The 57,671-nt window shown below is 64.5% G+C and carries 43 protein-coding genes, 1 tRNA gene and 1 pseudogene (1 of these 45 only partly in view); 22 read left to right on the top strand and 23 right to left on the bottom strand.

All coding sequences use genetic code 11. The annotated features are described in order from the left end of the window. The 4 genes from ASF20_RS14220 to ASF20_RS14200 all read left to right on the top strand — a co-directional run. Nucleotides 1–191: the end of an ABC transporter ATP-binding protein gene (locus ASF20_RS14220; RefSeq protein ID WP_056275064.1), read on the top strand. Its footprint begins 553 nt before the window's first position; only the last 191 of its 744 coding nucleotides appear in the window; its start codon lies beyond the left edge, outside the window; its stop codon occupies nt 189–191. Further along, nucleotides 188–1,582, top strand: coding sequence for a DUF3526 domain-containing protein (locus tag ASF20_RS14215; protein WP_056275063.1), 1,395 nt, complete (start codon nt 188–190; stop codon nt 1,580–1,582). The genes ASF20_RS14220 and ASF20_RS14215 overlap by 4 nt, the downstream gene beginning before the upstream one ends. After that, on the top strand, nt 1,579–3,066 hold the full coding sequence (locus ASF20_RS14210) for a DUF3526 domain-containing protein (protein WP_162242627.1): 1,488 nt from the start codon (nt 1,579–1,581) through the stop codon (nt 3,064–3,066). Before ASF20_RS14215 ends, ASF20_RS14210 begins: the two co-directional genes overlap by 4 nt. Before the next feature lie 304 nt (nt 3,067–3,370). Continuing rightward, a complete protein-coding gene (locus ASF20_RS14200) occupies nt 3,371–4,534 on the top strand; it encodes a heparan-alpha-glucosaminide N-acetyltransferase domain-containing protein (protein WP_056275059.1) in 1,164 nt (387 codons plus the stop codon). Between the two features lie 173 nt (nt 4,535–4,707). On the opposite strand, the gene ASF20_RS14195 is transcribed toward ASF20_RS14200, so the two are convergent. The 3 genes from ASF20_RS14195 to ASF20_RS14185 are packed head-to-tail and all read right to left on the bottom strand — an operon-like array spanning nt 4,708 to nt 6,667. Next, complete coding sequence (locus ASF20_RS14195; RefSeq protein ID WP_056275057.1) at nt 4,708–5,427, bottom strand: cytochrome c biogenesis protein CcdA; 720 nt, start codon at nt 5,425–5,427, stop codon at nt 4,708–4,710. A gap of 6 nt (nt 5,428–5,433) precedes the next feature. Beyond that, nucleotides 5,434–5,823 (bottom strand): thioredoxin family protein, encoded by a 390-nt coding sequence (locus tag ASF20_RS14190; RefSeq protein ID WP_056275054.1) that lies wholly within the window; start codon nt 5,821–5,823, stop codon nt 5,434–5,436. Between the two features lie 43 nt (nt 5,824–5,866). Then, nucleotides 5,867–6,667 carry a pentapeptide repeat-containing protein gene (locus ASF20_RS14185; protein WP_056275052.1) on the bottom strand — a complete coding sequence of 267 codons (801 nt, stop codon included), beginning with the start codon at nt 6,665–6,667 and terminating at the stop codon, nt 5,867–5,869. Nucleotides 6,668–6,881: 214 nt separating this feature from the next. Between ASF20_RS14185 and ASF20_RS14180 the strand changes: the two genes are divergently transcribed. Further along, nucleotides 6,882–7,556, top strand: coding sequence for a Crp/Fnr family transcriptional regulator (locus tag ASF20_RS14180; protein ID WP_056275050.1), 675 nt, complete (start codon nt 6,882–6,884; stop codon nt 7,554–7,556). A 207-nt stretch (nt 7,557–7,763) separates the two neighbouring features. On the opposite strand, the gene ASF20_RS14175 is transcribed toward ASF20_RS14180, so the two are convergent. Beyond that, entirely contained in the window at nt 7,764–8,243 is a 480-nt protein-coding gene (locus tag ASF20_RS14175; RefSeq protein WP_156648080.1) for a hypothetical protein, read from the bottom strand. A 1,338-nt stretch (nt 8,244–9,581) separates the two neighbouring features. Here ASF20_RS14175 and ASF20_RS14170 point away from each other — a divergent pair. The 4 genes from ASF20_RS14170 to ASF20_RS23405 all read left to right on the top strand — a co-directional run bounded on the left by ASF20_RS14170 (nt 9,582) and on the right by ASF20_RS23405 (nt 13,242). Next, nucleotides 9,582–10,121 carry a hypothetical protein gene (locus ASF20_RS14170; protein WP_056275046.1) on the top strand — a complete coding sequence of 180 codons (540 nt, stop codon included), beginning with the start codon at nt 9,582–9,584 and terminating at the stop codon, nt 10,119–10,121. A 193-nt stretch (nt 10,122–10,314) separates the two neighbouring features. Next, nucleotides 10,315–10,938 carry a hypothetical protein gene (locus ASF20_RS24125; RefSeq protein WP_156648079.1) on the top strand — a complete coding sequence of 208 codons (624 nt, stop codon included), beginning with the start codon at nt 10,315–10,317 and terminating at the stop codon, nt 10,936–10,938. 56 nt (nt 10,939–10,994) lie between these two features. Beyond that, on the top strand, nt 10,995–12,065 hold the full coding sequence (locus tag ASF20_RS14165; protein ID WP_056275045.1) for an IS630 family transposase: 1,071 nt from the start codon (nt 10,995–10,997) through the stop codon (nt 12,063–12,065). Nucleotides 12,066–12,286: 221 nt separating this feature from the next. Continuing rightward, nucleotides 12,287–13,242 (top strand): IS630 family transposase gene (locus ASF20_RS23405; RefSeq protein ID WP_108040964.1). Its coding sequence is split into 2 segments (ribosomal slippage): nt 12,287–12,626 and nt 12,626–13,242, totalling 957 coding nucleotides; the frame shifts between segments, so codons are not numbered across the junction. Here the strand turns inward: ASF20_RS23405 and ASF20_RS14150 are convergent. Further along, on the bottom strand, nt 13,178–13,864 hold the full coding sequence (locus ASF20_RS14150; protein WP_156648078.1) for a KilA-N domain-containing protein: 687 nt from the start codon (nt 13,862–13,864) through the stop codon (nt 13,178–13,180). The two genes, ASF20_RS23405 and ASF20_RS14150, sit on opposite strands and share 65 nt — an antisense overlap. Before the next feature lie 157 nt (nt 13,865–14,021). On the opposite strand from ASF20_RS14150, the gene ASF20_RS24120 reads away from it, so the two are divergent. Then, nucleotides 14,022–14,837, top strand: coding sequence for a hypothetical protein (locus ASF20_RS24120; protein WP_156648077.1), 816 nt, complete (start codon nt 14,022–14,024; stop codon nt 14,835–14,837). Between the two features lie 217 nt (nt 14,838–15,054). On the opposite strand, the gene ASF20_RS24115 is transcribed toward ASF20_RS24120, so the two are convergent. The 3 genes and pseudogenes from ASF20_RS24115 to ASF20_RS14140 all read right to left on the bottom strand — a co-directional run bounded on the left by ASF20_RS24115 (nt 15,055) and on the right by ASF20_RS14140 (nt 17,030). Further along, entirely contained in the window at nt 15,055–15,285 is a 231-nt protein-coding gene (locus tag ASF20_RS24115; RefSeq protein WP_156648076.1) for a hypothetical protein, read from the bottom strand. Nucleotides 15,286–15,638: 353 nt separating this feature from the next. Then, complete coding sequence (locus ASF20_RS14145; protein ID WP_056275035.1) at nt 15,639–15,977, bottom strand: hypothetical protein; 339 nt, start codon at nt 15,975–15,977, stop codon at nt 15,639–15,641. Further along, a pseudogene (locus ASF20_RS14140) lies at nt 15,974–17,030 on the bottom strand (IS5 family transposase). Before ASF20_RS14140 ends, ASF20_RS14145 begins: the two are co-directional and overlap by 4 nt. A gap of 229 nt (nt 17,031–17,259) precedes the next feature. Between ASF20_RS14140 and ASF20_RS24110 the strand changes: the two are divergent. From ASF20_RS24110 to ASF20_RS23400, 5 genes are all read left to right on the top strand, one after another. Then, a complete protein-coding gene (locus ASF20_RS24110) occupies nt 17,260–18,579 on the top strand; it encodes a hypothetical protein (RefSeq protein WP_156648075.1) in 1,320 nt (439 codons plus the stop codon). A gap of 27 nt (nt 18,580–18,606) precedes the next feature. Further along, nucleotides 18,607–19,116, top strand: a complete 510-nt coding sequence (locus tag ASF20_RS14130; protein WP_156648074.1) for a hypothetical protein — start codon at nt 18,607–18,609, stop codon at nt 19,114–19,116. A 158-nt stretch (nt 19,117–19,274) separates the two neighbouring features. Next, the gene (locus tag ASF20_RS14125) at nt 19,275–19,583 is read left to right on the top strand and encodes a hypothetical protein (protein ID WP_056275029.1); all 309 of its coding nucleotides are present in this window, start codon (nt 19,275–19,277) and stop codon (nt 19,581–19,583) included. Then, on the top strand, nt 19,555–21,108 hold the full coding sequence (locus tag ASF20_RS24105; RefSeq protein ID WP_156648073.1) for a GNAT family N-acetyltransferase: 1,554 nt from the start codon (nt 19,555–19,557) through the stop codon (nt 21,106–21,108). The genes ASF20_RS14125 and ASF20_RS24105 overlap by 29 nt, the downstream gene beginning before the upstream one ends. Before the next feature lie 17 nt (nt 21,109–21,125). After that, the gene (locus tag ASF20_RS23400) at nt 21,126–21,668 is read left to right on the top strand and encodes an AAA family ATPase (protein WP_162242625.1); all 543 of its coding nucleotides are present in this window, start codon (nt 21,126–21,128) and stop codon (nt 21,666–21,668) included. Nucleotides 21,669–22,085: 417 nt separating this feature from the next. On the opposite strand, the gene ASF20_RS24100 is transcribed toward ASF20_RS23400, so the two are convergent. Beyond that, nucleotides 22,086–22,466 (bottom strand): DUF3775 domain-containing protein, encoded by a 381-nt coding sequence (locus tag ASF20_RS24100; protein WP_162242624.1) that lies wholly within the window; start codon nt 22,464–22,466, stop codon nt 22,086–22,088. A gap of 267 nt (nt 22,467–22,733) precedes the next feature. Then, nucleotides 22,734–24,083 carry a hypothetical protein gene (locus tag ASF20_RS14115; RefSeq protein WP_156648071.1) on the bottom strand — a complete coding sequence of 450 codons (1,350 nt, stop codon included), beginning with the start codon at nt 24,081–24,083 and terminating at the stop codon, nt 22,734–22,736. A 645-nt stretch (nt 24,084–24,728) separates the two neighbouring features. Here ASF20_RS14115 and ASF20_RS14110 point away from each other — a divergent pair. The 4 genes from ASF20_RS14110 to ASF20_RS23390 all read left to right on the top strand — a co-directional run bounded on the left by ASF20_RS14110 (nt 24,729) and on the right by ASF20_RS23390 (nt 28,997). Then, nucleotides 24,729–25,967 (top strand): site-specific integrase, encoded by a 1,239-nt coding sequence (locus ASF20_RS14110; protein WP_082501346.1) that lies wholly within the window; start codon nt 24,729–24,731, stop codon nt 25,965–25,967. A 497-nt stretch (nt 25,968–26,464) separates the two neighbouring features. After that, complete coding sequence (locus ASF20_RS24735) at nt 26,465–26,710, top strand: AlpA family phage regulatory protein (RefSeq protein ID WP_082501345.1); 246 nt, start codon at nt 26,465–26,467, stop codon at nt 26,708–26,710. Then, nucleotides 26,710–27,087 (top strand): hypothetical protein, encoded by a 378-nt coding sequence (locus ASF20_RS24095; RefSeq protein WP_156648070.1) that lies wholly within the window; start codon nt 26,710–26,712, stop codon nt 27,085–27,087. The genes ASF20_RS24735 and ASF20_RS24095 overlap by 1 nt, the downstream gene beginning before the upstream one ends. Nucleotides 27,088–27,092: 5 nt before the next feature. Continuing rightward, the gene (locus ASF20_RS23390; protein ID WP_082501344.1) at nt 27,093–28,997 is read left to right on the top strand and encodes a DUF927 domain-containing protein; all 1,905 of its coding nucleotides are present in this window, start codon (nt 27,093–27,095) and stop codon (nt 28,995–28,997) included. A 344-nt stretch (nt 28,998–29,341) separates the two neighbouring features. Here ASF20_RS23390 and ASF20_RS14100 read toward each other — a convergent pair whose 3' ends face one another. From ASF20_RS14100 to ASF20_RS14055, 10 genes are all read right to left on the bottom strand, one after another. Further along, a complete protein-coding gene (locus ASF20_RS14100; protein WP_056275022.1) occupies nt 29,342–34,585 on the bottom strand; it encodes an FtsK/SpoIIIE domain-containing protein in 5,244 nt (1,747 codons plus the stop codon). Then, on the bottom strand, nt 34,582–36,114 hold the full coding sequence (locus tag ASF20_RS14095; protein ID WP_082501343.1) for a hypothetical protein: 1,533 nt from the start codon (nt 36,112–36,114) through the stop codon (nt 34,582–34,584). The genes ASF20_RS14100 and ASF20_RS14095 overlap by 4 nt, the downstream gene beginning before the upstream one ends. Next, nucleotides 36,107–37,879: a hypothetical protein gene (locus ASF20_RS14090; RefSeq protein ID WP_200927231.1), complete on the bottom strand. Its 1,773-nt coding sequence runs from the start codon at nt 37,877–37,879 to the stop codon at nt 36,107–36,109. The genes ASF20_RS14095 and ASF20_RS14090 overlap by 8 nt, the downstream gene beginning before the upstream one ends. Nucleotides 37,880–38,229: 350 nt before the next feature. Further along, on the bottom strand, nt 38,230–40,098 hold the full coding sequence (locus ASF20_RS14085; protein ID WP_156648069.1) for a hypothetical protein: 1,869 nt from the start codon (nt 40,096–40,098) through the stop codon (nt 38,230–38,232). 156 nt (nt 40,099–40,254) lie between these two features. Next, nucleotides 40,255–42,687, bottom strand: coding sequence for a sensor histidine kinase (locus tag ASF20_RS25285; protein WP_056275015.1), 2,433 nt, complete (start codon nt 42,685–42,687; stop codon nt 40,255–40,257). Between the two features lie 315 nt (nt 42,688–43,002). After that, nucleotides 43,003–43,806, bottom strand: a complete 804-nt coding sequence (locus ASF20_RS14075; protein WP_056275013.1) for a phosphoadenosine phosphosulfate reductase family protein — start codon at nt 43,804–43,806, stop codon at nt 43,003–43,005. Beyond that, nucleotides 43,799–47,164 carry a hypothetical protein gene (locus ASF20_RS14070; RefSeq protein WP_056275011.1) on the bottom strand — a complete coding sequence of 1,122 codons (3,366 nt, stop codon included), beginning with the start codon at nt 47,162–47,164 and terminating at the stop codon, nt 43,799–43,801. Before ASF20_RS14070 ends, ASF20_RS14075 begins: the two co-directional genes overlap by 8 nt. Further along, nucleotides 47,149–48,018 (bottom strand): DUF4007 family protein, encoded by an 870-nt coding sequence (locus ASF20_RS14065; protein WP_162242623.1) that lies wholly within the window; start codon nt 48,016–48,018, stop codon nt 47,149–47,151. Before ASF20_RS14065 ends, ASF20_RS14070 begins: the two co-directional genes overlap by 16 nt. Before the next feature lie 56 nt (nt 48,019–48,074). After that, nucleotides 48,075–49,223, bottom strand: coding sequence for a cysteine desulfurase family protein (locus ASF20_RS14060; RefSeq protein WP_056275006.1), 1,149 nt, complete (start codon nt 49,221–49,223; stop codon nt 48,075–48,077). Further along, entirely contained in the window at nt 49,220–49,915 is a 696-nt protein-coding gene (locus ASF20_RS14055) for a DNA adenine methylase (RefSeq protein ID WP_056275005.1), read from the bottom strand. The genes ASF20_RS14060 and ASF20_RS14055 overlap by 4 nt, the downstream gene beginning before the upstream one ends. Before the next feature lie 25 nt (nt 49,916–49,940). Here ASF20_RS14055 and ASF20_RS14050 point away from each other — a divergent pair, with 25 nt between their 5' ends. Continuing rightward, nucleotides 49,941–50,342, top strand: coding sequence for a YeeE/YedE family protein (locus ASF20_RS14050; protein ID WP_200927230.1), 402 nt, complete (start codon nt 49,941–49,943; stop codon nt 50,340–50,342). Between the two features lie 23 nt (nt 50,343–50,365). Beyond that, nucleotides 50,366–51,123 (top strand): IS5 family transposase gene (locus ASF20_RS23385; RefSeq protein ID WP_156648068.1). Its coding sequence is split into 2 segments (ribosomal slippage): nt 50,366–50,699 and nt 50,699–51,123, totalling 759 coding nucleotides; the frame shifts between segments, so codons are not numbered across the junction. A 349-nt stretch (nt 51,124–51,472) separates the two neighbouring features. Here the strand turns inward: ASF20_RS23385 and ASF20_RS14035 are convergent. From ASF20_RS14035 to ASF20_RS14025, 3 genes are all read right to left on the bottom strand, one after another. Continuing rightward, a tRNA-Ser gene (locus tag ASF20_RS14035) sits at nt 51,473–51,562 on the bottom strand. 471 nt (nt 51,563–52,033) lie between these two features. Continuing rightward, nucleotides 52,034–54,175 (bottom strand): glucans biosynthesis glucosyltransferase MdoH, encoded by a 2,142-nt coding sequence (gene mdoH / locus ASF20_RS14030; protein ID WP_280136503.1) that lies wholly within the window; start codon nt 54,173–54,175, stop codon nt 52,034–52,036. A 53-nt stretch (nt 54,176–54,228) separates the two neighbouring features. Then, nucleotides 54,229–55,821 carry a glucan biosynthesis protein D gene (locus tag ASF20_RS14025; RefSeq protein ID WP_056221885.1) on the bottom strand — a complete coding sequence of 531 codons (1,593 nt, stop codon included), beginning with the start codon at nt 55,819–55,821 and terminating at the stop codon, nt 54,229–54,231. A 398-nt stretch (nt 55,822–56,219) separates the two neighbouring features. On the opposite strand from ASF20_RS14025, the gene glmU reads away from it, so the two are divergent. After that, a complete protein-coding gene (glmU, locus tag ASF20_RS14020; RefSeq protein ID WP_244472568.1) occupies nt 56,220–57,599 on the top strand; it encodes a bifunctional UDP-N-acetylglucosamine diphosphorylase/glucosamine-1-phosphate N-acetyltransferase GlmU in 1,380 nt (459 codons plus the stop codon). Nucleotides 57,600–57,671 lie beyond the last annotated feature (72 nt).

Genomic DNA, 57,671 nt, shown 5'->3' with positions numbered 1-57,671 from the left:
TCCGGGCGGCCGCTGAGCGCGGCACCGCCATCCTGATGGCGACCCACGACCTCTACCGCGTGCGCGAGATGGCCGGGCGCGTCGGCGTGCTGAGCCGTGGCCGGATCGTCGAGGAGATCGACCCCAGGACCCTCGACCATGTCGGCCTGGAGCGGCTCTACATCGAGCGGCTGGCGGGGAGCGCGGCGTGAGACGACTGGCGGCCGAACTCGCGCGCACCGCCCACGATGCGCGCCTCCGTTGGATCGGTGCCGTCCTCGTCGTGCTCCTCACGGTCGCGGGCCTCGGGGCTTGGCGGGACTCCACGCGCTACGCCGGCGAGGTCGCTCAGGTCGCGGCGGCCGAGCGCGCGCGCTGGCTCGGCCAGGATACCAAGAACCCGCATTCGGCCGACCATTTCGGGCTGTGGGTGTTCCGTCCCTCCGCACCGCTTGCCGTGCTCGATCCCGGTACCGAGCCCTATACGGGCCGGATGGTACGGGTCGAGGCACACGTCTTCAACGACGCAGTCTACCGCGCCATCCAAGATGCTGGACCGCTCGCGAGGTCCGGCCTCGGCAGCGTCGCCGACATCGTCCAGCTCGTGGTGCCGCTCGCCGCCATCCTGCTGGGCTTCTCCACCTTCGCGGCCGACCGCGAGCGAGGCACGCTGCGTCTCGCGCTCGGCAACGGCGTCCCGCCGGGACCTCTCTTCGCGGCCCGGTTCGCAGCCCTTTTTGCCGCCCTCGCCCTCGTGGCGGGCCTCCCCTTTCTCGGGATCGGTGCGCTCGCGGTGACGAGTCAGGATGGTGCGGGCTGGCAGCTCGGTCCACGCCTGTTGACCTGGATCGCCGCACAACTCGCCTACGGCGCGGTGTTCCTGCTGCTCGCGATGCTCGTCTCGTTGGTCGCCCGCACGGCACGGGGCGCGCTCGCCGCTTCGCTCGCGGCCTGGGTCCTCCTCTGCGTCGCGGCCCCCCGCCTCGCGATCGTCGGCGTCGACGCCGCCGTGCCCGCCCTGTCCTACCGGGAGGTCCGAGCCCGGATCGAGGCCGGATTCCGTGGCCATCGCACCGCCGAGGCGAACGATCTTCGTACGCGCGCGGTGCTGGCCCGCTACGGCGTCAGCGACCCCGACGAACTGCCCGTAGACCTTCGCGGCCTGATGATGTCCGAGAACGAGGGACACAACTTCGCGGTCTACGACCGCGAGCTCGGTGCCTTCTTCGATAGCCTCGCGGCTCAGGACAGGGCCTTGGCCTGGGCCGGTCTCCTGTCGCCGCGGGTCGCCCTGCAGGCCCTCTCGCAGACGCTGGCGGGCACCGATTTCGCTCAGCACGCCAACTTCGTCTGGGCGGCGGAGGCCTATCGGCGCCGAATCTCCGAACGCATGAACGCCGAGATCCGCGACCATCCCCAGCGCGGCGGAACCACCCTCGTCGCCGGGCCGGACCTATGGAGCGAGATCCCGCCCTTCGTCCCCCGGCCACTGCCGTTCGCGAGCACGCTAGCCAACGCACGCGTTCCGGCCCTCGTCCTCGCTCTCTGGCTCGGTCTGATGGTGGCCCTGTGCCTTCCCCTGGTCCGGAGGTTGAAGCCGTGACAACTGTACGGTTCTTTGTCCTGGTCCAGGCTGAGTTGCGCCTGATCCTGCGCGAGCGCCTGACCTGGGCGATCCTCGCTGCCCTCCTCGTGGCGCTCTGCCTGGCGGCGTGGACGGGCGCAGGGCGCGTCGCCTCGGAGCGGGCCGCCCTCGCGCAGGCCGCCGCCGACACCGACCGAGTCGTGCGGGACGCCAGGGCCGCCCATAAGCGCTACGCCAAGCCCTCGCCGATCAAGGTGAACTACTGGCAGGACCCCACCGACGCCTTCGGCTACATGACCTACTTCATGGCTGCCTACGCGGTGAAGCCGCCGACGCCGCTCGCTGCGTTCGCGGCCGGTCAGTCCGACGTGCAGCCCGCGATCATGCGGGCCAGCTTCGGCTTCAGCACGGTCTTCGACGACACCGCCTACGAGCCCGGCTCGACGGCCCGGCTCAGGCTCGGCCCGTTCGATCTTGCCTTCGTGCTGGTCTACCTTGTGCCGCTCGCGGTCATCGCGCTCGCCGGCACGCGGCTTTCCTCCGAGTTCGACAGCGGCATCTTGCGCATGATCGCGTCGCAGCCCGTCGAACCGCGTCGCGTGGCGAGTGCGAAGTTCGGGGCCGTGGCGCTGGTCGCCATCACGGCTGTGCTCGGCGGAACGGCGCTGGCGCTCATCGTCTCGGGCGGCCTGGGAGCGCTCGACGGATGGACGGTCACGCTGGCCCTCCTCGCGACGGCCTTGGCCGCCTACGTCGTTCTGTGGGTGTCGGCTTGCGCCCTGGTGGCCAGCCTGTGGCGCGGGGGCGTCGTCGCCCTCGCGATCCTCGTACTGGCTTGGTCCTGCGTCACAGTGGCCCTGCCAAGTACGCTCGGCCTCGTGGTCGATGTCCTCGCACCGACGCCTTCTCGGATCGCGGCCATTGATGCGAGCCGGCAGGCTCAGGTCCGCTTCTACACCGGTGAGGAAGGCGCACGGATCACCGCGGCCTGGCTGACCGGCAAGGTTTCGAAGGCCGTAAGCCGGCCGGGGCTGGCAGAGGCGCCCGAGATCAAGCGCCTCGCCCGCGATGCGTTCTACGACGAAGCGCTGGCGGGCTACCGTGATGCCGCACGGGACCATGCCCGGGCGGTGGCGGCCTGGAGCCGGCGCCTGGTGATCCTGTCACCCGCCACGGTCCTCGCACGCGCACTGGAGATGGCGGCGGGAACCGACGCGGAGCGCCATTCCGCCTTCCTGGCGTCGGGCGCCGCTTATCGCCGGGACCTGCGTGCGTTCTTCGAGCCTCGCATTCTCGCCCAGGCCCTCGATCCAGTCCCGGTGTGTCAGGGCTGCCCCGCGCGCCTCGACTTCACCGCCTACGACACCGTGCCGGCTTTCGAGCCCTCCATCCCGCGCGTAGCGGCCGAACATCAGGCGATGGTCGCTCTCGGCTGTCTCATGGCGGGTGCCTTGTTCATAACCGCGCTGGCCTACCGTCGTCTTTGCAGATGGCCTGCATGATGCGCCCGAACCGGAACGAAGCCTCCGAGGATGCCAGCCCGGTGGCGACCCAGCCCCGTGACGTTTCCGCCGCCTGCGTCCGGCGCGGGGATGCCGGACGCGGGGCCTCGTCCGCGCGCGCCCGCCGCTACGCTCTCGATCTCATGCCGATTATCGACGCGATGCGTGGGGAAGTCGGGCGGACGCCCCAGTGCCTCGCCCTGGAGCTCACGCGGCGAGGGATCTGCAAGCCGCGCGGCGGCGCAGTCTGGACACCAGTCGATGTCGGCCGGCTCTTGCATCGGATCGGAACGGAGCGCGCGAGATGAGACCTGGAACTTTCGAAGGAGCGCACAGTCCGCGATCCCGCATCGTCTCCATCGACGCCCTACGCGGCCTCGTCATGCTGCTCATGCTCGTCGACCACGTGCGGGAGTTCGTCTACCTGCACGCCCAGGTTCGCGACCCGATGGACCTCAGTCTCACGCCGCCCGACCTCGTCATGACCCGGCTGATCTCGCATCTCTGCGCGCCGGTCTTCATCCTGCTCACCGGCCTCTCAGCCAGCCTCCACGCGCAGAAGCACGGCGACCGGCGGGCGACCAGCGTGTTCCTGGCAAAGCGCGGCCTCCTGCTGATCCTCATGGAGGTGACGCTGGTCAGCCTCGCCTGGACCCGCAGTCTCGCTCCGCCGATCCTCTACCTGCAGGTGATCTGGGCCATCGGCCTCAGCATGGTAGCGCTGGCCGCCCTGCTCTGGCTACCGCGCGCTGCCCTCATCGTCTTCGCCGCGGCGGTGATGCTCGGCCACAACCTGCTCGACGGATTCGTGCTCCAGCTCGGCGACACTGGCTACGTCCTCTGGTCGATCCTGCACCAGCGCGGCTTCATCGAACTGCCCTGGGGCGTGGCGCGGACCTCCTATCCCGTGCTGCCCTGGTTCGGCGTGATCGCGGCAGGCTACGCCCTAGGGCCGCTTTTCGCCGGAGCGGTCGCGCCGGCCCCTCGTCGCAAAGGGCTCCTGGCGATGAGCGGCGCGGCGCTCATCGCCTTCGTGATCCTCCGGGGCCTCAACGGCTACGGCGAGCCGGTGCCGTGGCAGACGGGAGCGACGATCCTAATGACTGCGCTCTCCTTCGTGAACCTCACCAAGTACCCGCCCTCGGCCGACTTCCTGTTGCTGACCCTGGGCCTCGGGCTCGGGCTCCTCGCCTTGTTCGAGGCGGTGCCGGTGCGAAGCCTCGGCTGGCTGCGCACCTTCGGCGGCGCGCCGCTGTTCTTCTACCTTGCGCATCTCTGGCTGTTGCGGCTTCTCCATGACGGCGCCCTGGCGCTCGGCCTCGGCGACCCCTCCGGCCGGATCGAGGCGGGAGCGCCGGTGCAGATCTGGCTGGTCGCGGCGGCCCTTGCCCCCCCGCTCTGGCTCGCCTGCCGTTGGATGGTCGGCCTGAAACGTCGGGCGGCGTTGCCGGCCTTGAGCTACTTGTAGGCCCGCCATTAGAAGCCCCCTTCCAGAGGCTCGATAGAAGCCTCGCAATGGCTCCCGTTGATGGCCACCGACCGATGCGAGTTCACGGCTGGGCTGGGTGGGTTCTTGCCAGTCCGCGTCCGGTCGGTGCACCGCAACCGTAGACATTCGTTCAGCGGAGATGGCTCGTGGGCTCAGAGCCTTGTCGTCAGGTCTGTCAGCCAGGCCGGCGAAGCGTTTACGAGACCGGTCTCCAGAACCTTGTCGTAACCGAGCACGATGGTCACGCCGGTGACTACCAGGATCAATCCAAACGTCGCCCTCAGCCCCTTGCCCACACCCATCATTCGGTTTCGCCAACGCATCAGCACCTCGCGTGACAGGGTGCCGAGCAGCAAGAGTGGTAGGGCGGCACCTAAGCCGAACAGCAGCATGGTAAGGGCGACGACGCCAAGGTCGCGTCCCTGCGAGGCGAGCAGGGATGCAGCGCCAAGGGTAGGACCGACGCAGGGGCTCCACACCGCACCGAGCAGTAGGCCAACGCCGAACTGACCGGGCAGGCCGGCGGTCGAAAAGCCGCCGAACCAGTTCTCTGTCCAGTTGCTCATCGGGCCGGCGGCCACGGCCAGCCGGGTCTGGGCCACCGGGACCATCAGGACGAGCCCGACGAGTATGAGCATGATGGCGGCCCCGGTCCGGAATATGCCGGCATCGAGGCCGATGGCGAAGCCGACGGTGGCCACGAACAGCCCGATGACCACGAAGGACAGCGCTAAGCCGACGGCAAGCGCCGCCGGCCCGAGCCTGTGCTCCGAGGCCGCCGCACCAAGCACCAGCGGCAGCAACGGCAGCACGCAGGGGGACAGCACCGAGAGGATGCCGGCGAGGAAGGCGAGGCTCAGGCTCGTGACCATGACGGTTCAGAGCGCCTTGTCGAGGAGCGACGAGATCGCCTCGGGCTTGGTCTCGCCGGCCGAGCGCCCGGTCTCCTTCTCGCCCTTGTAGGTGATGAGCGTGCTCTGCATCGTCGCGCCGAACTGCTTGACCACGTCCTTGCGGCTGTCGAAGTCGACGTCGAACACCTGCAGGTCCTTGAACTTCGGATCGGCCTCAAGCTTCGCCAGGATCGGCTTCTGAGCGGCGCAGGTGGTGCACCACGGAGCGGTGATGTGAACGAGGATCGGCTTGCCGGCCTTCTGGGCAGCCTCGAACGCGGCATGCGTGTAGGTCATCTCGGCCGCGCCGGCAGCTGTTCCGAACAGCATGGGGGCGACGGCGAAGGCGGCGAGCAGGATGCGGCGGGTGGTCATGGATGGTGTCCCGTGATGGATGGTTGAGGGTGGAAGTCCAGGCTCATTTCGAAACCTGCGTGATCGCCCGGTCGACGTTCACACGGGCGGACCAGTCCTTGGCGCTGTCCTGGCCCTTGAGATCGATGAGGCGGGCGGCGGTGACGTCGACGTTCTTGAAGTCGGCTCCCGCAACGGTCGCGCCGGTGAGGTTGGCCCCCGACAGGTCGGAGCCCATCAGAATCACGTCGGTGAGGTCGGCATCGGTGAGGTCGGCGTATTCGAGGCGCGAGCGCCCGAGGTTCGCTCCCTTCAGGTTGGCCCCCTTGAGGTTCACCGAGACGAACACGGCCCGCATCAGACCCATGGACTGGTTCTTGATGTCGGCGCCGCCCTTGAGGTCGACCAGCGTCGCCCCAGCCATGTTGGCGCCCTTGAAGTCGCCGATGGGCATCGACCGGCTGAGGTCGGCACCGCTGAGGTTCGCATCCCGGGCAGTGATACCGAACATCTTGGCGCCCACGAGCTTGGCGCCGCTGAGATCAGCCTTGATGAACCAGGCCTGCTCCAAGTTTGCCCCGCTTAGGTCGGTGCCGCGTAGGTTGGTCTTGTTCAGGCGGGCGGTGCGCAGGTTTGCACCCTTGAGGTTCAGGCCGGAGAGGTCGAGGCCAGCAAGCGCCTTATCGGAGAGGTCGATAGGCTTGCCGTCCGCCTTGGCGATCAGCGCTTCTACGTCGGCGCGGGTCATCTCGGCCTTGGTCATCGCGGCCGAGCCCATGTCGGCGCCCAAGAGCAGGTCCTGCTCGGCATGGGCCGGGGCGGCCAGAAGGACGGAGGCGAGCAAAAGGGGGGCGAGGCGGCGCATGGTTTCTCCCGGATCATCTCGCCCGGGTCCATGGAAAGCCTGTGCTTCCTCAAACCGTCGTTTGGGCGGATTTTTGTTCTCTGAAGATGGTGGTACTGGCGTCTGTTCCCGCCGTCTGTGACCCAGGTCACCGATGGCTCCCTAATGCGAAGATCCATTGCTTCAACGGGGTATGGTGGCATCCAACGACCGCTGACCTCCGGGAGGACGAACCATGCAGAGCGCCAACCAGGTCGAGCGCTGGATCGAGCGCTTTCCGCTGGTCCGGAGCTTCAGCGCCAGCCATCTCCAGATCGCCCGCGGCACGGTACACTTCCCCGTGCTTGAGGCCGGCGCGATTGCCTACGAGCTCCAAGACGCCTGTGCGAACTACCTGATGTGCATCGACGGGCGGACCCGGGTGTTCCGGATGTCGGAGAGCGGGCGGGAGATGCTGATCTACAAGGTCGGCGCCGGCGGCACCTGCGTGCTCACCACCCAATGCTTGCTCTCGGGCGGGGGCTTCCCAGCGCAAAGCATCGCGGAAGCCAGGACCGAACTCGCCGCGTTGCCGGCCGATACCTTTCGCCAGTTGATGCGGGAGAGCGACACGTTCCGGGACTTCGTCCTCGACGACTACACGAGGCTACTGTCAGGCATGTTCGACTTGGTCGAGGAGATCGCCTTCGCCCCCCTGGAACAGCGCCTCGCCAGGCGGCTGCTGATCGAGGCCGACGCCGATGGCATCGTCTGGAAGACACACCAGCAACTCGCATCGGACGTCGGCAGTGTGCGTGAAGTCGTCAGCCGCCTTCTTGGAGAATGGGCGGACATCGGGCTTGTCGAGATCCGCCGAGGCCAGGTGCAGGTGATCGACCGGGCGAGCTTAGCAGCGAGGGGGCCGAACTGACCCCACGTCCGGTTATGAGCGACCAGTGGAACAGACGGAATGACCAAATCGGGTCGCAAGCGGACGGCCCAAACTTGAGCAGACACCGGCACGATGCTGCCGCTCTGCCTAAGGCATCAGGCAGCCTGTAGTTCGAGGCATCGCGAAGGGTGTCCGCGGAGGAGTTGTTCCAACTCGCAGCAATGATATCTGTTCGCTCTGAGGCGTTTACGAAGGAGTCCAGACATCGTGCTGTTGCTCCTGCACGGCTGGTTGAGCCAGTTGGTCTTGGAAAAGGCGGCCGAAGGTATTTGCAGAAACACCAGTCAGGGATGCCCGGAGATACTCGATTTCTCGGTTTCGCAGCTCCGCCTTCTTTGGATCGTCTGGATGGTCTCCGAGACAGACCTGCAGGTCATAACTCACCCACCGATCTTGGAGCGCCACGGCCGCAATGGTGTGCGTCCAGCGTGCGCTGTCCATGGCCGTCAGCATGGCTTCATCGAGCGCAGTCGCTACGTATCCCGCCGTGGCGGCCACCAGACGCATGATGGCGCGGCGATCGGCGGCCGAGAACGAAGGTGTCTGTTGGTCCAGGATAGCAGCCACTGCTGCCGGCGTGGTTGCACCCTCGTCGAGCATGGCATGATGTAGATTGTGAGAAGCAACTATTAAATCTTCGAGCGTATGAAGGGTATGGAGCGGCATGATGGGAGCCCATTTTGATCTGGTTCGGTGCTGATAGCCAAGCAATATAGCTCACCGGGTCTGGGATACGCATTTGGGCGCGACTGCTCCAGACAACATCCATATAATTAACGTTCTATTTTCACGAATAATAGAGCGAGATCGGCAGCCGCGGCTCAGCCCCGTACTTGCGCTTCAGTTTACGAAGGCAGCCCGCTGTCCGCGTCGCGGCGGCTTGGGCTGACCGCGGGCGGTCGATCATGGTCGATAATGAAGGGGCGATCACGCTTGGCTGATAGGCGCAGACCGCCAAGCAGCGCGGCTAACTCGTGAAGGCTGACGAAGCCTAGCTCGGGGGAACCGAGACAGAGATCGAACAGCGCAAGGCTGGGGTCCAACCTAGCCGGGCGGATCTCTTTATACCCGTCAGATTGCACCGGCATCGGGGATGAATAACGCAACGACCGCGGTGCCGCGGAGACGATGTGACGAGTGGCCGGGCTGGTATATGCCGCTGCCACTCGTCACATCGTCTCCGCTCCGCTGGTGCGGTGTACAGCGGCTGGCTCGATGGGACCACAACTCAGACGGGAAACGAAGGACAACCGAGGACGACTCCTACGAGGACGACCACGGGAACTGTGACCGGGCCGCCATTCAGGCGGCCACGCTGTAAGGCAGAGCAGATATCTCAGTGAGGAGATCGGCACCAGGATGTTCGCTGGCAGCTTTCGGTCGGACGAGCGAAACGGGTGGCCTGTGCCGAAGCCGGCCGGCTCGGACTGAAGGCAGCAGCCAGCAGTTCGGAGGATAGGCAGGACGAAGCAGGGGCAGGACGAAGCAGGAGCAGCAGCGGAAGCGGACGTCGGAGTTGCCACCGGCCGGACCGGACGGCGGCAGCGAGAGGGGAGAAGGGGAAGGGAAGGGGAAGGGGGACTTGCCGGACTTCTTCTTCCCCTCCGGGGGGTGTACGAAGATAGGCGTGAGCGACCAGCTCTCGCCAGCTCCAGCCGCCGTTTTGTGGACGAGAACCTGTAGCGTTTGGTCGACGCCTCTTGTGCCGCCGAGGCCCACCCGTTCTTGGTTCCGCTTTGCCGTCCTCTTGGGGCAGGCGTTGGCCACGATGGCACTTCAAAGCTTCAAAATTGGCGTCCCACGGCTTATCGGATTGCCGACCCTGACAACTCAACCGCGGGGCCCATAACGGCTTCGCGGCGCCTCGGCGCGTTCTAAAGTGCGCGTGGGATTCCATGTGATGCCAAAACCTTAGGGGTGTAGACTTCTTGGCCACCCCCACCCCTTGCAGTCCCGAGTCTTCTGCCAGAGACATGGCGCCCTCTTGCTGCCAGGGGCGACCAGATGGCTAACGACCTTCACACGATCCTGACTATCAACCTCGAAAAGCCGGGCTTTACGTTGGCCAGCGCGATCAGCGACCGCGATGCGCACGGCCAGTTCTTCATTGCAGAGGAATACCTGACCGCGGTGGAGCTGATGACAGAGACTTGCGGTGAAGAGATCCGGCTGCTGCGACCAAGGTACATGCTGCTTTGTCAGGCCCTCGAACTCTGCCTTAAGGCGTTCCTTTTGAACCGTGGTGTAGACGCCAAAACTCTCAACAAGCCACCGATGAACCACGATCTTAGGCTGCTACTTGACGCATGCCAAGAACGTCTCGGTAGCGGTAAGCCGTTTATTGCACCAAAGCACCAGAACATGATCCGGGAGCTCGCGCCAGCTGCGTCGATGTTTTACTTCCGATACGGTCACAAACAACCGGCGACCGTTCTTGAGGTGGCATCCATCTACGTTCCGCTGATGAGCGATGCTCTCGACGCTACCCATGGGCTGTTTGACGTCGTTCGGCGCGAAGTGCTGACCATCCGCGGTGCAAGCTAAGTGTGCCAAATGCCGTGCCGCCGCGGCCTTGCGTCTGTGGTCTTCCTTATGCGCCATGCGCCACGTCGCCGGGGCATGCTGGCCTCGTCCGGGACGGCTTTAACGGCGCCATTCGCTAACTCGCCATACAGATTGCTGCTGCTTATGGTGGCTCCTATTGTGCGCGGCGTAACTGAAGCAAGGATAAGATATTGTGGCTTACGACACCCTGACAGTCGCGACCGCGGCCGCCATTATAGCCGCTGGTAGTTGGTTGATCACCTTATACAATGCAAGGAAGGCAGTTCATTGGAAGAGGGCTGAGCTTGCCAGCGCGTATCTGAAGGATTTGACGGCCAATCCTGTGCTTGTATTTGCTTGCCGCGCCTTAGAATGGAACGGTGGCCGGCTGGTAGTTCCGGAACCTCTCCGACCTCTTCTCTTTGAAAAATCTGATTACATCCAGCATAGTCCCGAAGTGCTGAAGCGGGCTATGGTGCCAGGTCTTACTCTTGAAGAGATGGATGCCGAGCCGCGACTCCAGTTATACAGAACTTCAATGGATGACCTGCTGTCCTGGCTTGACTTAATCGCAAGCGGCCTCAATCGGAAACTGTTCAAACCTGAGGATTTGCCGAAGGTTGGTTACTGGGTTGAGCAAATAAGGAAAGTTGGGTACTTGGATGAATTTATCCGTAAATTTGGGTATTCTGACAGTATTGAAATTTTGCGCCGCGCTTTCGCGTCGTTTTGTGAAGACCATCGCGATGGCCGCGCCTTGACAATTGAACGTGGTGGCTTTGGCTCTTCCGCTAAAGGACGCAGCGCAGGAGGCTAGTGCAGTGACGCATACGGAGGATTCACCTTCGCGGTGAGGTATGCGAGTCTGGGGGGATGGCTCAGACTGTCTGTGTTCTCCTCGACGAAGCCGCCCGGGCGCGGCTGACGAGCATCATCTGTGACCGGTCTCGTCCGTTCAAGCACGTCCAGCGTGCCCCGATCGTGCTGCTCTCGGCCGAACGCCTGTCGGTGCTGGAGGTGGCGCGGCGGGCCGGCGCCAGCCGTCCTGCGGTCTGGCGCTGGCAGCAGCGCTTTGCCGAGGAAGGCGTCGAGGGTCTGCTGCACGACAAGACCCGCCCGCCCGGCAAGGAGCCGCTCTCGGCCGACACCGTCGCCGAGGTCTTGGCCCTGACCTGCTCCGAGCCGCCGGGCGAGGTCACGCATTGGGCCGGTCGCGCCGTGGCCGAACGGGTCGGCATCTCGCTGCGGTCCGTGCAACGCATCTGGGAGGCCCACCACCTGCAGCCGCACCGCGTGCGCACATTCAAGCGCTCGAACGACGCCGCCTTCGCCGAGAAGGTCGAGGACATCGTCGGCCTCTACATGGAGCCGCCGCGCCACGCGGTGGTGCTCTCCATCGACGAGAAGTCCCAGATCCAGGCGCTGGAGCGCACCCGTCCCGCCCTGCCGCTCAGCCCAGGGCACCCCGCCGCCCAGACCCACGACTACACCCGCCACGGCACCACCACGCTGTTTGCCGCCCTCGACGTCCTGGAAGGAACCGTGCTCGGCCGCTGCATGCAGCGGCACCGCAACGGCGAGTTCATCCGCTTCCTCAACAGCGTCGAGGCCGCCGTGCCGGCCGGCAAGACGGTTCATGCCATCCTCGACAACTATGCAGCCCACAAGCACCCGAAGGTCCGCGCCTGGCTCGCCCGCCACCCGCGCTGGACCTTTCACTTCACCCCGACCTCGGCCTCCTGGCTCAACGCCGTCGAGGGTTTCTTCTCCGTCCTCTCGCGTAGACGACTGCGGCGCGGCACCTTCACCGGCATCGTCGACCTGCAAGCCGCTATCAAACGCTACATCGCCGAGCACAACCAGCGGGCACAACCCTTCCGTTGGACAAAACCCGCCGACGCCATCCTCAGCGCTCTCAAACGCGTCCCTGCACCATCTGTCTGAGTCAGTGCACTAGTCCTGCGATGGGTGCTTCGCTTCAAAGAGGCGCAACCCATGGCGCTTGGCTCTCAAATCTGCCGTTTTCCGGGTGTGACACGACCCGCATCGCAGTCTAATGTTGGTCTCATCTAAGCTAGAGCGGTCACCGATCGACTTGAATCGTCTAGGGTTTCGGCCGCGGCGGTGATGTGATTCGATGGACAGCTTTCCGCGGAGGAGAGCCGATGGCGTCTGCCCTGTCCGTTGATCTGCGTGAGCGTGTCGTGGCCGCGATTGAGGCGGGGGCTTCGCGCCGGGAGGCGGCGCGGCGCTTCGAGGTCAGCCCGGCCAGCGCCGTGCGCTGGCACGGGACCTTCGTGCAGGAGGGTCGGACACACGCCAAGCCGATGGGCGGCGATCAACGCTCGCACACCATCGAGGCGCAGGCCGACCTGATCCGGCAGACCTACGAAGCGCAACCCGAGCTGTTCTTGCACGAGTTGCGCGACCGTCTGGCCGAACAGGGTCTGCGGGTCGGGGTCAGCAGCCTGTCCCGCTTCTTCAAGCGCCACGGCATCACGCGCAAAAAAACACTGGCTACGCCGCCGAGCAGGAGAGGGAGGACGTGAAGGCCGCGCGCCTGTCCTGGTTCGAGCGCCAGCTCGATCTCGACCCGGACAAGCTCGTGTTCCTCGACGAGACCGCCACCAACACGAAGATGGTCCGCCGCTATGGGCGAGCCCCGCGCGGCGAACGTTGCCGGGTCGCGGTGCCGTTCGGCCACTGGAAAACCATCACGGTCACCGCCGGTCTGCGCACCAGCGGCCTGACAGCCACCGCCCTCTTCGATGGACCGATGACGGGCGCTCGCTTCCGCGACTATGTCGAACAAACTCTCGTCCCAGCCCTCAGGCCCGGCGACACGGTCGTGCTCGACAATCTGCCCGCCCACAAGGTCAGCGGCATCCGCGAACGCATCGAGGCGTCCGGGGCGAGGCTCCTCTACCTGCCGCCCTACTCCCCCGACCTCAACCCGATCGAACTCGCCTTCGCCAAGCTCAAGGCCATTCTTCGAGCCGAGGCCGCGCGAACGATCAGCGACCTCTGGGACACAATCCGACAAGCCTTCAGACGCTTCACGCCAGCCGAATGCCGCCAGTATCTCGCCGCCGCAGGCTACGACGCATATGATCCAACATGATCGGATGCCGCTCTAGCACCCCCGTCGTTGATCTCCTGGACATGGTCGCAATAGATGCGGGTGCCAATGCGTCCGCAGTCCTCGCACTTGCGCCCTCGGGTGCGTAGGAGGCGGTCCCGAAGCTCCCGCTGATGCAGCGCGACCCCTCTGACGCCTCGATCTGGTCAAGGGCGATGAGCCGACCTCCCTGGGCCACTACCTGGCTCTGCAGGTGCTGGATGACCTGCAGGATGGTTGCGGGGTCCGTAGGGTTTGCCGCGATCTCCGGGGTGGCCCTGATACCTTCCATCCGTTCGCGGACCACATGGTTCGCCCAAAGGTGGAACTCGTGGCTCAGGTACTTCGCGTAGGCTAAGGCGAGATGCCAGTGTGCCCAAGTGCCTTGGCCGTGCCCGCCGGTCCGGCTCACGAACAGAGCGTCATCGGATAATCCGACAACGGCCCCAACATGCTCGACGAAGGAGCGCGAGCCCGGAAGCGCCCGCCAATTCGCTGGCGTCTTCTGCCGGGGCGAGCCGGCGGCTCGCCACATATCGGTGAGCGAGACCATCGCATCCTGATCGTGGATGACTTGGCCGCCATAGGTGAGCGGTGCAGGCAGGTTGCGCTTTTCATACATCATGGCGCTCTCTTGAATGCGATCAAGCTGCACTGTGATGATCGCATCAAAAACGAATAAATGCCTAGGATTGTTGGGGATTTGGCAAGGCTGGTGCAGCCGGATTTTTTAGTCCAGAACAACTAACCGAGACACACAAACCATTGTTGAAAGCGATACTATGATTTCTGATATTAATTGGTGGTCCGATTTGACGGAATGGGCAACAAAGATAGTAAATAACTTTGAAGCTATGCCGGAAAAAGACAAATTTGTCATTTTGACTGGGATAGTTTCTGTTTTTATATCTACGTCATCTGCATTGATAAGCTTGATATCTTATAGGCAGAAAGGTCGCGAGGGCGCTTACGCCTTGCGAAAGCAATTGTCAGATACGATGCAAAAAATCTTAGATCTGAATATGGAGTCTGCGAAAAGAAATAATGATCCTGACAAATACCCTAGAAACTTCGGCGGCCTTATCAACGATCAAAGGAGATTTCACGCGCGTGTTGCTCTATCACTCATGGGGCGCATAGGACCGCTTGTAAGCCGCTGGGAATATCAGCTGGCAGCAAGAGCTTTTGCCGATCTATCGGATCTTGATACAGCTAAAAGCATGTACTTGATTGCAACGAAATCGCGATCTTCTCCGGTTGAAGACGCTACCGTTTTGCGAGGGTATGGCAGGTTCTTATTTCAAAGTGGCGAGGTCGACTCTGCTCGTGTCGCGATGGAAGATGCAGTCGCCTATCTTTCTGAATCCGATAACTTAGCCCATGAGCGCGGCTTTACTTATGAGTTATGGGCTGAGCACGAATTAGATTTTGGATATCTAGAAGTTTCCCAAAAATGTTTTAATTTAGCTCTAAGAGAATATTCGGATGATCTTTGGGTTCACCGGGGGGCTAAATCCGTCGAGAGACTTGAATTATCTGATATGAAAAGAAGGATTTTTCCCGATCAAGATCCTGTATCTCAAATGGAGCTGTTCTGATTTGAGCGGCCTACAATGATCTTCGTGAATGGTGACTAATCTCAGGGGTGGTCCTTCAGACACGGAAACTTTGTGCGAGTTGGCGATGAGAGCATAATTTGGCTTGATGTACTAAGAAGCTCTCAGGTGTCCGTGCTCTGCATAGGTGGCGAGCGATCAGCCCGGAGGCTGTCAAATCGGGCATGCTGATCACTTGGTCATCTCTGACTGCCTCGCGTTACTGCTTACGGCACCGAAGCATCAATTTCTTTCCCGGCGGCAGCATCGCGTTCAGCGAGCCATGTGTTGAGGGTGGAGCGGCGGGCGCGGACGATGTTGCTGCCCGGTAGCTTGAACGCCGGATAGCGGCGATCTCCGCGAGGTGTTTCGCTTGCCGGGATGACAGCCGAAGGTGCCGGCCGATGTCCTCATAGCCGCAGAGAAGGTCGCCATCATCGGTCGCGGTCATGTCGCATTCCTTGTCGCGTTGAAGTCGCACGGCGCGGCCGTCCGCGCTTGTTTATGTGTGTCGTTTCAGGGGGTTTGCTGTCTGCTCTTGTCGCGCCCCGAGGTCTCGGTATTAGGGCTAAAAACGCAACGCTGCCAGGCACTTATTGCAAGTCGCCGTAGGTCTTGAGGTTGCCGACGGCATGAACCCGTCGATTAAGGGCGGGACCGAGTAGGACGAAATGGGCGCGGGCGGCGCTCCTTCCAGCAAGGCAACGTCGACAGCAAACTGCGCGACGATGCAGGTACGGAGGGCAGCGAGCGCTTGGTGCTCTTGATCGAACTAGCAATGCTGCATCTCCCACAATCTATCCGCTAGCAGGGTATTGAAGAAGTCAGCCAACGGCGGGCAATGAAGGGGATTTCGTCGCCGCGGTGGGCGCGGATTTCGCCGCGAAGCGAGCCGTCGGCCTCGACCTCGGCCGATCCCGAGCCGCAGACCGCATCCATCTCGTCGTTGCCAATCCAATCGAACACGATGGCGGCGCAATCGCTCCCGCGGGTGGCTCCGTCAGCGAAAGCTCCGGTGATACACTCGAAGGCGAACTCACCGCGGCCGTCCTCGAAGAGGATGTAGGCCGGCTCGACTATGTCGGCGTAGTCGTCCTCGTAGCCGGGCAGATCAACGATCCGCCACTTGCCCAGGACGCTCACGCCAGAGCCCCGAGCAGCTTTGGCAGGCGGACGAGGTTGTAGGCCGCAGCCGTCAAAGTAAAGGCCCATCCGACCTTGTCGCAGCCTATGAAGCGGGCCTTGCGCAGGCCGCCGACGGTCTTGATGGCGTGGCGGGCGGTTCGTCCGTCGATGGAGGAGCGGCGGCCGTTGGTGTTCCGGGCCACGTGCGCGCGCACGTTCATCGACCTGAGCTCGTTGACGAAGTCCTCGGCGTCATAGGCCTTGTCGGCACCCACCGAGATCGCCCTGGGTCGATCCGCCCTCGACTCGATCATCGACAACGCCGCGATCCGCTCGGTGTGACCGTTCGCCAAGGTCAGGCGGGTGTCCACGATCAGGCCCGGGCGGTTCTCCATCAGGGTATGGCCGATGAAGCAGAGCTTGGCCTCCATCCCCGGACCCTTGCGGTCGAGGCGGGCTTCTCGGTCCGTGGTGCTTTCGTGGGTCTCGTTCGAGCGCGTCTGCCCCCTGAAGTCGACCTCGACGTTGCGCCCGCCGACGGATGGCGGCGGAACTTTCCCTTGATCGTTGCCGCCCTGATCCTTGGGCTTGAAGCACATGAATCGACGCCCAGGCCTCGATCAGCGTACCGTCGACGCTGAACTGATCGCTGGACAGAAGCCGCCTGACCCGGGGCCGGGCCAGCATGGCGGCCAGGAACTGGGCCGCGATCTCACCGGCCAGGAGCCGGTCCCGGTTCCGGGTGAAGCTCGAAGGGTCCCAGGCCTGATCGTCCATGCCCGGCCCGACGAACCAGCGGAACAACAGGTCGAACTCCAGCCGCTCCATCAGCTGCCGCTCCGAGCGAATCGAGTAGAACGCCTGCAGGAGCATGGCCCGCAGCAGCATCTCGGGCGGGATCGACGGACGACCCATCCGGGCCGCATAGAGCGCCGAGAACCACCCGCTCAGGGCCGCCAGCGCCTCGTCCGTCAGTTGTCGGATGGCCCGCAGAGGATGATCGGACCGAACCCGAGCCTCCAGGTCCACATACGAGAACAACACCCCCGAACGCCGATCCGAGCCCCGCATCTGCCTTCCCCGCTTACTGCCAGAGAGCAGTGAATCATGCCAACCCCTGGCACGCCACGGACTTCTTCAACACCCTGCTAGACGGCGCCGTAGCGGCATTCGAAGCCGTCGAGAGAGCCCAACCACGCAACGAGGTTAGGCTTCACCAGGGCATCCGGATCGTTCGAAAGCGAGACCAGTCGGGACGATGACGGGGTATGCGACGTAGAAAACGGAGGATAAGTCCAGATTGAGTCCCTATGTCGTCGCACTCAAGTTGAAGCCCTCCTATGGTCCGCAGATGAACGGCACTCTTGCACTCTGGTACGAAAGCAATGATGCGTCACCGCAGCCTGCGGGCGCCGAATCTCCATTAGCGCCTGAGAAAGCCGAGTTTTCAGCGCCGAAGGAGGCCGAAGCTGCATTGCGAGAGAGCGCGGAAAGTCGGCTAGCGGCATTGCAACCTCGACTGCGGCTTCACGTCAATCTTTGGCGAGATCTAGATAAGCAATTCAATTTTCTCGACGTTGGACTACTGCTGACTCAGGTCGAGAAGATTGATCGCATCTATCTCTATCTTCCCACACATATCAATGCAGGTGATGTATTCGATTTAAGCGGGGCGCTTAAAGACGTCGAGACGTTAAACGCTGTTTTTAATGAAGTCTCCACCTTAGTGCGCGATAAAGACCGATATTTTATAGTCAAATCAAAACCCGTAAGATTGCGGGCAATATATAAGCTCAATGTTACTAGCGATATATCGATTGATACAGTTAGCGTTCCCGGAAAACCGAACGGCACAATTATAGCTCTCAACAATTCCATTTGCTCAGATATCGTTGGAGCTAACAAGTATTACAAAGAACACTATATAAGACTGCGCATATTCCTTAAAGGACCGGCTCAAAATTTATTCTCAACTGAGGATCGGGCCGCCAGTGTGGGACTCGCTCTTACGCAGGACATTCTGGAGACTACCGAATTCCGGCTCAACGAGCGCAGAAGCTTCCCTCCGGATGTATTGCAGCGCACTGCCGATGGACAGTTTTTTCTGGAGTCGATCCATTATTTCTTGATACGTAGTCGAGATTACCAGCTCAGCAGCCAGCATCAAAATTTCCGAAAAGTCCGTCGTCTCGAGGACGAAATCTGGTCAAGCTATCTTAGTGTTGGAAAACCAACATCACGTCCTCATAATCGTTCGACAGAGGGTATGACCATCTATCAATGGCGCGAGCTAGCGGGGAAAAAAAACGGAGAAGACCAGACGATTGACGATTTTATTGCGTATGCGAGTTTCCGCACCGGCAGGCCACGGATCTGGACATACCTTATCGCAATTCTCGCTATCGGCGGCGTCGGTGGAGCGATTCTCAACGTTGTTCTATCGGTGCTCGGTCGGAGCCTACGCGCCGCCGGCTTCCCACAGCTCGGACCGGGTTATGCGAACCTAATTGCCGGATCGCTTCTCGCTATCGTCGCCCTCGCACCGATGGTGGCGGTATGGATCATCCAGGCGTGGAAAAGAAGGCAGATGCGCGAGCCGCAGCCCTTTCGGCAGCGTTGAGGGTCCACTATGGTTCTAGGGATGCCGATGCCGATGCCGCTGACAACCGACGCCTTGCCCCTGCACGCAGGGCCCAACAAGACCGCTACCGGTTCTCTCGTCAGAGAAGCGGAACTGCTGTGGTCGACCCTGTCGCGCCTCGAGGGCACCTATCCAGGCTTTAGATCCTGGTACTGGAACAAGGTCGTGCCTGGCCTCTCAAGCGGCAATCGGCACCTTTTTTGGGAGGGCAGTCTCGACGCGCCGTCGGCGGTCGCGATTCTCAAGCGGGAAGGCGGCGAGTCGAAGATCTGCACGGCCTGGGTAGCAGAGGCCGAGCGCGGGCATAGCCTTGGACGCCGACTGCTCGAGGAATCGATCGAGTGGCTTGGCGAAGCTCGCCCCCTCTTCACCGTGCCAGCTGAGCGCTACGCCGAGTTCGAGCCGTTGATGCGGAGACTGGGCTTCGTCGAGACGGCCCGCATCAGGTCTCTCTATCGGCCTGGGGTAATCGAGCACGTGTTCAATGGCTCGCTCGTTCCCTCTCTCAACACGTGAAGACGCCGCCGGGACAAGAGTCTCTGTTTCCCTCGGATACTTGCGAAGGGCCGACGCTGCTATTCAGCATCCATAATCATTATGCTGAGCTGATCCTCGACGGGAAGAAAGACGTCGAGTTGCGTCGACGATTTGGGTCGCATGGCTCAGGTTGCAGGATGCTGATCTACGCGACACAGCCAATCGCCGCCGTCGTTGGCTATACGCAAATCGAGAATGTCGCACGCCTCCCAATTGCGCAATTGTGGAGCCGATACGGCAACCGCGCGTCAATCACCAAGACCGACTTCATGCGCTACTTCGACGGCGTCGATGAAGGATGCGCGCTAATGCTGACACGCCCCAGGAGGTTTGCCGCGCCGATCCGGCTGGATGAGATGCGGTCCACGCATGGCCTAAACGCGCCGCAATCGTACATTGTCCTGCGAGAGGCCCACCGTGACCTCATCGACCATGAGCAGGGTTAGGCTCTTAATCGACACCAATGTGCTGATCGCCCTTGAGGACCCTGGGCAGACCGAACCACTTGTCGCCGATTTCGCGCGCCGCTGTCTGGCAGGCGCAATCGCCCTCTATGTGCACCCATCGACGCTCGACGACTTCGACCGCGATCCGGATCGATACCGTCGATCCATATCGGAATCCCGCGTCTCTAAGTTCCTTCAGCTCGCGCCGATACCATTGCCGCCCGTCGCGGAGTTGGAAGCCCGTTGGGGAACAATACGTTCCGAGAACGACCGCGTCGACGTGGCGCTTCTGCACGCGCTCTCGATCAAAGCCGTCGATATTCTCGTAAGCCAGGACGCTGGATTACATCGACGTGTGCGCTGCGGGGATCTCGAGGAGCGAGTAATCACGCTGAGTGACGCTGTTGCTTGGCTGAAATCGCTACAGGATCCTGCCGATGACGGACTGCCGCATGTCTCCGACGTCCCCGCATACAGCTTAGATCCAAGGGACCCGATATTCGAAAGCTTACGTCTAGATTACACAGAGTTCTCGGACTGGTGGTTGGCCAGGTGCGTCGCTGAACATCGACCATGTTGGACAATTTTGGGCAGCGATGGTCGGGTGCATGGTCTTGTTGTGCGAAAGTCGGAATCCGGTGAGGAAATAGGCGTCGCATCGCATCTGCGCGCACTAAAGCTTTGCACATTCAAGGTAGCAGACAACGCTCAAGGCAATAAGGTTGGCGAACTTCTGTTGCGAAAGGCCATTTTGCACGCACAGCAGAACAGTTTTGATTTCGTCTATCTTACGACATATCGAAAACAGATCGCTTTGCTCGATCTAATTGAGCGTTACGGCTTCGAGACCACCGCCAAAAGTGCCGCCGGGGAGATTGTAGCTGTTAAGCCAATCCGCCGTACTCGGCTTGAGATCTCAGGCCACTCAGATCTGGCAGATGTCTTAAGGAGGAACTATCCCCGTTTCACCATCCGCGACCCTGTTTCTCTTTTCGCAATCCCCATCCAATGGCGCTTCCATCGGCAGCTATTTCCCGAGGCTGCGCGACTTAAGCCGATGCCTCTGTTCGGCGACCAGACATTCGATCTGAGACAGGCTGGCCGGAAGCCAGGAAACACAATTCGCAAGGTTTACGTCTGCCGCAGCTTTAACAAGACGATGAAGGCCGGCGATGTTATATTTTTCTACCAGTCGCGGGAAGATAGCGCATGTCATTCTCAGGCCGTGACGACAGTCGGCGTGGTAGAACAGATCCGTCGCGCCCACGACTACCGCGATCTGTCCCGATCGACCGCGGGTCGGTCTGTCTATTCCGAGGACGACCTGAAACAGGCCGTCGAAGATGCACCGAACGGCGTGACAGTTATAGATTTTCTTTTGATCGGCCATCTCGACCCGGTCATCAAAATCGAAAAGCTGCTTGAGGGTGGTGTGCTGAAAGCTCCGCCGCAGTCGATTACACCGATTCCGCGGAATAGCTTAGGCACACTGTTGCCCTCTATGAATTTCGGCTTCGCGCTATGAGGCCGGGCCCACTCGTCGTGCTGCTCGGTATCTCTGGTGTTGGAAAGAGTTTTCTAACACGGCAAATTTCCGAAGCCCGGCCTGATCTACTTTGCCTGAGCGCTGGCACCCTCCTCAGAGAGACTCTTAAGGCAGACCCAGAACAACTCCGCACGTCAAATCGCGATGTTATCTTGGCAAATCAGATGCTGCTATCGGAGGCGGTCCGACGTGCGCGGAGCGGCAAATGGCAACAGACAGCCATTCTTGAGGCTCACATAGTTATCGATAACGGCAGAGAGCTGATTAAACTGCCGGTTGAGGCATTTCAATCATTGGATATTGGAGGAATTATACTGGTCGAAGACAGCGTAGAACATATAAAGCGTAGAAGGGAAACGGATGCGAGATTTCGGCCAGATAGAAGCCTGGATGAGCTGGTGAGTCAGCAGCAAGAATCCAGCGAAGCAGCAGACAGATACGCGGCGGATCTGGATGCACCAATCCAGAAAGTTTCACCAATCGACACTATGAACACACTAGACTTCATCCATAAATTGGAAGAGTCATCTCGAATTTGAAAAAGGCCACCTAAATTCTAGGTTGTTAGCCATACAAGCGAACCGCACCGTCTGTGTTGACGGTGGACGGTTCGGACGAAGGTAAGCACTCGGCGGTTCGGAGGACGAAGCAGCGACAGCAGCGGAAGCGGACGTCGGAGCTTCCACCGGCCGGACCGCACGGCGGCAGCGGGAGGAGGACTTGCCGGAGTGCTTCTTCCCCTCCGGGGGTACACGAAGATAGGCGCGAGTGACCAGCTTTCGCCAGCTTCAGTCGTCGCTTTGTGGACCAGAACCTGTAGCGTTTGGTCGACACCCCTTGTGCGGTAAAGGGGCACCTGTTCTTGGTTCCGCTCTGTCGTCCTTTTGGGGCATGCGCGAGCGTCAATGGTGCCTCAACGCCTCAAAATTGGCGTCCCACAGCCATTGGACTGTGAATCAGCAGCCCGGACAGGCAGTCTCTAGACCCTTCCGCAGATAGGTTGGAAGCGCCGGAGCTTTGTCAGCGATTTGATGGGTGTCGTGCGAGCTGGCCTCACGAAGCCGGTCAGTATACGCTTCCTCAAGCGTACCAACTGTGTTCGAGCCGCTGACCACGTCGCGGCCGACATACATCAGTGCCATGAGCTCGGCCCTAGCATGCTCCGAGAGGGAGTTGATCGCTGCGACAAGTGGAGCTTCGTCCTGTCGGTAACCTTGATAGGCATTCGGATTGCTAGGCGAAGAAACTCCATTTGGGTCCGGCGGATGTTTCGCGTTGAGCTGTTCCGCGAGCTTTATAACGTTCTGAACCTGCGACATGCTGATATGTCGAAGCATTTTCGGTGCTCCCTGTGACCGCATGCAGGCCTTAAATGGGATTTTATCATGACTGACAAGTCTTGAATATTTCTGCTGCTAACCCCATCCGCCAATGCTCTGGGTTCACGCTTCGGTAGGCCTGTGAATCCCGTGGGGCGGGCGTGGGCTTCAATGGTGCTTCAAAGCCTCACAATTGGCGTCCCACGGCTTACTGGATTGCCGACCCTGACAACTCAACCGCGGGGCCCATAACGGCCTCGCGGCGCCTCGGCGCGTTCTAAAGCGCTATGGCTTGACGGGTGCTGGCACGACGCCCCGCGTCCGGCCGCTAGACAGCTTGTAGGGCCGCTGCTGCACGGAGGTCGTCACGCGGGCTGCAGCAGTTGCTGATGTCGCCGACGGCGTCGGCAGGACCGACGAAGGTCGGCGGCCGGAGCGGCGCGGCTGCAGCTCTGACGGGGTTTGGTCGAGGACGCAGTGCACGACTCGGGTTAGATCGAGGTAACGGGCGGTGAACGAAGCAGCAAGTTCCGTTGCCCCGGCCGCGGCTAGCGCGGCGACCACCGCCTCTAATGTCAACGCGCTGAAGCCGACGCGGTCTACTTCCGCAGCCGTATCGATGGGGCGTAGCTCGTTGGCATAGAGCTTGCCGACTGCATGAACCCGTCGATTCAGGGCGGGACCGAGTAGGACGAAATGGGCGCGGGCGGCAAGGCCCTGTTGCACCATCAGCTGGGTCAGGACGTGCTCGCGCCGGAGTTGCTCGTAGCCGGGCTGGAGCAGCACAGCAGCATCGGGCTCGACGAAGAGGCCGCTGGCTCGGGTAGTCTCGGCGTAGCACGGTCGCGGCGGGGGCGTGGGTCCGTTCATCCCCTCGACGTACTTGACCTCGACGGCGACGAAGGCGGGCTCGCCATCAGGGGTGACAACATCGAGCAGGACGTCAAAGGCGGTGCCGTCACCGAAGTAGTCCGGCCCGCGCCGACCGGGGCTGTGCTCGAAGCGCAACGCGGTGACGGTGTGGACGAAGCCCGCGAGCAGGAGGCGCCAGACTGCCGTGGCGAGATCGAGGTCCCGGGCCATCGGGGCCAGCAGGTTGAGGGTCATGGCCTGGCTGGAGAGTAGGTTGCCCCAGAGCCGACCTTCCTCCCAGAGGCTGCCGGGCTCACGAAACAACAGGACCTCCCGGGCGTAGGAGCCGATCTCAGGGGTGAGGAAGGTCGCCCCGGCCCGGGCCGCGGCCGGTGCCAAGCGTGAGCCCAGGCGGACGGCCTTTGGGAGTAGGGCGGTGGACGAAGCCTCGCCGGCCCTGCGCCGCGGCCCCGGCGTGTGGATACCACAGGGTAAACCTTGGTCATGGCGCCATAGAGCGGCCAACAGGCGGCAGGCGGCAGTGAAGCGGTTATCGGACGGAACGAAGACGTGGTGCTGCCGCAAGATCGCTTCCGGCACGAAGGGTACGATGCGTAGGACGTGCACTCGGGTGATAGCGGTGTTGGGCGGTGACGAACTGCAGTCCGGGCTGGAGCGCAGCGATGCGGACGAAGAAGAAAGGACGCTAAAAGACGGCGAACTGATTGAAGTCGGCATGGACAGGAAGCTCCAGACACCCGCGAAAGTGCGGGCCAGCTTCATCTTCCCGGACGATCCGAGAAGTTCAGTTCACATAGAGGGTATGCACAGTCTACATCGCCTACACGGTCGACATACCCTGCATCGCATACAGAAGTTCGCTACATGCCGGCTAAACGGATCCTGATCTGCGCCACCGAGATCGCGATCTGACGCAGCGAGCTCACAATTTGCGAGGGCCGGCGCTTGTCTCGGGCATGATCGACCAGTGATGCGATCACCTTCAAGCTTCGAGCACAAAACGCAAAGGGTTACGTGAGGAGCCAGACGTTGCTGCGGGAAACGTCGCAGCATGCACGACAGCTGCAACAGAAAATGACGGATCGGCCCCTGTCTTAAGGGAATGCACGTTGTCTCGTCTAATCCAAAACCGTCCGACGCAAGCCAGTTCAATATGTGGGGCAAGATGTGGTTCGTAGTGGCATCCAACCCAAAAACGCATTAGTCACGGTGACTTACCAGAACACTTGGCGGAAGGGGTGTCCGCCAAATCACGGTCCAGGAACGTCCGTTGGTGTGCGAAACTCCTTGGAAAAGGTTCGATAAATCACTGATTTAGTGCTATTTTCTTAGTTCCAGTGTCTACCTCGATCCGGCGCGATCCGAGCTCTTGGGTGGGGAAGACGGTGGGGAACGGTGCTGGATTGCATGGCTAAGCCTATCAACAAACTCAGCGCTCGCGCGGTCCAGACCCTCACGGAGCCAGGACGGCACTCGGACGGGGGAGGGCTCTACCTCAATGTCACTCTGACAGGAGCGAAGTCTTGGCTTTTCATGTGGAAGGTGGCCGGCCGGCGCCGGGAGATGGGACTCGGCTCGGCGCGTGACGTCTCGCTTTCCAAGGCACGCGAACTTGCCGTTCGTGCGCGCCAGCAGGTCATTGAGGGCCGCGATCCGCTCGCAGAGCGCGAGCAGCGGACGTCCATTACATTCGGTGAAGCCGCCGATGCTCTCATCGAAAGCATGGCCTCGTCATGGCGGAACGCGAAGCATTGTGCGCAATGGAAGATGACGTTGAACGTCTACGCTCGCCCGCTTCGAGCCAAGTCCGTGTCGGAGATCACGACGGATGACGTACTGCGTGTCCTCACGCCGCTCTGGCGTACCAAGCCTGAAACCGCCTCCCGTCTGCGCGGGCGGATCGAACGCACACTTGATTTTGCAAAAGCGCGCGGGATGCTTCAAAGCGAGAACAAAGCTCGCTGGCGTGGGCACCTCGACAAGCTTCTGCCCAAGCCGGCGAAGCTCACGCGCGGGCACCATCGCGCGATGCCCTTCGAGGACGTGCCGGAGTTCATGGCTCGGCTTCGGACCATGGGCGGCGTTGCCCCACGGGCGCTTGAGCTCGCAGTGCTGACAGGGGGGCGTACCTCCGAGGTGCTCGGCGCGAGGTGGGCGGAGTTCGACCTCCCTGCCAGGATTTGGGTGGTGCCGGCTGCACGGATGAAGGGAGGGCGCCTGCATAGAGTGCCGCTGTCAGACAGCGCATGCGCAGTGCTTCAGACCATGACCGCTCTTCCGGTGAGCGAGTACGTGTTCCCGGGGCAGAAGCCGGGCAGGCCGCTATCGACCATGGCGTTGGAAGCGGTGCTCCGGCGCATGAAGATCGATGTAACCCCACACGGCTTCCGCAGCTCCCTTCGCGATTGGGCCGGTGAGACGACGGCGTTCCCTAGGGAGATCGCCGAAGCGGCTCTAGCGCATGTCGTCGGTGATGCGACGGAACGAGCATATCGGCGCGGCGACGCGTTGGAGCGACGGCGTCTTCTGATGCAGGCTTGGGCTGAGCATTGCGATGGCTGTCCTGAGACGACAAACATCGGGGCTAGAGCCGATGCGTCGGTTCCCCCTAGGGATCCGGTGCCTCGCCTGAGCTTGGGAGAGTGACCTTCTTTGGACATCTGCATGTGCGATTCCGCACGTGCCACGCGTGCTGGAAGCTTCCCGTCAGATCGATTTCAACCCGTCGGCGAGACCGCCAAGTTTTCGACAGATCGAAACCCGCTGTCCGCCATAGTTCTTCCGAGATCCTGCGGCAGTCTCTAGGTATTTATAGGCCTACAACTCGATTAGCATTCATGCAAACGCCTGATCACGGGTCATGTGCTTTAGTCTGACTTGATTCGACGCGCGGTCGACGTTGACAAGACTTCGAGCGGGCTCCAGATCCGTCTCATCGGACCCGCGACGGGCCGATCGGGATCGGTTTTCCCGCGAGAGAGGAGCGGAAGACAAGTAACGGGACCGCCAGACCGGCCAGGGTCTGACGGTCCCGAGGGGTAAACCCCGTGCTCTCGAAGGAGCGGGCCAACCCTACCAGCGGGCGCGCTGCGGTCAAACCGCATCGCCCGCCTTGTCTCCAAGACAGAAAGGGACGGTGGGCCATGACTGCACCGATTGAAATCGCTCGCCTGGATGGCACCGCGGCGGAGAAAACCTCCTTCCCCGCAACCGGCTTCGTCCGGCTCAAGGACATCCTGGCGCCGCGGGGACCTATCCCCGTGTGCCGTTCGACTTGGTGGAAGCACGTGGCCTCGGGTCGGTTTCCCCGCCCGGTCAGGCTTCTGCCCGGTGTGACGGTTTGGCGGGCCGAGGACGTGCGCGCGCTCATTGAGCGGGGTGTCGCGTGATGAGCACCAACATCTTGCCTCACCTCTCATCCTTACCCGTGGCTGTTCGTCAAGTGGTCGAGGCGGTCCGCTCTATCGAAGAAGCGGGTGAAACGGCTTCTCTCGCGCGCATTGCCGAGTACCTGATGCTTCCTGACACGGAAGCAGCTCGTGCACGTTGTGAGCGCGCCGAAGAGCTCGGGCGGATCGTCAACGTCGAACCCTCGCCTGACCGGCTTCCTGTCTACGCCCTGGCTGAGCAGCGCTCGGACCGTGCCAGGAGGATCAAGAGAGCGATCATCCGCTGGTTTCTGCGCGATGCAGCCCCTGGGTCTCATCAGGCCACCTCGCCTGCGCAGCGTTTGAGCCTGCCGCACAGCAACACCGATCGGGAGTAGTCGAAATGACGGAAGCCATCGATTTCAGTCGGTTCACGTCCGAGGCAGCCGACATCAAGGTGGACGATCCTGCAGCGGATGCGGCCTGCGAGCCATTTGCCGTCGACGCAGTCCCTCTCAGGGTCGAAGAACCCAACACGACCGCCGCCCCGACAGCATCGGCATCAGGTGTTCGTCGGTACGTGTCCGTCGGCGACTTCATCATGAATGAGGCTGGCCTCACGTTCGATGCAGGGAAGGGCAGGGTCCGGGTTTCGGGCCCGATCGAGATCCTCGGTCGAGCGAGAGACATCGCCGGTCGTGGATGGGGTCTACTCCTTCACTGGCGGGATGGAGACGGGCGTCGTCATGAATGGGTCATGCCTCAGGCTCTCGCGCATACCGACGGGAATCGCATCGTTCAGCACCTTGCCGACGGCGGTCTTGAGATCGGATCTGGCCCGCGCGTTCGGGCGATGCTCGTCGCCTACTTGGCAGCTGCCAACCCAGAGCGTCGCATTACGATCGTTGGCCGTACCGGCTGGCACGAACTTCCGCATGGGAGGGTGTTCGTGTTGCCAGATCGCACGATCCCTGCGGACGGGCTGGACGTCGTTCTGCAGGCGGGCGAAGCGGGCCATGCCGCATTCTCGCGGTCGGGCACTCTGGAGGGCTGGCAGTCCGGCGTGGCCCGTCCCGCCCAGGATCATGCCCGGCTTGCGTTCGTTGTGTCAGCTTCCCTCGCCGGACCACTGCTCACTCTCGCTGATGTCGAGGGCGGCGGTTTTAACCTGTTCGGCGCCTCGTCACGCGGGAAGTCGACGGCATTGCAAGTCGCTGCCAGCGCTTGGGGAAGAGGCGGCACGCCCGGCTTTGTTGCGTCCTGGCGCTCCACGGCGAACGGTCTGGAGGGAACGGCAGCTCTTCACGCGGACACTCTGCTGGTGTTGGACGAACTCGGGCAGGCCAGCTCACAGGCTGCAGGGGAGGCCGCTTACCTTCTCGCAAACGGCATCGGCAAAGCCCGTGCGAGCCGCACGGGCGAGGTTCGCACCCCGGCGCAATGGCGGGTGCTATTTCTATCATCGGGCGAGGACTCGCTGGCTGCCAAGCTGATGGAGGATGACACCGGCCGTCGGCCGAAGGGTGGGCAGGCGGTCCGCATAGTCGACTTGCCCGCCGATGCAGGTCACGGTTGCGGGATTTTTGATGTGCTGCCCTCGACCAGTGCGGAAGGGGAGGACGCTGGTCGGACGCTTGCTGACGCGCTGAAAACCGCTGCAGTACGGGATTTTGGTCACGCTGGCCCCGCCTTCATCGCAGCACTGATCGCGGCAGAGCTCGACAATGTTCGGGGCCAGATCCGCGATATCGGTGCAGCGTTTGTCCAGCGGGCTGTACCGGCGGGAGCCGATGGACAGGTCGCTCGGGTTGCGGCTCGGTTTGCGCTTGTTGCAGCAGGCGGCGAGCTCGCCACAAGACTCAAGATCGTTCCTTGGTCGGAGGGGAGGGCGATTGCAGCGACACACCGCCTCTTCGAGGACTGGTTGCGAACCCGTGGTGGAACAGGTGCTGCAGAGACCGGCAGTGGAATTTCCCAAGTTCGGCAATTTCTAGAGGCGCACGGCGAGAGCCGCTTCGAGCCAATTGATACAGACCTAGTGCGTCCCGTTCACAATCGCGTTGGCTTTGTCCGGGGACGAGGGGAGGACCGGCACTGGCTTGTGCTACCCGAAACTTGGCGGAGCGAAGTCGCGAGAGGTTACGATCCAGGTGCCTTGATCCGCGCGTTGGCTGAGCGTGGAATGGCATTACTCGGGGAACCGGATGGTCGTGGTAGCACGAAGCTGCAGCGCAAGGAGCGCAGTCCTCTGGGCAACAGGCGGTTTTACGTCGTGAAGAGTTCGATTTTCGATGATGAGCGCGATTAATCCCGCTGGACGTTTTCGTGAGGGGAACACGGGGAACAGGGATTGGAGGACAGCGTATGACCGCTTGCGATTTATCTGCAGGAGCGGATTTCTACGTCTGTTGGGAAGAAATGCCAGTTCGGTTGGAAAGTCGGTATTGGAGCTTGTACGTTCCCTTGTTCCCTTGTTCCCCTGTTCCCCGTTCCTGCTAGCGGCGTGCCCTATCGAGCAGCGCCTGATGCTTCAATCAAGCCAAAGACCACAGGCCTCTTACTCTTCCCGAAGTGCCCGGACGCACACCGCACGATGAGACTGCTCCTCGTGACCTGGAAACCTCCCGCCCGCGTCTCTCCACCTGGCCTCTATCACTCTGCGGCCGCTGTTTTGCCTTGGCCCGTCAGCTCCACGACATTCCGAGTAAAGCTCTCGCTTGCGAAAGGCACCTGCGCATAGACTAGGCCCTGCTCACCCTCGAGTTTCGCCAGCAGGTGCCCCTTGCCCAGGAGCCGTTCGGCGCCGCGCTCGCCAAGCGAGATCTCCGACGTGCCCTCGGAATCAACCCGCAGAATGAGCCGATTGCCCAGCTGGGAGCGCAGCTGGACCGGAACGACGTTCGCGTCCGGCCGCTGGGCCGCGAAGATGAGGTAGATGCCTGCCGCGCGAGCCTTCACCCCAAGACGGCCCACCGTCGAGGTCACAGCCGCCCGGTACTCATCAGTGAGCATCCACTCGGCGAACTCGTCGTGGATGATCCAGTAACTGGGCAGCCGCTCGGCTGAGGAGACCTTGGCGTTGTAGGCGGAGATGTTTGCTGCGCGCCGCTCCTTAAATAGCCGGTAGCGTCGATCCATCTCGACCACCATCGCTTCGAGCCTGATCTGTGCAGTCTCCTGGTCATCAATGATCCCGCCGTCTAGGTGCGGCAGGCCGTCGAACTCGAAATAGTCGACACCCTGCTTGGGGTCGATGAGCAGGATTCTCGCCTGCTGGGGCGTGTTAGTTACTGCAAGCCCGAGCAGGATGTTCTGCATTAACACTGACTTGCCAGAACCTGTGCTGCCGGCAATCAGCGTGTGCGGCGCGTGCCGGCCTCCAGGCGAGAAGGTCAGGAGCGAGTTGTCCTCCTCCCGCACGCCGATGACCAGGTCCACGTTGCCGGAATCCGATAGCTTGGGCTGCCAACGCCGCCATATGTCCTCGATAGTGACCGTCTGGCGCGCGGGTCGCTCGACATAGAGGGCCACGGCACCGGGCTCGGCTCGAACGGACAGGACGTTGAGCCGGTGTGTGGTCAGCAGCTCCGAGCGGCGCTTCAGCACCTGCTCGACAGTCATGTTTGAAGTGCCAGCGAACCGCAGGATTGCGGCGTTCGGCGTTAGAGTGCTGCCGTAAAGCTTCGCCTGGAGCCCCAGCTGCTGGAGAGCCGATCGAGTCGATGCTCCCACCTGCTCAAGCCACCGTCCGTCCTGGTCGGCCTGCTGTGGAGGAGCGTGCTCTAGGAGCTGCGCTAGGGCGGTGGGCACCCCCGCCGCCTGCAAGGGGTGAAGGGAGACGATCTCTGCGGCATGGCCGTCGGCCGCAGCGGGCCCGCCACTCGGAAGTGCGGTCGCAGGCTCAGCCTCCAGTGGCACGGTCGATGTAGACCCAGCGGCTGGCAAATCCTCAGCTGTCCTAGTGCTGCCCGCCGTCGCAGCAGCCGTCGTCGGGACGTTAAGACGCCAGAGCGGTCCCGTGCCATCGATTGCTGCCACGATGTCGGCTGGATCCGCGTCCTTGAGGAACGCATGCAGCAGCGCCTTCAGCTCCGTCCTGCCGATCACGTCCTGGCGGCAGCCAATCACGTCCTTCACCGCTACCGACCCGGAGAGTGTGCCACTCTCCAGCGGATTTGGCACGAAGACGTGGCTCAAGCCCGCGACCCGGATCTCGCTTCTTCCCTCCCGTACGCGGCGTCTCCATTCGGCGATCGGGAGCCGGCGGCTCGATGGCACGCGGATGCCGTCCAGCAGCAGGTCACCCAAACGAGAGAGCCAAGACTCTTGGTCGAGCCGCCCCCCTGTCTCCAGGGCGTTGGTGATGCGCCGCACGGTATCGCGAAGCTGCTTCTCAGACTCGCGCCGCTTGACCGACAGCGCGGCGGCGTCGACGTACTTGGCCTCCGTCACGAGGATTTCGAGGCGGAGTCCTCCGTCCTCCAACTCAACCGGGGCGAGCGCAAGGACATCCGCCTGCGTCTCCTCCTTGGCGCCCAGCCAAGAGGAGTAGTCGTCCAGGAAGTGCCAGCTGACCAGCCGGTCGCGGCCAAGCGCGGCATGCGCAAGAAAGCGGCTGAGTACGACCCCAATCAGCTCGCCGGCGCTCTCGCCGCGCTTCGCAGCGCGCAAAACGATGTCGCCGGAGATGTCGTTGGCGCGCTCGATTAGCTTGTCGGCGAGCCCTCCCATCCTTTCAGCGTCAAGACCGAGCTGCAGGAAGTCGAGTCGGCGCAGCACCATTGTTCTGAGCATGTTGAGGGGCGCGCGGCTCGAGATCACGAGCTGCCGGCCCTGGGTCGCCGACTGCTTGTGACGTATCACACGGACATTCTGGTTCTGCAGCTGGCGTCGGTCCAGCAGCTCGTCGTGGTTGACCACCCACGCGCCCAGATCGTGTGTCTCAGAAAGGATGGCTGCGGTGCGCTCGTCCCGGAAGTCGAGCTCGCGCACCGGGACGAGCCGCTGGCCCGGGCCCGCTGGCAGCGGCTTGAAGAAGGAGGTGACCGCCCGAAGGTGGGCCCAGCCCTGTGCGCTCTGGACGGGGCAGCAGAGATGGGCAGCCGACTTGAGGTCATCCGTGGAGGTAGGCCGGCGGCGTGACCAGCGGGCCGGCAGCAGAGTCGCAAGGTCGGCCGGCTCGCTCGCGTCCAGATGCCATTCGATCCGGGCGTGGCGCGAGATCACGTCCTGGCTGAAGACGATGTCGTAGGGACGGCCGTCGCGCGGATCGGGCGGTGAGCGCCGATCCCCCATGACGCCGATCCGCAGCCGCGCCATGAACTCCTGTGTGGCCTCTGAGCCGGAGTAGGCGTCCTCCTCCTGGCTTTCCTCCGATAAAATCGAGCGGTAGATGTCGCGTAGCCGCTGGGGATCGGTGTGCCGCAACAGGACCTGGCACCGCGTCTCGGTCTCGTCCTCCTGCATGGAGGCGACTCCGTATATCACCTCCCGTGGCAGCCGGGCCGAGTCGCAGTTGAACAGGACGACCGAAAGGTTCGCACGCTCGTGCGGATTGAGCTTCAGGTAGCGACCGACCAGATCCAGGACGCAGTTGGCGCCCGACCTAGGGTCGTCGCCCAGCTCGCCGGCGCCCGGCTCGGTGGTGGGCGGCTCGTGGAGCGAATAGTCGCCCACCGTGTCCACGAGGGCCAGTAGCTCGGCCTGCCGGCCGGTCCAGGCCGGCACGACCTCGGGATACATGGCATGGGACAGGTCGGCCTCTAGATCCCGGAAGAACAGCTTAGTGTCGCCGCCCGCCGCGTCCGCCGAGGCGAGCGTCCGGCCTATCACGTCCGATACGAGGCGCGCCTTGCGCCACATGGCGGCGAGGCGGAGCGGGTGCCACGGGGCAACGATCACGGCTGGAGAGCCGGCGCGCACCGACGCTTGACCGACCTGAAGCAGCGGTCGCAGCAGGAGGTCTCGGTTTCGGTCGCCTAGGGCGCGCTCGACGACTAAGTTCAGCAGCTGGCCGTAAGCCTCCGCCTGCAGCGGTATTGCGTTGTTCCAGGCGCCCTTGGTTCGGAACTCGCCGATCGCGGTGCCGTAAGCTGTCGCAAACGCGTCGAAGGCGGCAATCAGCTCATGGGCCACGTCGCTCGCGACCAGCGACTGGTCGAGTGCCTCCTGCAGGTTGCTGCGCCAGACGAGGCCAAAGTCCAGGGCCTTTGAGTAGGTTGGCAGCAGCGAGCCGCGGTCCCTATCGTAGGCTGGCACCATGGTCCGGATGTCCGACAGATCGATCGCGCCCGGCCGGCGGCCATTGGCCCCTGGCTCGCGTGCGGCATGCCCCAGGAGCAGCGGGTGGCGCTCGAGCCGGCTCCAGTCGTCCGCGAGCTGGGACGGAATCGCGCCGAGCCTGTGATGCCACACCAGCTGAGCCGACTCGGTCCGGGTGGTGCCCTCGCAGGTGTCGGTCTCAAGCTCGATGGTGAACTTCAGCTGTAGCGCCGCCTTGGAGGGACCCCGGTAAATCCGGTCCTTCCGCCGCTTCCATTCAGCGACCAGCTGGTCGAAGGTCGGCAGCGGTCCGAGGTCCAGCTGTACCTCGGCGCCCAGGCCTGCGGCGAGCCCCGCGTTGCGGAGCGCGAAGAACAAGCCCGCGTCCGCGTTCAGGTCCCGCATGTCCCGCTTCGTCGCGCGGTCGCAGCGGATTCGGAGTCGGCGGGCGACGCCGGGAACCGACCGCGACATCAGCGTCTCCATGGAGAGCGCGAGGCCGGTCAGAAAGTCGGTCGTCTCCCGCGGCTTGCCGAAGACAAACTTGTCCCAGGCCGACTTGAGCTTCCGGTCTTCCCGGATCTCGTCGCGGTGGCTCTCGTAGAAGGAGACGTCCTCCTCGCGCGCAGTGCCTGGCAGCTTCTTTGCGAGAAGGCGGAGATACTCCTCCTCGTCCTCGCTCAGCCGGTCGGGTGGTCCCTCGGAGAAGAAACGGAGCGTGTCCGCGCCGAGATTGAACTTCTCCTTGACCAGCCCTTCAAAAAGCGGCCGCACCTCGTCCCACTCGCACCGCGCTAGGGCGGCGGCCGCCTCGTTCCAGCCTGCCGGCGCCGCGACGAAGGCCTGGATGGTTGGGTAGTTGTGCTCCGGAATCGTAGCCCGGACCTTCTCGAACGCGGCCTCTAGGTCCTCCTGGTTGAGGATGAGCTGGTTCTGCGTCTCCTTGAGAAGGAAGGGCCTGCGCTTCCGGCGCAGTCCCTGGAACTCCCGGCGCCAGGCTGAAGGGAAGCGGCGGGACCTGTCCTTCACGCCGGCAAAGGCGGTCGGGTCACGGGGCATCTGCAGGGCGGGTAACCCTGCTCCGAGGGCGTTGACGATCGGGTGCCCGTCCACGTGGTAGGCGTCTCTGACCGCCAGGACATAGTCGGCCAGCCGTTCAAGTGAGGCGAAGCCGACCTCAATTAGGCCGGACAGAGCGCGTTCCCACCAGAGGCGGGAATCCTCTTCGAGCGCGATCCCGTCCGACACTGCAGCGACCCAGGGCTGCGTCTGCTCCATCAGCTGGGCCGCACCGACCGGCGTCACCTCGTGCAGAGACATCTCCTGGGCGTCCCCGCCGACATTTGCGACGAGGTACGCGCTACGGTCGCATGAGGCGCTGCGATAGTAGGTGGCGTTGCGGTCCGTGAGGGCGTGTTCCGGCAGGTTCTCGTTCTGGAACGCCGCGCGAGGCAGCTTGACGTCGATGAGTGGGCCCAGGTGTGGATCCTGCACGACCGCTCGGGCGACCGCGGCCGCCTGCGGAACCGAAAGGCCGTCCAGGAGGAACCGCGCGGTGCCTGACTGAACATCCTCCCCTAGGTTGTCGCGGAGGAAGAGCGCGCCCACCGCGCCGATCAGCTCGAGTCTGTTCACTGCATCGTCCTCGCGCCCGGGTTCTCGACGTAGGCGCAGGCGTCCGACAGCCGTCGCAGCTTTCCGAGCGCGCGCAGACGCCGCTCCAGCCGCTCGGCGTTCACCTGGAACGACTTGCGGTCGAACTCCTCGGAGCGCAGCACCCTGGCGGCTTCGCGGTCGCTGATCACGAGCCCATAACGCTCGAAGAGCAGCTCTAGGAACTCGTTGTAGTCCATGCGCACGCCGACGTTCGCCAGTATGAGCGTGCGGAGGAGCGCGTCGGAGGGGGCGTAGCGCAGCTGGTTGGTGCCGCGCTTCGACACGAGGCCGGCTCCACCGCCATAGGACCGGTGCACGAGCGCTACATGGGCGCGATGCCGCTTCTGGGCCGCCCGCCGCAGCGAGGCGAGGAGCTCCTCGGCCAGCTCAGGACCGGGGTAGTCGTCGTCACCTGGCCAGCGCACCTTCTCGATCAACACCCGCCGCGCATTTTGGAATGGCGCGTCGCTCGACAGCGCGGTTCGCCACTCGTCCGTCTGGGCCAGGTTCGCGAGGTACGCGTTGACCGCTTTGGCGGATAGCGCGTCGTTTTGCTGAAAGCTGCCGATGGAAAGCTCGCGGACCGGCGTCCGCCTGGGCGCCAGGATCTCGCAAACGAAGGCAGGCGGCGGCTCGTCGGCGGTCTCCGCTGCCACCACCAGCTTGTACCGAAGCAGGTGCAGGGCGGCCAGCCTGGCCAGGTGCGGGTAGACGTCGCTTCGCGGGAGCTGGAGCGAGAAGATAGCCAGCCAGTCGCGGGCTAGATCGTCAAAGCAGTCGTGCGACGCGTAGGGCAGGAAGCTGTTCTTGCGGGTTTGTCGGTCCTCCTCGTAGTCTGGCTCGAGCGCCGCCACGAGACGGTCGATTGGGTCGCCTGATAGGTTGGCCCGCAGGTGCCCCGCGAGCTCCTCGGCGTGACTCGAGCGGCAGAGCATCTGGTAGAGCAGCTCGCCAGGAAGGCCGAAGTTGATGTACTCGCGGGAGGTGCTGCCGTCCTTAACGTTCAGGTCCTCGTAGATCGAGTTTGCTCCGAAGGGGAACACGAAGCGCGAGCTCCAGCGCCGATTCGTACCTGCTTCGATCGTGGAGGATCGAACGAGGTCAACCAGGGCAGCGAAATCGCTGAAGGACGAAAAGCGTCTGCGCAGGTACGAGAACTCGCGGTGCGGGACGCCCTGCGCCTTCTCGTTCATGAAGCCCACCCACTGGTCCCATGATGCGGCGTCACTCAGCTTCTGGGCGGCTATGCGGAAGAGCGCCTCGTTGTTGTACAGAATGTTCCGGAGATACATCCGCTGCGCGGGCCGGAAGCGCATGGGATAGCTCCTTCCGCCCGGCCCCATGAGGTCGGCTTCGCGCTGTTTGGCCTCCGCGACGCTCAGGCACTCGAGCAGGATCAGCCAGGGCGAGGTCGAGTCCCAGAGCCGATGACCCCAGATCTGTTCGTCCACCCACATGTCGTTGTTCGGATGGTCATTCACTGGCGGCGGCGGGAGCGTCTCACGCATGCAGGACCTCCACAGTCTCGTCAGACGGCTCTCCGTCCGTTGTGACGCGGAGCAGACGGAAGGTGAGGTGCCCGTCCGGTTCGGGTGGTCGGAGGCGGGCGGCCGCGGCTAGGACCACGCTCTTGAAGCCCAGGATGTCTTCGTGGCACTCGCGAGAGAAGCTGCCCGGGAGCGCTCCGTCCGCGACCCGCATCAGGAACTCGTAGCGCACCAGGTTCAGTCTGAGAGGGAGCACCGTGTCCGCGTCGAGCTGGACGCGGAGAACTGGGAGCCTGTCGCCTCGGTCGAGCTCGATGCGCTCGTCGCGCCGCGAGACCGCAATCCGGTCCTCCAGCAGCTCGGCGGGCCCACGTCCGGAGCCTGACAGGCTGGTAGCGAGCAACAGCTCGCGGTCGGTGTCGACGAGGAGGCCCGTGAAGACCCGGTTCAACCCTCGGACGAGCCGCGCGATAATAGCGCGCGATACTTTCTTCCTCGCCCTAAGCGGACGCACGACGTCGTCTAGGAACTCGCCGGCATGCGAGAACACCGTCAGGTTCCAAAGCCGCAACTCCGCCGCGCGCTCTCGCGGGATGCGGAAAAACATCGCGCGACGCTGGTCGGCTAGGGTCTGTATAAAGGGGTGGGTGCCGTCGCCCTCGGCATCGGGGCGTTCCAGGTATGCGCTGCGCTGAGCCTGGAGCTCGTCCAGCTCCGACGGGGTGGCGTGCGCCGCGACCGTGGCCTCCCAGTCGGGCGTGAGCAGTCCGTCGTACAGCCCGTAGAGCAGGATGTTGTCGATCCGGTTGGTCGTCTCCGCACCGATGCCGAACCGGTTCAGGGCCTCAATGATCTCCAGGCCCTCGCGTCTGGCCTCGGTCAGATTGCGGCCCAGCAAGTTGCGCTCGATGCTCCCACGGTGCGCCGTCCGCTTGGCGACGAGGCCGCGGACGTCTCCAGCGGACATCAGCCGGTCACGCGCATCCGGATGGCCCAGGAGCGCGTTGGCCAGCAGCAGGAGGACACGGCGGATGGGGGTATGAAGCTCGGACAGGTCCATGAGCTCGAACAGCTCGCCGACCCTGTCCTGGAACCGGTTGTCAGAGAGCCTTTCGTAGTTCCGCCTGATGGGGCAGCTCTCCCCAAAGAATCCATCCTGCTGCGCGTCGGCGTAGGCTGCCTGCCAACCCTCGTGGGCGATCAGAGCGGCGGACGCGAGCCGGAAGATGGTGGTGCAGGGGATCGTGGAGAGGTTGAGGAAGGTCAGGCTCTCCCTGCCCGGCCGCCCCGTCACCAGCCTCGTCTCAAAGATGTCGCGCACGGCGGCGCTTTCCGGATCCCCCGTCATACGCCGCCACGCCTCGAGGAGCTGGCCGTCGTTCGCGGCCACAACGAACACGTGGTCGGGATCTATCTCGAGGATGGATCGGCTGATCGCTTTTAGCAGCTCGGATTTCGTCCCGTGCGAGCCGAACGAACCCTGTTCGGGGAGTGCCGTCAGGTCGCGAACGACGCCGACGGTCCGTTCGCGTCCGGCGATCACCGCGCTGGTCTCGTGGTAGATGTCGTCGCCTGCCCATTGAGCGGAGGCGCCGCCCAACTCGGACCAGAGCAGGCCGCACAGGCGGCTCTTCCCGTCGCCAGCGGTTCCGGTGAGGACGATACTTGTCGCCCGGGGCGCTTCCTCGGCGACTGCGGCCAGCAGTTCCTGCTCGAGCGGGTGCTCAAAGTGGAGAGGGGTGACGCCGAGCCTAAGCGCCGAGCGCATGATGTGCTCGTCGTACATGTTGTCGTTGCGCGGGATCGGCCCGTACTGCCGCAGGAAGCGGATCCAGCGCTCGCCCAATCCCTTAGTCACTTCAAGCCTCCATGCGTGACGCGCACATCTCACTCCCGCGCCGGACTGTAGCCTCCACGCGCAGGCGAAGCCACGGGATACTCGACAGGAGTAGAGTGGAATCTCGACTCCCCTCTAGCAGAGGCACAACTTTCGGTTTGTTGCTGCGAGATTCGCCACAGCAGCAATCTAAGCTAAAAAGCTTAATCATACTCAACAACGTGCAGCCATAACTAGGTATCCTTTAATACCAAATCATCGAGATACTCTCCGAATACCTACAGGGTGACTGCCCTGGCCTACGTCTCGACCGGTGCAGCTGCATCGTCGGGCCTCTCCACGACTTGCAAGACTACTGTTGGCTTGCTGCCTTCTTTCCAGTCCGCTCCCAGGACGAATGCACATGCTGCCCCCGCCGGCTTAAGTGCATCGACGCTCGCAAGCTCCACTCCCGCAAGGAGGCCTATCCAATACTCATCGTCGTCTAGGCTCGACCTTAAAGAATCAACCTTTCTCTGAAGGTCGCTAGCATCCTTGAACTTTTTCTCCTTGGGCGGGCCTTCGTCCATCGCCTCGGCCGCCTCCCGGACCGCGCGGACTTGATCCTCAAGCTGGCCCTCTAGGTCGACGGCAGCGTTCCTGATCTCGGACACAACAGATGGTATCAGTTTCAGTTTCGCGTTTCCCTTAAAGCGCGCGATCGCCAGCTCATTCCCATCTAGGGCAAGAACCTCCTTGCGCTTTGGATTGCAGATGAAGAGGCGGCCAGTCACCTTTTTGATGAACGGAGGCATGATCGGAGGGCCAACTCGCAGGAGATGTGCTCCGAACTCTTGCTGCAGCTTAAGGCTATAGAGGGGACGTAGTCGATCTCGGTTACTAGTCTCATAGCTATTCTCCTCGAGCCACTCAGATAGCTTGCTAAGGGGCGCGCTTCTATAGTGGGAGAAGATCCAGTCAATGCGGAAGACATCGTTTCGTACCAGAATGCCTTCCGTCTTTGCGGAAACGTCTTCCTCTTTCTTCGCATCGAGCTTCAATGCACGACCGGGCACGAGGATGATTGGCGTCTCGGGATCAGGTTTCCGCTCCTTCGTAGGTGAAAACGCTAGATCGCAGGCGGCACTTAGAACAACCACAGCTCTATTCCTAGCCGCGTTGAAGAACACGTCGCCAAGCTGGACGAAGGGAAAGGTTTCAAAGCCGCTGCCTTGCTTCGCTCGAGGGTGCGGTCCTAGAGGACCCAGGTCGCGTGCCAGGATCGCATTGTGGAAGAGGTTGGCTACCACTGTCGATGGTTCAGTCGAAGCGAAGGGCTGACCGACGAACTCAAGCTCGTCCATGCCGGACTGTAATGCTCGCATTTCCTTCGTTTCGAAGGCCAAGCTGGTATATTGTGTTGAGAGCAGGGAGAACATGTAGTCTCCCAACGGGTGCCCATCGCTCATAAGAGCTTCGTTCTGCAGGAAGGCATAGTCGCCGATGTCCAGATCGTCGACGAGCGCGAGCAGGTCGGCCTGCGCCTGCTGAAGGGACCGCTCTAGCTCCGTTCGGTAGTTCGCCAGTACTGAGCCGTAAGGTCGCGCCCGGACCAGCATTTCGAGATGGGCTTTAATCTTCCACGGGGCATTTAGGTCGCTTTTGCTGATGAAGGCAAACGTCGAGCCCTCAATGCCCGCCCGTTCCCTGAATTCGGCTCGGAAGTCTCTGACTCGCTTGTGGGATGACATGAGGACGAGCTGCTGCTGGGGCGCACGCCCGTCCATCTTGACGATATCGCGGGCGATGCCCTCTGCGCGAGCGCCTTCGCCCGAGCCCCCGTCCAGAAAGTAATCGAGTAGGATTAGGTCAGATCCACCAAGCGGAGGTACGGGCTCAAAAGGATCAACGACGAGCACGGACGCGACTTGAGATCTCAACGTGTCGAGTGTGACGTTGAATGCACGGTGTTCTTCAAACATGCGTTGTGCATCCGGAGAGATGCCTGTGATCATGCTTTCGGCAACTGTCGGTGTCGCAAGCTGCGCTAGGGAATGAAGAATTTCACCGGGTGAACCCCCGATTTTTAGAATCTCCAGTTCGCCTTTGAAAGCCTCATCCTCGGCCGCAAGCTTTGCGACAGCGGCCTTCTCATCCTCGGGAAGCTTAAAGAAGCTCGGTGGATGCATGGCATCGTCAATAATTGCGACGCTCAGACCACCCCATGGAATGGCCGGTTTGTCAGTGGCGGACTGCACTTCCTCGGTGACCAGGACCGGGTCCGCTTCAGTCAGTCCAGTCTCGCCTTCAGCCCCCACGCGCTCACACCCCTGGAAGTTCTGTGGTTAGTCGATGTTGCCGATCTCGAAGATCACTTCGTTGATCTGACCGTGCTCGTCCGCTGCCCCGAGGCTCAGGCCGCCGCCGTGATACTCGGCGATCTCCCGCGCGATGTAGAGGCCGAGACCCTTCCCCTGCTTCTGCGGTTTGGTGCTGAAAAAGGGTTCAAAGACTGTCTCCCGCCGCTCCTCTGGGATGCCTGGCCCGTCGTCCAACACGGCTATGGTCTTCGACTGGGTGTCGATGGTCACAACGATCGACCCGATCGTGGCCTCGTCGTCGCTCCTGGCGACGCCGAGTCGCAACCGCTCCTTGTGCTGGCGCACGACCCAGAAAAGTGAGTTGGTCAGCAGGTTCTCCAAGACCTGCACGAACATGCCCTTCACCGCCTGGACCTCGAGGCTCGACCCAGAGGGCCTAACTTGGACCTGAATGTCGACTCTGGAAGTCCGGTTTCGGCTGGCGAATCCCTCGACAATGTCGGACACCCACGAGACCAGCTCAAAGTCCTCTTTTGTCTGGCGAGCGCTCGTGCTCAGCGGGTCGAGGACCTTGAGCCGCTTCTGAAGGGTGCGAAGCTGCGAATCTAGAACCCGGAGCGAGGTATTCGTCGCGGTCGGATCGCGGTTGCGCTTCGCCTGTGCAATGGTTTTCAGGCCCGCGTCGGTCGCTCGGTATAGTTCGTGCGCCAGGATCTCGATCATCAGGCCAATGCTCGCGAGATGCAGGACGCGGCTGCGTTCCTCCGCCTGCGCACCGGCTGCCCGCTGGACCATCTCGGCCGCGGCCCTGAGCTCGTTCAGCGTGTCGCGTAGGCGGCGCGTCAGGTTGCGACCGTCCTGGACCGGTTCCAGCGCTCGCTCGAGAACGGGCAGCAGCGAGCCGAGCCGCTCGTCCTCGGCCCGGAACCGGTCCAGCGCCTCTGCCGCGGTGACCCGACGTGCCCGGTCCACGTCCCGGTCGATCTCGTTCAGGTACTGGCGGTAGATCTCGATGATGCTGGAGAGGAGCTTAACGAAGGCCCGCTTTTCGGGGTTCTCCTTCAAGCCCTCGCGGTTGGTTTGGTCGATGAGATATGGGTTCCGACGCTGCGAGATGCGTGCGCGACCGATGATCTGACCGCGGTTCAACTTGAAGCCGCTCGTGGAGAAGGCGTCCCTGTCCAAGTCGAGCCAGTCGTCGCTGGCGCTGCCGTAGGGGTTGACGCGGAACCCGTCGCGATAGAGCGCCACGCCACCTGCCCAGGCGGCCAGGATGCGTCGGACCACCGCAAGGGAGCCGATGCCTTCGATCTTGGTTAGGATGCGACGATTGAACCAGTGGAGCTCAAGCCGGAAGTCGCCGACCCGGGCGATCGTGTCGGCCTCGATCTCGGTCACGGTCTGGAGCTCCAGGGTCGACAGGCGCATCGGACGCGACCGGTTGTGCAGCCGGTACTCCATTAAACCCTCGATGCGCGGAGCGTCCGGGCCGTTCGTGTGGAAGCGCGCAGTGAACCTGCCATGCGCCTGGTCCAGAAGGAAGCGGGCGAACTCCGGAACCGGCACCGGATCGCCGTTGAAGGCGAGCCGCAGAGGAAGGGAACGTCTGCCGTCGAAAGGGTCGGCCAGCTTGGAGAACTGGTCCAGCGCGAGCTGTTCCAGCTTCCCTCGGGACCAAGCCGCCTTGAGGGCTGAGATGACGATCTTCGTACCCTTGTCGCCTCTCTCCTTGGCGTTCCCTCGCACGGGGGCTACGTCGACGCTCTCGATGTCTTCGTCAGCGGCATCCGCGAAGTCATTCCAGTCGATCTCAAGCTGGTGCCAGTGACGTTCGCCAACCTGACCGGTGATGATCAGGAGCTGGTCCCCCAATCGCATGGCGGACAGGCGCCCAAGGCCTTTCTCGCCCAGGATGACCGGCTGGGTGCCCTCCTCATCTTCGTCTTCCTCCTCGTCCCCGGCCGACTGAAGCTCGAGGTTCTTCTGCCTCGCTCTGTAGGAGGTGCCGATCGTGAGGTAGACGTTCGTGAGGATGTCCTCATTCATCCCCTCGCCGTCGTCGTCGATCTCGATGAAGTTGGCAGAGCGCAGCACGTTCAGGAAGGCGTCCTTCGAGGTCGCGTCGCGCAGCTCCGTCGCCAGCTCGTCTACGTCTGGAGCGCCGGTCACGAGGGCCGTGAGTGCTTGGTCGCGCAGCTCCCGCCATGGCCGTCCCTGCCTGCCGAACCTTGCCAGGTATGCACGGCGCAGATGCTCTGGCGTATCTCTGTCCTCTCCCATCTCCCGAAGGCAGCGGGCGTAGGTGTCGTAATCCAGGCGGTAGACCACGTTGACGCGGACCTCGGGCGACTCCGCGTCGAGCGCGTTCTTGATCAGCTCGTAGAACGCCACGCCGTCGGAACTGATCAGCTCCGATCCGAGGTGGAGGATTGTGCGTGCAGAGACCCTGAAGCTCATATCGTCGAGCCTTCCAGGCGAAGCTCGCAGGAGAGGGCACCTGGCCACAGATCTCGCACGACCATACCTAAACGTGAGAGACATCTGCGATGGCTATCCCGCGCGATGCCACCGCCGACCCGGAGCCACGCGGCCGTCAAGTCCGAGATCCGGGCCAGCACCGCCAAATGAAATGCGAGCGGCGTAGCCGGGTGCTGAACGTCCCGCGCCCGTTGGCTGACAGTGGCATTCTCCCCATACGCACGATGTCTGAATTGCAGGAGCCGCAGGGAGCAAGCTGAGATGGAGCCGATAGGGTTCATGTCCGCGCGCAGGTCAGAGTGTGCAGATGAGGCAGCCCTCAACGTCCTCCGCGGCCTCCTCCCGCGCGAACACCTGCGCAAGAGTCAGTTCCGCTCCCTTCGCCTCCTTTGCGGCCTGACGCTGGCGGTGCTCCTCCTTAATGGCGGACATCCGCTCGGGCTGCTCCAGCTCGGCCAGGCTCTCACGCTCGCTCCAGGTGAACGTATTGCCGCTCGCCTCGAAGGGATGCTCGTAGGCCTTGGCCTCCTCGTAGAGCGCGGGGTAGGTCTCCTTGAGCCGCACCCACTCGATCTTCTGCTGATAGAAGCAGAAGAAGCAGCCGGAGCGGGACCGGCCCCACTTCGTGTACGGTGGCATTCCGACGCCGGAGGACTGCAGGATCTCCTCGATGTCGGCGAGCTTAAGCCCGGCCTCCTGAAAGGGGTATACGGGCGTAATATTCGACTTATGGCTGATGTAGCCCGACCGGTTCTCGTCCGCGCGCAGGCCCACGTAGTTGAGCACAGGCGCGTCGCCGACAAAGTCCTCGAAGGGCTTCAGCTTGAGCATCTTCGTGCACCAGCGACGGTGATTCGACGGGATCATGCCGCCATAGACGTCATACCAATGGTCGAAGCCCAAGTCGGCGTTCAGCCGGTGGACGCGCTTGCCGAGGTAATCCTCGATGCGCTCCAGGTACTCGTACGTCTCGGGTAGCTCCTTGCGAGTGTCCGAGAAGATGTACTCCATGTTGGGCACCTGGTCGCGCATGTAGAGCGCGAGCGCGGCGGAGTCCTTGCCGCCCGACAGGCTCAGGATGTGCCTCACCTCAGCCATTGGTCCTCTCCTCCTCGTGTGTCACGGCGACCTCGGCCAGCAGCTCCGCCAGGATCATGCTAGCGTCGGTCCGACCCTGAAGGAGGCGCCGGACCTCGGTCGCGACGGCGCGCCGTCCGGGCGCCCGAGCCCTCTCCTGCACAAAGAAGCTCCGCTCGCTCCCATCCGCCGAGGTGAGGTGTACTCCGGCCACCGGAGTGCGTCCGGCCTGGGCCACGCGGGCCAGGGCGAGCCAGCGCGCCAGCCGTTGAGCCAGCTCGCGGACCTCGAAGGTGTAGCGGTCCAGGCTCTGGTCGTCCCAGCTCGTCAGCCGCTTGCCCGCGAGTAGGCTCGCCACGCTGTCCAGGAGTTGGTCCTCGTCCGCGTCGCGGTTCAGGACGCGCTCGACGAACGCGCGGAGTCGGTACTCGCGGAGCATGAGCAGGTGGGGCGCGAAGTCGGCTTGTACCTGTCGACGAAGGTCCTCGATGGACCGCAAACCGAAGGCGTCCAGCGTCGCGCCGCGCACCTGTGCCCTGAGACGCGGCTCCGCCTCGTCCATCTCGAGGAGCGCTATGTCGAGGCTCTCGGCCAGTCGGGCCGCGTCGATGGCGCCGTCCTCGTGGAGGCAGCCCAGGAGCCTTGGCAGATCCTGAAACACGAGGGCGACTGGATCTTTCGCCTTGCGCAGCATTGCGCGGACGTCCCGCGTGGCCGCGCTCAGACCACCCGTCCGCATCGTGTAGTCGGGGAGGGTGTTGAACCAGTTGTAGAGGGCCCGAACGATGGCGGTGAGGTCGGCGGCGAGCGGCTCGCCATCGGGCCAGATACCGATCCGGGCGGCGAGGCTGCGCAGGACTTCCTCGCGGTGGTCCGCTATTCCGACCTGCCGCAGTGCAAAGTTCGCCGGGGACTTGGCCAGCCGCATGAAGTGCGAGGACGTTAGCTCCGGCTGGAAGCTGCCCCGTTCCATGAGTGCAATCCGCCGTCTGTTGATGAGCATGTAGGCCGCGAGGATCGGCAGCGCCGGCCCGGGCCGCAGCCCATAGGGAGCGGCGGACAGCTCTCCCATGAGTTCGTCGATACGAACGGTGTGCCTCTGCTCGACGAGTTCGGTGATCCGGTCCCAAACCGGGCGCCACCCTCTCGGGTCCACGGAGGAAGGAGGGTGGAAGCCAAGCTGCCCGTCAACTTCTCGGTGAAGCCCAGAGTCCTTGAACAGCGATAGGTAAATCGTGCGCTCCGGAGGAGCGCCGTCCATCCCCAGGTACAGTCTGTCCGCCTGCGAGATCATGAGCTCGAGAAGCTTCGTGCGGGCCGCCGCGATCGCCTTGGAGAGGACGGGGCGATTGATCAGCTCGTTACGAAGGATTGGCGCGCGTCTGAACACATCGTCGCACACATCGCTCAGCAGCGCGCTCAGCTCCCGGCGGCTACCGACTGTGATACTGGCGCCGTCCCTGAACCAGAGCCCGTCGGCATCCTGCTCGCCGCGCGAGAGCGGAGCCACTAGCGCATCCAGCGCCGCTTGGGCCTGCGCGAGCCGCCGCTCGACCTCGCCACGCGCCAAGTCGTCGACCCGCAGCTCTGGGCAGTTGGCGCGCACCCATGACCAGAGCACCAGCTCGTGCGAGTGCCCAAGATGGGCTGGGTGAACACGGCGGAGGTTGTAGAGCTGCAGCGGTCCCGCCTCGGTCGACGCGGACCGCACGCTCTCCGCGACCGCCTCCAGGTCCTCCCCTGGGTTGACGGGCACGATACGGATAGCGCCGTCGCAGTCGCTTAGAAGGGGCGCATCGGTACCGAGCAGCACGCAGAAGGTCCGCTGGTTGCCGGTCAGGTGGTAGTGGCGGTGTGCGACGATGCGACGGCCACCGATCTGCCCCAGCTGAGTGGGATTGATCGCGGTCGGCTGCGGAATGGCTTGGCGGGCGCGGTTGAGCCAGTCCTCAAGGTCCACGCTCGAGCTAGACCATAGACTGTATTCCGACCGTCCGATCCGTCGATGGGCTAGGCCTCGCGCCGAAAGCTCCTCCAGGGCAGCAACCACTCGGTCCTTCGGCTGATCCAGGCACCAAGCGATTGAGGAGGGGTCGGGCGCTAGGCCGGGGATCGGCTCGAGCACCGAGACCAGGGCGAGCGTCTTCAGGACCGACTGCGTCTCCTGCGGCATGTCGGTGGCGAGCACGAGCGCGTCCATCGCAAGGTGCCAGCGGCGCTCGCGGTCCGGCGACCGGAATCGGAGATCGCCCTGGCCGGCGAGATAGTCGTAGAGCTGGTCGGTCCGGTAGAGGCCGTCCGGACTATACGGCGTGGCAGCCATGTGCCGCTGCAGGCCGGACGGCTCGTGCGACTGGAGGAAGCTGAAGAGAGACCGCTCGTTCTGGCCGAATCGCCTGGACGACGCGGCCAGGCAGGCGGTCACCGCGGGATGCAAGGGGTAAAGACAGGGAGCGACCTGAGTGAGCTTCGGCGCCGACGTTGAGAACAGGCCTCTAGTCAGCGAGGCGGCGAACAGGTCCCGCATTGTGGAGGCGACGGCCTTCGCATGCGGCTGTGCCGGCCTGATCGCCTCCGCGAGCAGGAAGAGGGCCTGCTCTGCAGGTTCGTGGAAGGCCAACTCCTCGTAGCGTTCGGCCGAACGGGCCCACTCGCCCTCGAACCAGCCGCCCAGCCCAGCGACGTAGTCGGCGAACCTGTTGTGCAGGAAGGCGACGATGCCGAGAAGGTCGCCGTGACCGCCGCAGCGCTCGGCGAGCTGCTGGAAGAGCGACGGGTCCTCCCTGGCCGGGTTCGCGGCGGCGAACTCGATGAAGCGGCCCATCTCGTCCACCAGGAGCACGATGCCCCGGCCGGTCCGTGACCGGTTCAGGGCTGCCACACGTTCTAGCGCGTCCAGCACGGGACGGATGTCGCGAATACCCTGGGCCCGATCGGTGCGGAGGCGGTTGAGCTGCTCGGCCGTGTCCGGGTCCGAGAGCGGCCCAGTCATGGCGAGCGAGAGAAGAGCGCCGACGATCTCGTCCGACATGCTCGCCCGCCGGCCCACCAGGACGAGCGGGCTGTACGACGGTACCTCTTTGAGCCCGGCCGCCGCGGCCAGGTCGGTGGCGGGGCCTGAGCCCTCCTCGAGCAGGAGCCTCGCGAGCAGGACGGCAAACGAAGACTTGCCCGAGCCATAGGGGCCCGTCACGCGGAAGGCCCGTTGCGTCGACGTGGCCTCGAGACCCCGCAGGGTGCGCTCGAGCGCGTCGCGCGCGGACGGCGTGAGTACGTATCCATCCAGCGCGGCGGGATCAGCGTAGTCCCGCTTGAGGTCGACGGCGCGGACGTACCGCCGGCCGACCGAAACGCGGTCTGCGATCAGCGGTTCGGCCATGCGAAGTCCTCCAGGTTTGAAATCGTGCCGCCGGTCGCCACAAGGTTGATGCCGCCTGCGCCATCCTCGACGATGGCCAGATCGTCGACGCGACTGCAGAGGTCCACGAGCATGCCGTGTAGCGACGCCTCGTCCAGCTTAAGCAGGGCTCCGGGACCGCGTCGGTCCAGGAGGAGGCTGCGCATCGACAGCGTCCGGCTGCCAGGCGCTGTCCCCGCCCAGAAGTCGTGTAGCACGTAGGCGAGGCTGCGCGGGTCCAAATCGGGCCGCGGACCTCGCGTGAGGCGGACGACCGGCTGCCCGCCAGAGGTCCCGAGCGACAGGAGGCCAAGCTCCTGGAACGGGCAGCCGAGCACGTCCTCAGCCGCCCCGTCGGCCGCCTGCGCGTACGTACGCAGCAGCACGTCAATATGTGCGGTCGCCGTGCCGCCTGTAATCGGTCCTCGAACAGTGAGGGCCCGCACCTGAACCTGCTGGATCAGCCGCTCCCGAATGATCTCGGGGTCGGTCAGCTCCTGGAAGACGACCACCCAGGCGCCGAGGCCGGCATGGGCCGCGACCCGCCAGTGCAGCCGCCACAGCGTGCCGGGATCCTCTAAGTACGGGTCCAGCCCCTCCGCCTCGTCCAGCAGCCGTGACCCAAACTCCGTGATCCGCGCTCCGGCACGGTCCTGCGCGATGAGGCCCAATGCCTCGCCCCAGAAGCGGAGCGACTTCACCATGTTCTTGCCGAGGCCAAGGGTCAGGATGGCGCGCTCGTCGCTCTGGAACAGCGTGGGGTCGGCCCGCACGGCCTCGTGCAGCTTGGGCAGCCAGCCATGGCGGACGGCGAAGGATTCGTGTCCGGAGAACACTCTTGCGCGCCCTCCGTCCAGGCTCCAGGCCCCAGGGGGCCTCGTCTCGTCTTTCGTCATGCCCCCACCCCAGTACTCCGGGCCTCTCGGCACGCACGCGCCGCCCCGGCGATCATCATCGCCGCCGCCTCAACGTCCTGGATGCTTGTGCCCCGGCCGAAACCAATCCGTATGGATGCCGCCGCGGTCACTGGATCAACGCCCATCGCTGCCAGCACCCGTGACAATTCGATTGCGCCCGATGAGCACGCCGAGCCCGTCGATAGCGCCAGCCGGGGTGCTCGCGCCAGCAGTTCCTGGGCGTCCACACCCGGTATCGCAAGGTTGAGGTTGTGCGGTACCCGATCGGCTAGCGAGCCGTTGACCACCACGGTCCCAAGTTCCTGCCCAAGGATGCCGAGCATGCGGTCCCGGAGATCCTGCACGTGGCGCCTGTCCGCCTCCAGCTCTAGGACGGCGAGCCTACAGGCCTCGCCCAGTCCGACGCAGAGCGCGACAGGCAGTGTGCCCGGCCGGATGCCGCCCTGCTGGCCGCCACCGGTCAGCATCGGCTTGAGCTTCGGGAGCGCGTCTGGCGCCACCGCGATGGCCCCGATCCCCTGAGGACCATATACTTTGTGTCCCGAGATTGTCAGCGCCGAGAGTCCGGAGGTCAGACAGACCGGGACCCGCCCTAGCGCCTGGGCTGCATCGGAGTGGAAGGCGACGCCCACCTCCGCGCACATGGCCGCGATCTCGCTAATTGGCTGGACGGTACCGACCTCGTTGTTGACCGCCATTATAGACACGAGGTCTGGCGCGTCGTCCAGGACGCGCTCCATCTCTTCGATGTCCACGAGCCCGTCGCCGTCGACCGGGATCACGGTGAGCCTGGCTCCCCGGCGCTCCAGCTCCGCGCCGGTTTCCGTGACACAGGGATGCTCAATCGCGGAGATCGCGAGGTGCCCCTGTCCGGGCACCAAGCTCCGCAACGCGAGGTTCGCCGCTTCGGTCGCTCCCGATGTGAAGAGGACGCATTCCGGCTCGGCGCCAAGCGCCGCGGCTATCTCGGCCCGCGCTTTCTCGACCGCCTCGTGGGCAAGTCGACCGGGCTCGTTCTCGCTGGCGTGCGGATTCGCGGGCCGCGTCAGCCATTCCAGCATGGCCTGAAGCACGCGCTCGTCCATCGGCGTGCTGGCCTGATAGTCCAAGTAGATCTGCCTCATACGCAGATCCTCGCCGCGGTCGCGAGAACCTCCTCCGGAAATGTGTCCGCTAGGTCGGCCAGCACGGCCATCCGCTCCAGCGCGGGCGCTTCTGCCAGTCGACGGTAGTTGGTCTCCCGTCGCCGCCGCAACGCCTCGCGTGCGCGGAAGCTGGCGCCGACATAGCTGTAATCGTGGAGGACCGGACCGGGCTGAAAGTTAGTCCAGGCGGACTCGGGTACCGCTCCGGCCTGGCTGGCCGCCATGTAATCCGTCCTGATCCAGTCCCGAAGGCGCGTGTCGTAAGGGGCGCAGCGGTAACCGCTTAGCACGACCATGCAGGGTAAGCTCAGAAGCACGTCCAGCAAGCGATGATGGTCAGCGTTGGTGTAGTCGTGGCGGTAGCACCTGACGCGGCGGCGGCTTCCGGGCCAGTACGGGGGGTCCGCGTAGACGAGTTCGTCGCCTTTAAACGGGTGACGTTCCAGGAAGCCGGCGGCGTCGCCCGCATGTAATTCCAGGTCCGGCCGAGTGATTAAGCGCCACCGGTCCAAGACCGTCGGGTCCCGGTCTACTCCGATGCTTCGGTTGGCAGGCCGCTTCATGCGCATCACCGCGCCGCCCCCGAGATGCGACTCGATATACACCCTGTGCGGCGGCATCAGGTTGATCAGTATCTGGTAGGTGCGACCTTTGCCGCCAGGATAGCGCATGCCGCCATCATCGCAGTTTTCTGCGATGGAAGCAATCGCGGGGAACTGGCACCCGAGCCTGATCTTTGTGCTCGGCGGCGCCGTCGCCGTCTCGGCGGCGGGCTACCTGCTCGTTGCCCGCCTGAAGCGGCCGGCCTTCGACACCCGGTTCGACGTGCCGACGAACCGCCGGGTCGACGCGCCGCTCATCGCCGGCTCCACCCTGTTCGGCATCGGCTGGGGTCTGGCCGGCTTCTGTCCCGGCCCTGCCATGGCGGCGCTCTCGACGGGGGCGGAGCCCGTCCTGATCTTCGCCGCCGCCATGCTCGCGGGGATGGCGCTGCACGACGCCGTCTTCGCGGCTCGGCCGCAAAAAGGCGCCCGGGAGTCTAGGATGGGAACCCATACAACCAACTGCGATGTCGAGTGTTTTCCCTTGAGCGAATGAGGTCATGCGCTGGGGAAGTTGGGATGGCGCGTTTGTTCTGGCTGTCAGATGAAGCCTGGGCGGCGATCGAACCGCACCTGCCGCGCGGCCTTCCCGGCAAGCCGCGCGTGGACGATCGGCGGGTCATCAGCGGCATCTTGCACGTGCTCAAGGTCGGCGGCCGCTGGCGCGATTGCCCGGCCGAGTACGGGCCGGCTACCACGATCTACAATCGCTACCACCGCTGGGCGCAACGCGGGCGCTGGCAGCGCTTGTTTGCTCAGGTTGCTGATGTCGGTGTGATACCCGACGAACTCGCCCTCGACACCACCCACGTGAAGGCCCACCGCTCGGCAGCCGCCGGAAAAGGGGGGCGTGGGCGCAGGCGATCGGCACCTCGCGCGGTGGGCAGACGAGCAGGATCCACTGCCTGGCCGATGATCGCGGCCGACCGGTCGCCCTCGCGCTGACGCCGGGTAGCTTCAGCGACATTCGGATGGCGCTGCTGCTATCGGAGCAGGTCGCGCTGCCCAAGCGGCTCCTGGCCGATCGAGCCTACGATGCTGATAGCCTGCGCGACTGGCTCAAGGAACGGCGGATCACACCGGTGATCCCGTCGAGCAAGGCCCGTACAGTGCCCCATCCCTACAATCGCCGGGCCTACCGCCGGCGCAACGTCATCGAGCGCCTGTTCTGCCGCATCAAGAACTGGCGGTGCATCGCAACCCGTTACGACAGGCTCGCCGCCAACTACCTCGCCGGCGTCGCCCTCGTCGCCGCCGTGACCGAGTGGGCCCAATGAGTCCCCATCCTAGGCAGCTCCGTGCGGATGCAAATGCGAGCGAAAAGTTGCGAGCTCAAGGGAGGCGATTGCTGACCCGCCCCCCTTAACTCATGTAAAAAAACGCCTTCGCCTGTGCAGTCACACGATATGTGATCGAATCGGAGGAACTCGCTGCGTTAGATAGGAAACGATTCGAGCACACTCGCCTGGCGAGTGAGCAGATCGAGCGGCCTAGTCGCAGAAAATAAATGTGCCTTTTGGCGATCCTCAGTGGATCGTCAGCAGGAATCAGGTGGGGAAAGCGATGGGGAAGCACAATTCGCTTCCATAAATAGTTCAGCAAAATCAGTGAGTTGGATCATCCAATTGGCGGAAGGGGTGGGATTCGAACCCACGGTAGACTTGCGCCTACGGCGGTTTTCAAGACCGCTGCCTTAAACCACTCGGCCACCCTTCCAAGCCCATGCGGGAGCCAGAGACTTCGCCTCCGCGGAAGCACCGGGCCCGGACCCGCCGCTCCTGTTCGCCCTCGTTCGAACCGGCGATCCTGTCTATGGCTGCCCGCGGGGCGGCGTCAACCGCCGCCGCGGGGCCCGCCCTTGCGCCGCCCGGTGGACCGGGATGGCGCAAGCCCGGTCGCCCGAGGGCTTCGGCGCGATCGGCGCGTCGCCCGTCCGACCCGACGCCCCTGTCGCCGCCGCCATCGTCCACGCCCGAAAAACCCGCCGCGGCTGGGCCGGGCGGGTGAAGGTGTTCCTCGGTGTTCCTGGGTGGAACGCCGTATCCTGCCACTTGGTATTCCAGCAGCAAAGGCGTGGGGGCCGGCCGCGGTGACGAGAGGCCGGGATTGAAACGGGAAACCCCGTCCGGGCCCGGCGGCGCGCGTCACCGCCGGCGCCGCGGTGCGGTCAGGCCGGACGGCGCGGGCTCAGGGCGCCAGGCGGGTGAGGCGGTCGAGGAGGGCGCGGTCGTGCAGGAGGGCCATGCGCTCCTTCGGCGTCAGCCAGGCCCGGGCCTCGGCGATGCCCTCCGCCTCCACCACCTTGGCCTGGGCCAGCGCCCGGTCGGGGTCGATGACCCCACGCGGGCGGGGGGCGGTCTCGGGCAGCATCGCCGCGTGGGCCGCGGCGAGGTCCGCATCGGCGTGGAGGGCACTGAGCGCGTCCGCGTCGTCGAGGCCCGCCTCGGCGTTGCGCCGGCTCAGGGCCCCGGCCTGCACGGCGATGGCGGGGGGGTCACGCTCCTCCGGGGTCATCAGCAGGCCGAGGCGCCGCAGGGCCAGCCCGAGGCCGAGCTGGCCGCTCGCCCAAGAGATGGGAATCGCCAGGACGAGGCCCAGGATGGTGGGCGACATCCAGAGGAACAGCGAGGTGGCGATGGCGAAGGCCGCCACCCCCGTGACCAGGCCGAGCGCCATGTGCCAGCGGTGGCGGCGCACGATGTCGGACCAGGGGATCGAGCCGTCGTCGCGCCGCTGCGGGTTCCAGCCGGTGTCGCGCCCGAGCAGGATCTGGAACACCGAGCCCGACTGGATCAGCATCGCGATCGGGGCGATCAGGGCCGAGAGCAGGATCTCGATCAGGCTCGACAGCACGAGGCGGACCGCGCCGCCGCAGGCCCGGCGCACGGGTCCGTCGATCAGCGCGAGGCCCAGTCCCAGAAACTTCGGCGCCAGCAGGATGCCCATGGTCAGGCCGAAGAGCTGGAGCGCGCGCACGGGATCGAAGCGCGGCCAGACCGGGTAGAGGCCGAACTCGGAGGTGAAGTATTCCGGCCGCACATAGGCGGTCTGGAGCACCAGGGCGATACCGACCACGAGCTGGGCCAGCCACAGGGGCGAGGCGACGTAGCCGGCGATGCCGGTGGCGAAGTGCTGGCGGGAGGCGAGGGCCAGCCCCGCCGTGCCGATGATGCGGCTGTGCTGGAGGTTCCCTTGCGCCCAGCGCCGGTCGCGCACCGCCACGTCGATGAGCGAGGGCGGGCTCTCCTCGTAGGAGCCGGGCAGCGCCGGCAGCATGGTCACGCTCCAGCCGGCCCGCCGGATCAGGGCCGCCTCCACGAAGTCGTGGCTGAGCACGTGCCCGCCGAAGGGCGGCTTGCCCTTCAGGTCGGGCAGGCCGCAGGCCGCCGCGAAGGCGCGGGTGCGGATGATGGCGTTGTGGCCCCAGTAGTTGCCGTCGCGGCCCGACCAGACGGAGAGGCCCGTGGCGATCACCGGCCCGTAGATCCGCGCGGCGAATTGCTGGACCCGGGCGAACAGGGTGTTGCGGTTGATGATGAGCGGCAGCGACTGGATGATGCCGGCATCCGGGTCCGCCTCCATGGCGGCGGCCAGATGCACCACGCAGGAGCCGGTCATCAGGCTGTCGGCGTCGAGGACCAGCATGTGGTCGTAGGCGCCCCCCCAGCGGGAGACGAAGTCACCGATGTTGCCGGCCTTGCGGTGGTGGTTCTTGGCGCGATGGCGGTAGTACAGCCGCGCCCGTGCGCCGCCCCAGCGGGCCCGGAGCTCGAGGAAGGCGCGCTCCTCGGCGATCCAGGCGTCGCCCTGGGTCGAATCCGACAGGACGAAGTAGTCGAAGGCCTCGCCCAGGCCCGTGGCGTCGATCTCGGCGCGCATCGCCTCGATGGCCGCGAAGGTGCGCGCGGTGGCCTCGTTGTAGACCGGCATCACCACCGCGGTGCGGGTGGCCAGACGCGCCGGCAGGGCCGGGGTCGTTCCGCGGCGCAGAAGGACGAGGAAGCCCAGGATCGCGCCGGTGAAGGCCAGCGCGATCCAGGAGAAGTTCAGGGTGAAGAGGGCGAGCAGCACGTATTGCAGCGCCGTGGTGCCGCCCGAGACCGCCACCACCTCGTACATCTGCATCGCGCCGTAGGCGGTGAGCAGCGCCGCCCCGCCGAAGACGAAGGCGCGGGCGAGCCAGGGCTGGGCGTGGCGCGCGGCCGGGCGGTGGCCGTCGGCCGGGTCCCAATGCTCCAGGTCCTGCACGGGCATCGGCAGCGGCGCCTCGGGGGGCATCGCGGCGGCGAAGGGCCGGGGGGCCGGACGGGCCGCGGCGGCCGGATCCACGGGACGGGCCGCGGCGGCCGGAGCCGCCGCGTCGGGGGAGAGGGGGGATGCGGTCACGGGGTCCAACGGTAGAGCCAGGTTTCGGTGAGGGGGATGCCGCCGCGCTGCAGGTTGAGCCGCAGCTCGCAGGACTTCTCGCCCTTCGGGTCGAGCTCGAAGGCCACCCGCAGGGTGTCGCGCTCGGGGTAGCGGTAGAGGGTGCTCGACGGGATCGCCCCGGAGGCCGCGCCGAGCTGGGTCTGGAGGTCCCCGGGGGCGGCGATGCCCGCGCCGGTGAAGTCCACCAGGAACAGGCGGCGGTTGTCGCCGCCGCGCCCGCTGCGCGTGCCCGAGACCAGGGCGACCTTCGGCGGCTCGGGGGGCTGCCAGCACCAGTGCTGGCGGTAGCTGAAGGGCATCTCGGCCCCGGCCGCCAGGGTCGCCTTGGGGCGCCAATAGGCGAGCACGTTCTCGTTGAACTCGGAATCGCTCGGGATCTCCAGCAGGGTCACCGCCCCCGGGCCCCAGGCGCCGAGGGGCTCGAGCCAGAGGGAGGGGCGCCATTCCCAGTGCTGCACGTCGTCCTGGAAGGCGGCGTAGTCCCGCGCCCGCTGCATCAGGCCGAAGCCCTTCGGGTTCTCGTCGAGGAAGGAGGAGATCTGCAGGGTCTGGGGATTGCGCACCGGGCGCCAGATCGCCTCGCCGGCGCCGGTGCGGATCTGCAGGCCGCCGCTGGCGGAGGCGCCCGCGCGGGCGTCGTCCGCCCCGCGCCGGTCGTGGGGGCCGAACAGGTAGCTCGTGGTCATGCCGCCGAGGCCCAGATGGTCGATGGCCGCGCGGGCGAAGACCGTGCCCTCGACGTCGCAGAGGGAGGCGTCGCCGGGGCGCAGGCTCATGCGCAGGGCCGCCGCGGCGGAGGGCGAATCCACCAGGGCGTGCAGGACGAGGGGGCCGCCGGGGCCGGGCCGCTCGATCCAGATCGCGCGGAATTCGGGGAATTCCTCGCCCTTCGCGTCGGCCGGGCGCAGGGTCAGGGCCCGGGCCGTGACGCCGAAGCCCTGGCCGGTGGCCAGGAGGCGGAAGAACGACGCCCCCTGGACCATCGCGAAGTCGCTGAGCTCCCCGCCGCGGAAGCGGGCGCGGATGCGGAAGCCCGAATAGCCGGGGTCGTCCTTGAAGGCCGGGAGGGCGACGCCCTCCGTCTCGAACCGGGCCGGATCGTAGGGCAGGGCGCGCACGGTGCCCTCCTCCACCAGGGCCAGCGCCACGCGGGAGCGGAAGACCGAGCCGCGATGCAGGGGCTCCAGGGTGAAGCCCAAGCCCGCCTCGGCCCAGACCGCGCTGCCGGGCCGGGTGCGGATGGCGGCGTACTGCTCGCGGTTGAGGCCCGTCAGGGCGTCCGGCAGGTCGTCGATGCGGGGGGCCGCGTAGGGGCGCCTGGCCAGGGCCCGGGCGAGATCGGTGACGAGGCCCGGCTGGAACGGCGTGCCGTCGGCGGGCAGGGCGGGGGCCTCGTCGGCGGCCGCGGCCCCCGGCAGGGCCGCGAGACCGCCGGCAAGCGTCGCGAGGCCGGCCTGCCGGAGTACGGTGCGGCGGCTCGGGCCGGTGCAGCGGGTCGGGCCGCTGGCGGACGGGGCGTCGAGGAAATCCGGGTTCGGCGGCGTCATCAGGTCCGTGGGGTCGGCGGGGGCGCGCGGAGAAAGGCGAGGGCGTCGATGTGGGGGGCTCGCGGAGGTCGAGCGTCGGTCGTGTCTACCATGCCGGGCCCTGAACCGGGGGTTAAGCCCTCCCGAACCGCGCCGGTCAACGCCGAAGGGCGCGTTTCCGTTCGGTCCGGGCCGGGCCAAACCTTGCCCGACAGGTCCTGTGACCCGACCGATACTGCCGGAGACCCTGCACGAGGTCCGGACCGATGAAGCCCATGCCGTTCGAGCCCGGACTTGAAACAGCCCCATCGGCGCTTTAGCCCGCGCAAGAGCACCCGCAAGAGCACCAGCTTGACCCGGGCACCAGCTTGACCCGAGCGACAGCGCGACCCGCGGCGGAACCCTCGATGACGGATCAGATGACCAGGAACGCAGACCGCAGCCTCACCGCCATCGTGCTCGCCGCCGGCAAGGGCACGCGGATGCGCTCGGACCTGCCGAAGGTGCTGCACCGGGTCGCCGGCCGGACCCTGCTCGGGCACGTGCTGGCCGCCGCGCAGGGGGCCGGGGCGACCCGCATCGCCGTGGTGGCGGAGCCGGGCCAGGACGCGGTCGCCCGCGAGATCGCCGCCCTGGCGCCCGGCGCGGCGGTCTACCCCCAGGCCGAGCGCCTCGGCACCGCGCACGCGGTGCTGGCCGCCCGTGCCGCCCTGGAGGCGGGCGACGACGACGTGGTGATCGCCTTCGGCGACACGCCGCTGATCACCGCCGACACCCTCGCGCGCCTGCGCGCGCCCCTGGCGCAGGGCGCGGCCGTGGCGGTGTTGGCCTTCGAGAGCCCGAATCCCACCGGCTACGGCCGGGTGCTGACGGAGGGGGACCGCGTCCTGGCGATCCGCGAGGAGAAGGACGCGAGCGCGGCCGAGCGCGCCGTCACCCTGTGCAATGCCGGCCTGATGGCCCTGTCGGGCCCCCATGCGCTGCCCCTCCTCACCCGCATCGGCAACGCCAACGCGGCGGGCGAATACTACCTGCCCGACGCCGTCGCCCTGGCGGTGGCGGACGGCCTGCCCGTCGCGGTGGTGCCGGTGTCGGAGGCCGAGGCGCAGGGGGTCAACGACCGGATCCAGCTCTCCGTGGCCGAGGCCGAGATCCAGGGGCGCCTGCGCCGGGCGGCCATGGCGGCGGGGGCGACCCTGATCGCGCCGGAGACGGTTTTCTTCAGCATCGACACGGTGTTGGGACGGGACGTTGTGGTGGAACCTCACGTGGTGTTCGGGCCCCATGTGACGGTGGGCGAGGCCTGCGTGGTGCACAGCTTCTCGCATCTGGAGGGCGCCACGCTTGAGTCCGGCGTCCAGATCGGCCCCTATGCCCGCCTGCGCCCGGGGGCAGTGCTGGAGACCGGCGCCCGCATCGGCAACTTCGTCGAGGTGAAGAACGCCCGGATGGGCGCCGGCGCCAAGGCGAACCACCTGACCTACGTGGGCGACGCCGAGGTCGGGGCGGGGGCCAATCTCGGGGCCGGCACCATCACCTGCAACTACGACGGGGTGAACAAGCACCGGACGCAGATCGGGGCGGGGGCGTTCATCGGCTCGAACACCGCCCTGGTGGCGCCCGTCCGCGTCGGCGCGGGCGCCATCGTGGGCGCCGGCTCGGTGATCGCCGGGGACGTGCCGGACGACGCCCTGGCGGTGTCGCGCGGTCGCCAGCGCAACCTGGCCGGCTGGGCGCCGGGCAAGCGCGCGGCCCTGCAGGCGGAGAAGGCGGCGCGGGCCACGAAACCGAAGCCGTGAGGCCGACGCGGGCGTGTGCTGAAAGCCCGCGTTCAGGATTGTCGGCGCAGGCTCCGAAGCGGGCTTGGCTGG

The sequence above is a fragment of the Methylobacterium sp. Leaf88 genome (assembly GCF_001422795.1).
In the GTDB taxonomy this organism is placed as follows: domain Bacteria; phylum Pseudomonadota; class Alphaproteobacteria; order Rhizobiales; family Beijerinckiaceae; genus Methylobacterium.
Note: the sequence above shows the minus strand (reverse complement) of the source record. Positions and strands in the feature narration are given on the sequence as shown.

What these genes read in the sequence shown, in the direction of transcription:
- ASF20_RS23390 (WP_082501344.1), top strand. Translation starts at nt 27,093, where the DNA reads ATGACGGAAGCCATCGATTTCAGTCGGTTCACGTCCGAGGCAGCCGAC.
- ASF20_RS14195 (WP_056275057.1), bottom strand. Translation starts at nt 5,427, where the DNA reads ATGGTCACGAGCCTGAGCCTCGCCTTCCTCGCCGGCATCCTCTCGGTG.
- ASF20_RS14115 (WP_156648071.1), bottom strand. Translation starts at nt 24,083, where the DNA reads ATGAAGCTGGCCCGCACTTTCGCGGGTGTCTGGAGCTTCCTGTCCATG.
- ASF20_RS14130 (WP_156648074.1), top strand. Translation starts at nt 18,607, where the DNA reads ATGCCGATGCCGCTGACAACCGACGCCTTGCCCCTGCACGCAGGGCCC.
- ASF20_RS14070 (WP_056275011.1), bottom strand. Translation starts at nt 47,164, where the DNA reads ATGGCCGAACCGCTGATCGCAGACCGCGTTTCGGTCGGCCGGCGGTAC.
- ASF20_RS24100 (WP_162242624.1), bottom strand. Translation starts at nt 22,466, where the DNA reads ATGCTTCGACATATCAGCATGTCGCAGGTTCAGAACGTTATAAAGCTC.
- ASF20_RS14095 (WP_082501343.1), bottom strand. Translation starts at nt 36,114, where the DNA reads ATGCGTGAGACGCTCCCGCCGCCGCCAGTGAATGACCATCCGAACAAC.
- ASF20_RS14150 (WP_156648078.1), bottom strand. Translation starts at nt 13,864, where the DNA reads ATGATGTATGAAAAGCGCAACCTGCCTGCACCGCTCACCTATGGCGGC.
- ASF20_RS25285 (WP_056275015.1), bottom strand. Translation starts at nt 42,687, where the DNA reads ATGAGCTTCAGGGTCTCTGCACGCACAATCCTCCACCTCGGATCGGAG.
- ASF20_RS14085 (WP_156648069.1), bottom strand. Translation starts at nt 40,098, where the DNA reads ATGCATCCACCGAGCTTCTTTAAGCTTCCCGAGGATGAGAAGGCCGCT.
- ASF20_RS14190 (WP_056275054.1), bottom strand. Translation starts at nt 5,823, where the DNA reads ATGACCACCCGCCGCATCCTGCTCGCCGCCTTCGCCGTCGCCCCCATG.
- ASF20_RS24735 (WP_082501345.1), top strand. Translation starts at nt 26,465, where the DNA reads ATGACTGCACCGATTGAAATCGCTCGCCTGGATGGCACCGCGGCGGAG.
- ASF20_RS14090 (WP_200927231.1), bottom strand. Translation starts at nt 37,879, where the DNA reads ATGTACGACGAGCACATCATGCGCTCGGCGCTTAGGCTCGGCGTCACC.
- ASF20_RS14175 (WP_156648080.1), bottom strand. Translation starts at nt 8,243, where the DNA reads ATGCCGCTCCATACCCTTCATACGCTCGAAGATTTAATAGTTGCTTCT.
- ASF20_RS24115 (WP_156648076.1), bottom strand. Translation starts at nt 15,285, where the DNA reads ATGACCGCGACCGATGATGGCGACCTTCTCTGCGGCTATGAGGACATC.
- ASF20_RS24095 (WP_156648070.1), top strand. Translation starts at nt 26,710, where the DNA reads ATGAGCACCAACATCTTGCCTCACCTCTCATCCTTACCCGTGGCTGTT.
- ASF20_RS14165 (WP_056275045.1), top strand. Translation starts at nt 10,995, where the DNA reads ATGGCTCAGACTGTCTGTGTTCTCCTCGACGAAGCCGCCCGGGCGCGG.
- glmU (WP_244472568.1), top strand. Translation starts at nt 56,220, where the DNA reads ATGACCAGGAACGCAGACCGCAGCCTCACCGCCATCGTGCTCGCCGCC.
- ASF20_RS14050 (WP_200927230.1), top strand. Translation starts at nt 49,941, where the DNA reads ATGGAAGCAATCGCGGGGAACTGGCACCCGAGCCTGATCTTTGTGCTC.
- ASF20_RS14110 (WP_082501346.1), top strand. Translation starts at nt 24,729, where the DNA reads ATGGCTAAGCCTATCAACAAACTCAGCGCTCGCGCGGTCCAGACCCTC.
- ASF20_RS14185 (WP_056275052.1), bottom strand. Translation starts at nt 6,667, where the DNA reads ATGCGCCGCCTCGCCCCCCTTTTGCTCGCCTCCGTCCTTCTGGCCGCC.
- ASF20_RS14180 (WP_056275050.1), top strand. Translation starts at nt 6,882, where the DNA reads ATGCAGAGCGCCAACCAGGTCGAGCGCTGGATCGAGCGCTTTCCGCTG.
- ASF20_RS14075 (WP_056275013.1), bottom strand. Translation starts at nt 43,806, where the DNA reads ATGGCTGAGGTGAGGCACATCCTGAGCCTGTCGGGCGGCAAGGACTCC.
- ASF20_RS14060 (WP_056275006.1), bottom strand. Translation starts at nt 49,223, where the DNA reads ATGAGGCAGATCTACTTGGACTATCAGGCCAGCACGCCGATGGACGAG.
- ASF20_RS14200 (WP_056275059.1), top strand. Translation starts at nt 3,371, where the DNA reads ATGAGACCTGGAACTTTCGAAGGAGCGCACAGTCCGCGATCCCGCATC.
- ASF20_RS24120 (WP_156648077.1), top strand. Translation starts at nt 14,022, where the DNA reads ATGATTTCTGATATTAATTGGTGGTCCGATTTGACGGAATGGGCAACA.
- ASF20_RS14055 (WP_056275005.1), bottom strand. Translation starts at nt 49,915, where the DNA reads ATGCGCTATCCTGGCGGCAAAGGTCGCACCTACCAGATACTGATCAAC.
- ASF20_RS14025 (WP_056221885.1), bottom strand. Translation starts at nt 55,821, where the DNA reads ATGACGCCGCCGAACCCGGATTTCCTCGACGCCCCGTCCGCCAGCGGC.
- ASF20_RS14170 (WP_056275046.1), top strand. Translation starts at nt 9,582, where the DNA reads ATGGCTAACGACCTTCACACGATCCTGACTATCAACCTCGAAAAGCCG.
- ASF20_RS14125 (WP_056275029.1), top strand. Translation starts at nt 19,275, where the DNA reads ATGCTGATCTACGCGACACAGCCAATCGCCGCCGTCGTTGGCTATACG.